58 protein-coding genes, 4 tRNA genes and 2 pseudogenes are annotated in these 51521 nt (G+C 69.3%); 40 read left to right on the forward strand and 24 right to left on the reverse strand.

Annotated elements, in window-relative coordinates; translation table 11 throughout:
- The 4 genes and pseudogenes from AC1D1T_RS06340 to AC1D1T_RS06355 form a co-directional block, all read left to right on the forward strand.
- Positions 1-441, forward strand: a pseudogene (locus AC1D1T_RS06340) (metallophosphoesterase); the annotation flags it as partial.
- A 54-nt stretch (positions 442-495) separates the two neighbouring features.
- Positions 496-798: a DUF1330 domain-containing protein gene (locus AC1D1T_RS06345; RefSeq protein ID WP_477991661.1), complete on the forward strand. Its 303-nt coding sequence runs from the start codon at positions 496-498 to the stop codon at positions 796-798.
- Between the two features lie 87 nt (positions 799-885).
- Entirely contained in the window at positions 886-3639 is a 2754-nt protein-coding gene (locus AC1D1T_RS06350) for a putative bifunctional diguanylate cyclase/phosphodiesterase (RefSeq protein ID WP_465114267.1), read from the forward strand.
- Between the two features lie 20 nt (positions 3640-3659).
- Positions 3660-3995 carry a hypothetical protein gene (locus tag AC1D1T_RS06355; protein WP_477826719.1) on the forward strand — a complete coding sequence of 112 codons (336 nt, stop codon included), beginning with the start codon at positions 3660-3662 and terminating at the stop codon, positions 3993-3995.
- Between the two features lie 4 nt (positions 3996-3999).
- Here AC1D1T_RS06355 and AC1D1T_RS06360 read toward each other — a convergent pair whose 3' ends face one another.
- Together AC1D1T_RS06360 and AC1D1T_RS06365 are read right to left on the reverse strand one after the other, a co-directional pair.
- Positions 4000-4527 carry a GNAT family N-acetyltransferase gene (locus AC1D1T_RS06360; RefSeq protein ID WP_465114266.1) on the reverse strand — a complete coding sequence of 176 codons (528 nt, stop codon included), beginning with the start codon at positions 4525-4527 and terminating at the stop codon, positions 4000-4002.
- 1 nt (position 4528) lies between these two features.
- Positions 4529-5119: a helix-turn-helix domain-containing protein gene (locus AC1D1T_RS06365; RefSeq protein WP_477839922.1), complete on the reverse strand. Its 591-nt coding sequence runs from the start codon at positions 5117-5119 to the stop codon at positions 4529-4531.
- A gap of 121 nt (positions 5120-5240) precedes the next feature.
- Here AC1D1T_RS06365 and AC1D1T_RS06370 point away from each other — a divergent pair, with 121 nt between their 5' ends.
- Positions 5241-5915 (forward strand): hypothetical protein, encoded by a 675-nt coding sequence (locus AC1D1T_RS06370; RefSeq protein WP_477826721.1) that lies wholly within the window; start codon positions 5241-5243, stop codon positions 5913-5915.
- A 9-nt stretch (positions 5916-5924) separates the two neighbouring features.
- Positions 5925-6368, forward strand: a complete 444-nt coding sequence (locus tag AC1D1T_RS06375; RefSeq protein ID WP_477826722.1) for a hypothetical protein — start codon at positions 5925-5927, stop codon at positions 6366-6368.
- On the opposite strand, the gene AC1D1T_RS06380 is transcribed toward AC1D1T_RS06375, so the two are convergent.
- The 4 genes from AC1D1T_RS06380 to AC1D1T_RS06395 are packed head-to-tail and all read right to left on the reverse strand — an operon-like array spanning position 6355 to position 9155.
- The gene (locus AC1D1T_RS06380; protein WP_465114263.1) at positions 6355-7074 is read right to left on the reverse strand and encodes an LrgB family protein; all 720 of its coding nucleotides are present in this window, start codon (positions 7072-7074) and stop codon (positions 6355-6357) included. The two genes, AC1D1T_RS06375 and AC1D1T_RS06380, sit on opposite strands and share 14 nt — an antisense overlap.
- Positions 7067-7444 carry a CidA/LrgA family protein gene (locus tag AC1D1T_RS06385; protein ID WP_477828276.1) on the reverse strand — a complete coding sequence of 126 codons (378 nt, stop codon included), beginning with the start codon at positions 7442-7444 and terminating at the stop codon, positions 7067-7069. Before AC1D1T_RS06385 ends, AC1D1T_RS06380 begins: the two co-directional genes overlap by 8 nt.
- Complete coding sequence (locus AC1D1T_RS06390) at positions 7441-9018, reverse strand: DHA2 family efflux MFS transporter permease subunit (RefSeq protein ID WP_477828275.1); 1578 nt, start codon at positions 9016-9018, stop codon at positions 7441-7443. Before AC1D1T_RS06390 ends, AC1D1T_RS06385 begins: the two co-directional genes overlap by 4 nt.
- Complete coding sequence (locus AC1D1T_RS06395) at positions 9015-9155, reverse strand: type II toxin-antitoxin system VapB family antitoxin (RefSeq protein WP_465114260.1); 141 nt, start codon at positions 9153-9155, stop codon at positions 9015-9017. Before AC1D1T_RS06395 ends, AC1D1T_RS06390 begins: the two co-directional genes overlap by 4 nt.
- Positions 9156-9224: 69 nt before the next feature.
- Here AC1D1T_RS06395 and AC1D1T_RS06400 point away from each other — a divergent pair, with 69 nt between their 5' ends.
- The 13 genes from AC1D1T_RS06400 to AC1D1T_RS06460 all read left to right on the forward strand — a co-directional run bounded on the left by AC1D1T_RS06400 (position 9225) and on the right by AC1D1T_RS06460 (position 19783).
- The gene (locus AC1D1T_RS06400; protein ID WP_477839926.1) at positions 9225-10055 is read left to right on the forward strand and encodes a hypothetical protein; all 831 of its coding nucleotides are present in this window, start codon (positions 9225-9227) and stop codon (positions 10053-10055) included.
- Positions 10056-10125: 70 nt separating this feature from the next.
- Positions 10126-10644, forward strand: a complete 519-nt coding sequence (locus AC1D1T_RS06405) for a DUF2306 domain-containing protein (RefSeq protein WP_477828986.1) — start codon at positions 10126-10128, stop codon at positions 10642-10644.
- 7 nt (positions 10645-10651) lie between these two features.
- Entirely contained in the window at positions 10652-11665 is a 1014-nt protein-coding gene (locus AC1D1T_RS06410) for a LacI family DNA-binding transcriptional regulator (protein WP_477839928.1), read from the forward strand.
- A 71-nt stretch (positions 11666-11736) separates the two neighbouring features.
- Positions 11737-12711: a Bug family tripartite tricarboxylate transporter substrate binding protein gene (locus AC1D1T_RS06415; RefSeq protein WP_477828869.1), complete on the forward strand. Its 975-nt coding sequence runs from the start codon at positions 11737-11739 to the stop codon at positions 12709-12711.
- Positions 12712-12728: 17 nt separating this feature from the next.
- Entirely contained in the window at positions 12729-14063 is a 1335-nt protein-coding gene (gudD, locus tag AC1D1T_RS06420; protein WP_477991662.1) for a glucarate dehydratase, read from the forward strand.
- A 108-nt stretch (positions 14064-14171) separates the two neighbouring features.
- Positions 14172-15740, forward strand: a complete 1569-nt coding sequence (locus AC1D1T_RS06425) for a methyl-accepting chemotaxis protein (protein WP_477839932.1) — start codon at positions 14172-14174, stop codon at positions 15738-15740.
- 48 nt (positions 15741-15788) lie between these two features.
- The gene (locus AC1D1T_RS06430) at positions 15789-15998 is read left to right on the forward strand and encodes a hypothetical protein (protein WP_477828849.1); all 210 of its coding nucleotides are present in this window, start codon (positions 15789-15791) and stop codon (positions 15996-15998) included.
- Positions 15995-16420, forward strand: a complete 426-nt coding sequence (locus AC1D1T_RS06435) for a DUF3052 domain-containing protein (protein ID WP_477828850.1) — start codon at positions 15995-15997, stop codon at positions 16418-16420. Before AC1D1T_RS06430 ends, AC1D1T_RS06435 begins: the two co-directional genes overlap by 4 nt.
- Positions 16421-16549: 129 nt before the next feature.
- On the forward strand, positions 16550-17416 hold the full coding sequence (locus AC1D1T_RS06440) for an alpha/beta hydrolase (RefSeq protein WP_477839934.1): 867 nt from the start codon (positions 16550-16552) through the stop codon (positions 17414-17416).
- A 92-nt stretch (positions 17417-17508) separates the two neighbouring features.
- On the forward strand, positions 17509-17994 hold the full coding sequence (locus AC1D1T_RS06445; protein WP_477827727.1) for a hypothetical protein: 486 nt from the start codon (positions 17509-17511) through the stop codon (positions 17992-17994).
- A gap of 87 nt (positions 17995-18081) precedes the next feature.
- On the forward strand, positions 18082-18471 hold the full coding sequence (locus tag AC1D1T_RS06450; protein WP_047507361.1) for a VOC family protein: 390 nt from the start codon (positions 18082-18084) through the stop codon (positions 18469-18471).
- A gap of 26 nt (positions 18472-18497) precedes the next feature.
- A complete protein-coding gene (locus tag AC1D1T_RS06455) occupies positions 18498-19022 on the forward strand; it encodes a class IV adenylate cyclase (protein ID WP_477840914.1) in 525 nt (174 codons plus the stop codon).
- Positions 19022-19783 carry an alpha/beta hydrolase gene (locus AC1D1T_RS06460; protein ID WP_477827728.1) on the forward strand — a complete coding sequence of 254 codons (762 nt, stop codon included), beginning with the start codon at positions 19022-19024 and terminating at the stop codon, positions 19781-19783. The genes AC1D1T_RS06455 and AC1D1T_RS06460 overlap by 1 nt, the downstream gene beginning before the upstream one ends.
- Before the next feature lie 24 nt (positions 19784-19807).
- Here the strand turns inward: AC1D1T_RS06460 and AC1D1T_RS06465 are convergent, their stop codons facing one another.
- From AC1D1T_RS06465 to AC1D1T_RS06475, 3 genes are all read right to left on the reverse strand, one after another.
- A complete protein-coding gene (locus AC1D1T_RS06465; protein ID WP_477827729.1) occupies positions 19808-20443 on the reverse strand; it encodes a hypothetical protein in 636 nt (211 codons plus the stop codon).
- An 88-nt stretch (positions 20444-20531) separates the two neighbouring features.
- A complete protein-coding gene (locus AC1D1T_RS06470; RefSeq protein ID WP_477840905.1) occupies positions 20532-21116 on the reverse strand; it encodes a CGNR zinc finger domain-containing protein in 585 nt (194 codons plus the stop codon).
- 11 nt (positions 21117-21127) lie between these two features.
- Complete coding sequence (locus AC1D1T_RS06475) at positions 21128-21775, reverse strand: glutathione S-transferase family protein (protein ID WP_477827781.1); 648 nt, start codon at positions 21773-21775, stop codon at positions 21128-21130.
- A 104-nt stretch (positions 21776-21879) separates the two neighbouring features.
- Here AC1D1T_RS06475 and greB point away from each other — a divergent pair, with 104 nt between their 5' ends.
- A complete protein-coding gene (gene greB / locus AC1D1T_RS06480) occupies positions 21880-22437 on the forward strand; it encodes a transcription elongation factor GreB (RefSeq protein WP_047507416.1) in 558 nt (185 codons plus the stop codon).
- 24 nt (positions 22438-22461) lie between these two features.
- On the opposite strand, the gene AC1D1T_RS06485 is transcribed toward greB, so the two are convergent.
- The 3 genes from AC1D1T_RS06485 to gmk form a co-directional block, all read right to left on the reverse strand.
- Positions 22462-24759, reverse strand: a complete 2298-nt coding sequence (locus AC1D1T_RS06485) for a RelA/SpoT family protein (protein ID WP_047507418.1) — start codon at positions 24757-24759, stop codon at positions 22462-22464.
- 122 nt (positions 24760-24881) lie between these two features.
- Positions 24882-25085 carry a DNA-directed RNA polymerase subunit omega gene (rpoZ, locus tag AC1D1T_RS06490; RefSeq protein ID WP_047507421.1) on the reverse strand — a complete coding sequence of 68 codons (204 nt, stop codon included), beginning with the start codon at positions 25083-25085 and terminating at the stop codon, positions 24882-24884.
- Positions 25086-25101: 16 nt separating this feature from the next.
- The gene (gmk, locus tag AC1D1T_RS06495) at positions 25102-25722 is read right to left on the reverse strand and encodes a guanylate kinase (RefSeq protein ID WP_047507424.1); all 621 of its coding nucleotides are present in this window, start codon (positions 25720-25722) and stop codon (positions 25102-25104) included.
- 121 nt (positions 25723-25843) lie between these two features.
- Between gmk and AC1D1T_RS06500 the strand changes: the two genes are divergently transcribed.
- The 4 genes and pseudogenes from AC1D1T_RS06500 to AC1D1T_RS06515 all read left to right on the forward strand — a co-directional run bounded on the left by AC1D1T_RS06500 (position 25844) and on the right by AC1D1T_RS06515 (position 28310).
- Positions 25844-26437: a TetR/AcrR family transcriptional regulator gene (locus AC1D1T_RS06500; RefSeq protein WP_477829423.1), complete on the forward strand. Its 594-nt coding sequence runs from the start codon at positions 25844-25846 to the stop codon at positions 26435-26437.
- A 26-nt stretch (positions 26438-26463) separates the two neighbouring features.
- Positions 26464-26709 (forward strand): annotated as a pseudogene (locus AC1D1T_RS06505) (Rossmann-fold NAD(P)-binding domain-containing protein); the annotation flags it as partial.
- A gap of 97 nt (positions 26710-26806) precedes the next feature.
- Entirely contained in the window at positions 26807-27118 is a 312-nt protein-coding gene (locus AC1D1T_RS06510; protein WP_477991668.1) for a hypothetical protein, read from the forward strand.
- Complete coding sequence (locus tag AC1D1T_RS06515; protein WP_477827226.1) at positions 27108-28310, forward strand: MBL fold metallo-hydrolase; 1203 nt, start codon at positions 27108-27110, stop codon at positions 28308-28310. The genes AC1D1T_RS06510 and AC1D1T_RS06515 overlap by 11 nt, the downstream gene beginning before the upstream one ends.
- A gap of 6 nt (positions 28311-28316) precedes the next feature.
- Here the strand turns inward: AC1D1T_RS06515 and pdxR are convergent, their stop codons facing one another.
- On the reverse strand, positions 28317-29756 hold the full coding sequence (gene pdxR / locus AC1D1T_RS06520) for a MocR-like pyridoxine biosynthesis transcription factor PdxR (RefSeq protein WP_477827227.1): 1440 nt from the start codon (positions 29754-29756) through the stop codon (positions 28317-28319).
- Positions 29757-29833: 77 nt separating this feature from the next.
- Between pdxR and AC1D1T_RS06525 the strand changes: the two genes are divergently transcribed.
- From AC1D1T_RS06525 to AC1D1T_RS06555, 7 genes are all read left to right on the forward strand, one after another.
- Complete coding sequence (locus AC1D1T_RS06525; RefSeq protein ID WP_477827228.1) at positions 29834-30754, forward strand: MBL fold metallo-hydrolase; 921 nt, start codon at positions 29834-29836, stop codon at positions 30752-30754.
- Positions 30755-31041: 287 nt separating this feature from the next.
- Positions 31042-31117, forward strand: a tRNA-Asp gene (locus AC1D1T_RS06530).
- 12 nt (positions 31118-31129) lie between these two features.
- Positions 31130-31207, forward strand: a tRNA-Arg gene (locus AC1D1T_RS06535).
- Positions 31208-31217: 10 nt separating this feature from the next.
- A tRNA-Cys gene (locus AC1D1T_RS06540) sits at positions 31218-31303 on the forward strand.
- A 15-nt stretch (positions 31304-31318) separates the two neighbouring features.
- Positions 31319-31403: transfer RNA gene (locus AC1D1T_RS06545), tRNA-Leu, on the forward strand.
- Positions 31404-31443: 40 nt separating this feature from the next.
- Positions 31444-32016 carry an HNH endonuclease gene (locus AC1D1T_RS06550; protein WP_477828742.1) on the forward strand — a complete coding sequence of 191 codons (573 nt, stop codon included), beginning with the start codon at positions 31444-31446 and terminating at the stop codon, positions 32014-32016.
- An 87-nt stretch (positions 32017-32103) separates the two neighbouring features.
- Complete coding sequence (locus AC1D1T_RS06555) at positions 32104-32697, forward strand: hypothetical protein (RefSeq protein WP_477828743.1); 594 nt, start codon at positions 32104-32106, stop codon at positions 32695-32697.
- A 63-nt stretch (positions 32698-32760) separates the two neighbouring features.
- Here AC1D1T_RS06555 and AC1D1T_RS06560 read toward each other — a convergent pair whose 3' ends face one another.
- The 3 genes from AC1D1T_RS06560 to AC1D1T_RS06570 all read right to left on the reverse strand — a co-directional run bounded on the left by AC1D1T_RS06560 (position 32761) and on the right by AC1D1T_RS06570 (position 35597).
- Positions 32761-33354: a DUF4276 family protein gene (locus tag AC1D1T_RS06560; RefSeq protein ID WP_465114237.1), complete on the reverse strand. Its 594-nt coding sequence runs from the start codon at positions 33352-33354 to the stop codon at positions 32761-32763.
- Complete coding sequence (locus AC1D1T_RS06565; protein WP_465114236.1) at positions 33351-34556, reverse strand: AAA family ATPase; 1206 nt, start codon at positions 34554-34556, stop codon at positions 33351-33353. Before AC1D1T_RS06565 ends, AC1D1T_RS06560 begins: the two co-directional genes overlap by 4 nt.
- 96 nt (positions 34557-34652) lie before the next feature.
- Entirely contained in the window at positions 34653-35597 is a 945-nt protein-coding gene (locus tag AC1D1T_RS06570; RefSeq protein ID WP_047507436.1) for a YicC/YloC family endoribonuclease, read from the reverse strand.
- A 28-nt stretch (positions 35598-35625) separates the two neighbouring features.
- Here AC1D1T_RS06570 and AC1D1T_RS06575 point away from each other — a divergent pair, with 28 nt between their 5' ends.
- The 5 genes from AC1D1T_RS06575 to hemW all read left to right on the forward strand — a co-directional run bounded on the left by AC1D1T_RS06575 (position 35626) and on the right by hemW (position 40211).
- A complete protein-coding gene (locus AC1D1T_RS06575; protein WP_047507438.1) occupies positions 35626-36594 on the forward strand; it encodes a serine/threonine protein kinase in 969 nt (322 codons plus the stop codon).
- 4 nt (positions 36595-36598) lie between these two features.
- On the forward strand, positions 36599-37513 hold the full coding sequence (locus AC1D1T_RS06580; RefSeq protein ID WP_047507439.1) for a PP2C family protein-serine/threonine phosphatase: 915 nt from the start codon (positions 36599-36601) through the stop codon (positions 37511-37513).
- Between the two features lie 118 nt (positions 37514-37631).
- Positions 37632-38357 (forward strand): ribonuclease PH, encoded by a 726-nt coding sequence (rph, locus tag AC1D1T_RS06585; protein WP_465114235.1) that lies wholly within the window; start codon positions 37632-37634, stop codon positions 38355-38357.
- A gap of 17 nt (positions 38358-38374) precedes the next feature.
- A complete protein-coding gene (gene rdgB, locus AC1D1T_RS06590; protein ID WP_465114234.1) occupies positions 38375-38980 on the forward strand; it encodes an RdgB/HAM1 family non-canonical purine NTP pyrophosphatase in 606 nt (201 codons plus the stop codon).
- Position 38981: 1 nt separating this feature from the next.
- Positions 38982-40211, forward strand: coding sequence for a radical SAM family heme chaperone HemW (gene hemW / locus AC1D1T_RS06595; RefSeq protein ID WP_477841495.1), 1230 nt, complete (start codon positions 38982-38984; stop codon positions 40209-40211).
- Between the two features lie 16 nt (positions 40212-40227).
- On the opposite strand, the gene AC1D1T_RS06600 is transcribed toward hemW, so the two are convergent.
- From AC1D1T_RS06600 to AC1D1T_RS06610, 3 genes are read right to left on the reverse strand one after another with little or no spacing between them, the layout of a single operon-like run.
- On the reverse strand, positions 40228-40971 hold the full coding sequence (locus AC1D1T_RS06600; RefSeq protein WP_477827255.1) for a site-2 protease family protein: 744 nt from the start codon (positions 40969-40971) through the stop codon (positions 40228-40230).
- The gene (locus tag AC1D1T_RS06605) at positions 40968-41864 is read right to left on the reverse strand and encodes a DUF2167 domain-containing protein (protein ID WP_477827256.1); all 897 of its coding nucleotides are present in this window, start codon (positions 41862-41864) and stop codon (positions 40968-40970) included. The genes AC1D1T_RS06600 and AC1D1T_RS06605 overlap by 4 nt, the downstream gene beginning before the upstream one ends.
- A 51-nt stretch (positions 41865-41915) precedes the next feature.
- A complete protein-coding gene (locus AC1D1T_RS06610) occupies positions 41916-42839 on the reverse strand; it encodes a LysR substrate-binding domain-containing protein (protein WP_477827257.1) in 924 nt (307 codons plus the stop codon).
- A 101-nt stretch (positions 42840-42940) separates the two neighbouring features.
- Here AC1D1T_RS06610 and AC1D1T_RS06615 point away from each other — a divergent pair, with 101 nt between their 5' ends.
- Complete coding sequence (locus AC1D1T_RS06615) at positions 42941-43225, forward strand: hypothetical protein (RefSeq protein ID WP_465114230.1); 285 nt, start codon at positions 42941-42943, stop codon at positions 43223-43225.
- On the opposite strand, the gene AC1D1T_RS06620 is transcribed toward AC1D1T_RS06615, so the two are convergent.
- From AC1D1T_RS06620 to AC1D1T_RS06630, 3 genes are all read right to left on the reverse strand, one after another.
- On the reverse strand, positions 43226-44320 hold the full coding sequence (locus tag AC1D1T_RS06620; RefSeq protein WP_477991663.1) for a protein-glutamate methylesterase/protein-glutamine glutaminase: 1095 nt from the start codon (positions 44318-44320) through the stop codon (positions 43226-43228).
- Between the two features lie 62 nt (positions 44321-44382).
- Complete coding sequence (gene cheD, locus AC1D1T_RS06625; protein WP_465114228.1) at positions 44383-45027, reverse strand: chemoreceptor glutamine deamidase CheD; 645 nt, start codon at positions 45025-45027, stop codon at positions 44383-44385.
- Positions 45028-45070: 43 nt separating this feature from the next.
- A complete protein-coding gene (locus tag AC1D1T_RS06630) occupies positions 45071-45928 on the reverse strand; it encodes a CheR family methyltransferase (RefSeq protein ID WP_047507462.1) in 858 nt (285 codons plus the stop codon).
- Positions 45929-46203: 275 nt separating this feature from the next.
- Here AC1D1T_RS06630 and AC1D1T_RS06635 point away from each other — a divergent pair, with 275 nt between their 5' ends.
- Genes AC1D1T_RS06635 through AC1D1T_RS06645 form a run of 3 tightly spaced genes read left to right on the forward strand, consistent with a single transcriptional unit; the run spans position 46204 to position 48109 of the window.
- Positions 46204-46872 (forward strand): GGDEF domain-containing protein, encoded by a 669-nt coding sequence (locus AC1D1T_RS06635; RefSeq protein ID WP_465114227.1) that lies wholly within the window; start codon positions 46204-46206, stop codon positions 46870-46872.
- Positions 46873-46886: 14 nt separating this feature from the next.
- Entirely contained in the window at positions 46887-47705 is an 819-nt protein-coding gene (locus tag AC1D1T_RS06640; protein ID WP_477991664.1) for a MinD/ParA family protein, read from the forward strand.
- Positions 47702-48109 (forward strand): group II truncated hemoglobin, encoded by a 408-nt coding sequence (locus tag AC1D1T_RS06645; protein WP_477991665.1) that lies wholly within the window; start codon positions 47702-47704, stop codon positions 48107-48109. Before AC1D1T_RS06640 ends, AC1D1T_RS06645 begins: the two co-directional genes overlap by 4 nt.
- Positions 48110-48127: 18 nt before the next feature.
- Here the strand turns inward: AC1D1T_RS06645 and AC1D1T_RS06650 are convergent, their stop codons facing one another.
- Positions 48128-50176 carry a peptidase inhibitor family I36 protein gene (locus tag AC1D1T_RS06650; RefSeq protein ID WP_477991666.1) on the reverse strand — a complete coding sequence of 683 codons (2049 nt, stop codon included), beginning with the start codon at positions 50174-50176 and terminating at the stop codon, positions 48128-48130.
- Between the two features lie 230 nt (positions 50177-50406).
- Positions 50407-51521 (reverse strand): M66 family metalloprotease (locus tag AC1D1T_RS06655; RefSeq protein ID WP_477991667.1); only part of this gene is annotated, 1115 nt, incomplete at its 5' end.

A 51521-nucleotide genomic window follows, 5' to 3' on the forward strand; every position in this document is an offset into this window, starting at 1 on the left:
CCGCCGGCCAGCCCGGTGGCCGCGCCGGCCACGCAGCTGGGCGCCGACTGGGCCACCGCCACCACCAAGGCGCGCGCGCTGGCCGTGGCCGCGGGGCTGGACTTCGACGCGCTGGCCGCCGTCACGCCGTACGAGTTCTACGGTGACTTCCACCGCACGGTGTACGCCGGCGAGCTGGCGCTGCGCGACATGGGCGAACTGCGCGTGAAGCAGTACAAGCTGCTGATGTCGGCCTTCCCGGCAGCGCCCGCGGCCATCGTGAAGGTCGGCGACAAGCCGTCGGACCAGAACGCGGTGCAGGTGGCCTTCCAGGCGCAGTTCAAGCAGGTCTTCGCGATCTTCAAGGGACTGGGTTCGGGCAAGCCGAGCGGCCACTTCACGATCGACTTCAAGAACAGGAAGCTGGTGAACGCCGACACCGCCGGGGTCAGTTTCAACTGATGAAGTGATTTGATGGCAAGCTCCGGGGTCCTTTCAAAGACTCCGGAGACTGCCATGCCCAAGGGCTACTGGATCGTGCGTGCCGACATCACCGATCCCGAGGTGTACAAGACCTACCAGGCGGCCAATGCCGCACCGTTCAAGCGCTTMGGCGCGCGCTTCCTGGTGCGCGCCGGCGGCTTCGAGGTGGTCGAGGGCAGCAGCCGGGCGCGCCACGTCGTGCTGGAATTCCCGTCCTACGAGGCGGCGCTCGCCTGCTGGAAGTCGGACGACTACCAGGCCGCGATCAAGCTGCGCGAGAAGGTCTCGACGCTCGACATCGTCGTGATCGAGGGCTACGAAGGCCCGCAGCCCTGAGCCAACCGAGACTTTGCACACGGCTCGCGGCGTCGGCTTCGAGTCAGACCGTCTCAAGCCGCCGGTCGGCGGGGCCGATAAAGCCGTGTGGTCTCCTTCACCCGCCTCATCGCCCCCTGGCAGCGCCGTGTCGCTGCCGCGTGCCTGCTGTTGCTGGCGGGCGGCGCGCTGACGCTGGCCCGCCCGGCGCATGCCGGCACCATCGGCAGCGCCGTCTTCGCGATCGAGGCCCGCCACGGCAACGAACCCAGCGCCGTCATCGCCGAACTGCGCCCGATCGAGCCGCAGGCGCGCGCGAGCGGTGGTGACGACCTGCGCATCTTCCTTGCCGCCTGGGGCTATGCCCATGCCGCGATCGACAAGCCGGCCGTGGCCGAGGCCGCGATCGAGGAACTCACCGACATCGGCCAGCGCACGCAGGATGCCGCCGCGCTCGCGTCGGCCTACACGCTGAAGGCCTGCGTGCTGCAGTTCTCCGGCCAGGTGCGCGCCGCGTTCGGCTGGATCGAGAGCGCGGTGCCGCTGGCCGACAAGGTGAACAGCCCCGACCTGAGCTACTGGGTCGACATGACCGCCGGCGACCTGGCCACCTCGAACGGCCAGATCGACGAAGGCATCCGCCTGCTCGAAGCCGCGGCGCTGGCCGCGCGCACCGGCCGCAACCCGCGCCGCGAGGCCCAGGCCTTCCAGGCGCTGGCGCCGCTGCGCATCGTCAAGGGCGACACCACCGCGGCGTTGGTGGAATCGCGCCGGGTGCGCGAGCTCGCCAGCCGCGCCGGCGACGTTGCGCTGATCACCTCGGGCTGGATCATGGAGGCGCTGGCTGCCGAAGCGTCGCAGCAGCCCGAGCGTGCCGAGCGCGCGCGCCAGCAGGCCGCGCTCACCGGCAGCGTGGTGCGGCCGGCGTCCGGCGTCAACTCGCAGATGGGCGGGGCGAGCTGGCTCAGCACCGAGGTCGACACGCTGCTGACGATGTCGACGCTGTACCTCGGCCACCGCGATTTCGCAGCGGCGCGCGAGTTCGCGCTGCGCACGCAGCGCCTGGCCGACCAGCGGCAAGACCCGGGCACGGCCGCGCGCGCGATGGTCAACCAGGGGCTGGCCGAGCTCGGCGCCGGCCACCTGCTGACCGGCCGGCAGCTCGCCGACCAGGGCCTGGCGATGCTCGGCAAGGCCGGGCGCAATGCCGAATACCTGATCCAGCTGAACCGCTATGCCGTGGCGCTGGAGCGCGCCGGGCAGGCCGTGCCGGCGCTCGACCGCCTGCGCGAGGCGCTGCTGCTCGAGACCGAACTGGAGCGCCGCGACCGCCAGAGCACCGTCGTCGCGCTGCAGCGCGAATCGAGCTTCCAGCAGCGCCAGCGCCAGCTGGAGCAGCTGCAGCACGACAACGAGCTGCAGTCGGTCGAGATCTCGCGCCGCAAGAACGAGCGCGCGCTGGGCTTCCTGCTGGTGGTGGCGATGGCGATCGGCGTCATCGCGGCCTGGCGGTTGTACCTGCGCTCGCTCGACGCCAACCGCCGGCTCGCGCTCAACAACGAGGCGCTCGAATTCGCGAGCACGCACGACAAGGTCACCGGCCTGCTGAACCGCCGCGCGATGGAGGCCGACATCGCCTCGCTCGGCGGCCGGCCGTACTGCGCCGTGACGCTGTCGGTGAAACAGTTCGGCCTGATCGTCGGCAGCGTCGGCCACCAGCTCGGCGACACGCTGCTGTGCCAGATCGCGACCCGCCTGGACGACGCCGCGACCCGCGACGCCGGCCGCCTGTACCGCATCGACGGCGTGACCTTCGCCGCGATCTACCGCTTCGGCGGCGACGTGCCGCGGCTGGATCGCGCGCTGCAGGCGTTGACCGAATCGATGGACATGCCGTTCGAGATCGGCCACCAGGACCTGATGGTGTCGATCGGCGTCGGTGCCTCGGAGTACCCGAAGGACGCGAGCAGCCACGACGAGGTGGCGCGGCTGGCCGAACTGGCCAAGCTGCAGGCCCAGGCCGAGCCGGGCAACAGCCACGTGATCTACGACGCGCGCATCGGCGAAGGCCAGCGCGACAAGCTGCGCATGGAGTCGCGCATGAAGAAGGCGCTGGAATCCGGCGACTTCGAGGTCTTCTACCAGGGCCAGCGCGCGTTGCGCGGCGGCATCAAGGGCTTCGAGGCGCTGCTGCGCTGGCATGACGACGGCAAGATGGTGTCGCCGGCGCATTTCATCCCGCTGGCCGAGGAGACCGGCCTGATCGTGCGCATCGGCGCGTGGGTGCTGCGCCAGTCGTGCCTGCAGGCCAAGGCCTGGGCCGATGCGGGGCTGGGCGCGCCGGTGGTGGCGGTGAACATCTCGCCGCGCCAGTTCAACCACCCGGAGTTCATGACCACGGTGCGCGAGACGCTGGCCGAGACCGGGGTCGACCCGGCCCAGATCGAGCTCGAGATCACCGAAGGCAGCGTGATGGACGATGCCGAGGCGAGCGTCGCGCGCCTGCATGCGCTGCGCGCGCTCGGGCTGCAGCTCGCGATCGACGACTTCGGCACCGGCTACGCCAGCCTCTCGTACCTGCGCCGCTTCCCGCTGAACCGGCTGAAGATCGACCGCTCGTTCATCAGCCAGCTCGGTGCGAGCGAGCAGGACGACACCATCGTGCGCACGGTGATCGAGCTGGCGCACAGCCTCGGCTTGTCGGTCACGGCCGAAGGGGTCGAGACGCCGGCGCAGCAGAGCCTGCTCGACGGCTGGGGTTGCGACATCGTGCAGGGTTTCCTGCACTCGCGGCCCGCGCCGGCAGCCGCCGCGACCACGCTGCTGGTAAGCGACCGGCAACCCGCGCTGGCGGCAGCCTGAGGGTTCACAATCGCCCGATGATGAATCGATTTGTTGTCGCGGCGGCGGGCATGCTCTTCGTCGGTGGCGCGGGCGCGCAGCCGGCCACGGCCGAGTTGCGCCCCGAGCAGATCGCGCTGTACCGCCAGAAGCTCGAGGCCGGCTGCGTGACCGACGCGAAGGCCGGCGGGCTGACGCCGTCGAATGCACAGGCGATGTGCGGCTGCTGGAGCAAGAGCCTTGCGCAGAGCGTCACCGAACCGGAATGGCAGGCGGCGGCATCGCATGCGCTGAAGCGCGACGAGGCGGCCGAGACGCAGGTGCTCGCGCCGCATGTGCGGCAGGCGGCGCGGCTGTGTGCGGCGGTGGGGCGCTGAGCGATCAGGCGGCCAGCCGCCGGTAGAAATACGTCGTCGCGCACAGCCCGCCCTCGGGCATCAGCGCGTAGTCCGGGATCACCCCCACGCGCTGCCAGCCCTCGCGCTCGTACAGCCGCTCGGCATCGGGGTTCGCGGTGTCGAGCACCAGCAGCGTCTTGCCATGCTCACGCGCCAGCGCCTCGGCCGCGCGCATCAGCGCGGCGCCGGTGCCCTGGCGGCGCGAGCGGCGGTGCACCAGCATCTTGCAGAGGTCGGCGCGGTGCGGTTGGTTGTCGGGCTGGTCGAGCACCAGCTGCACGGTGCCGACGATGCCTTGCGCGTCTTCGGCGACCAGCAGTGCGCGCTCGCCGCTGGCGACGCCCTGGGCCACGCGAGACCAGAAGGCCTGCGCGCGCTCCGGCGCGAAGGGTTGCATGAAGCCGACCGATGCGCCGCCGTCGACGCAGTCGATCAGCACCGCGGACAGGGCGTCGATGTCGGCCGGCGTCAGGGTGGCGAGGCGCCGAACGGTCAGGTCGGGGGAGGGCATTTCATCTCCAGGGGGCGGTTTCGGTGGTGATCACGACGGCATAGCGGGCCGGCTTGCGCGTCGGGTTGTGGTAACTCATCGGGCGGTCGAGCACCATCGCCAGGCAGTCGCCGGCGTTCAGGCGGTGCCGCTCGTCGCCGAGCGCAATCGCGATGCTGCCTTCGAGCACCCACACCTGCTGGTGCACGCGCGGCGTGCGTGCGGCCGTCTCGTAGTTGACGCGTGCGCCGGCCGGGAAGGCCACCTCGACGATCTGGATCGGCGATGCGAAGCCGGGCGGCGAGACGTTGCGCCGCACATAGCCCGAGGCCGGGTCGCGCCACAGCAGCTGGTCGGCCAGCCGAGACACCGGTGCGGCGTCGGCCCCGGGCGCCTCGAACAGCGACGCGAGCGGCACGCCGAGGCCGGTGGCCAGCTTCTCGAGCACGACGGCGGTCGGGCTGCTTTCGCCACGCTCGATCAGCGAAATCATCGAGCGGCTGACGCCGCAGTGCGTGGCCAGCTCGTCGAGCGACAGGCCGCGCGCTGCACGCAGCTCGCGCACGTTCTGCGCGATGCGATCGGAGAGGGAGGAGGTCGGTGTATCTTCCATTGGAATAATCATCCAATATGTTGGATAGGAATGTCAAGAGAGATGGAAGCGAGCGCCGCGGTCAGGCGAAAATGAGCCAACGGATCAACGCCGTACTTCAACGACTCCATCCAGGGATGCCATGCGCCGATTCAGTCTTCACCACCTCACTGCGGCCCTCCTGCTCGCCATGCCGTTCGTGGTATCGGCGGCCGACACGCTGTTGCCGCCCGGCAGCGGTTGGGAAGGTCGCAGCGGCCCGCAACTGGCCGCCGAATGGTGGCAGTGGGCTTCTGCCGAGCCGGACGAAACCAATCCGGTGCAGGACCTGAGCGGCGCGCAATGCGCCGTGGGTCAGCGCGGCACCCTGTGGTTCCTGGCCGGCGGGTTCGGTTCGTCGCTGATCCAGCGGACCTGCACGGTGCCGGCCGGCAAGGCGCTCTTCTTCCCGATCATCAACATGGCGTACTACCCACAGCGGGGCAACACCGCCTACACCTGTGCGCGGGCGCGATCACAGGCGGCGCTGAACAACGATGCGGCGGTGGACTTGTTCGCCGAGATTGACGGCGTGCCGGTGCCCGAGCCAAAGCGCTTTCGCGTCGCGACCGAGCAATGCTTCAACATCTTCGGTCGTATCGCGCAGGCCGACCGGCCTTACGAGGGCTACCCTGCCGCCACGGACGGCTACTGGTTGCTGCTGAATCCGCTGCCCAAGGGCCGGCATGTACTGAAGTTCGGCGGTCGCTACAACCGAAGTTCGACGGCCTACGGCCGCTCGCTGCAGGACATCGAGTATCGGCTCAACGTGCAGTGAGCCCACCGCATGTCGCGCCGCAACCTCCATGGCATCAACTCGATCGTGATCGGCGCGCTGGCGCTGTGGCTGATCGCCGGCGTCAAGCGCCTGCAGGTCTACCGCGACACGCATGCCGGCTACCTGCTGGACGTGCTCGATCGCATGGGATGGCTCGCGGATTCGTCGCGCAGCGACGCGCAGCTGAAGGCCTGGAATCCGTTCTCGCTGAACGACGGCACGGCGATCACTGCGGCGTTCGGGTTCGCCATCTACCTGGCGCTGGCGGCAATCGGCTCGGCGCTGTGGGCGCAGCGGCGCGACGAGGACAACCTCTACCTCAGCGCCGGCTTCATGTGCGGGTCGTGCGCGCTGGTGTATGCGGACTATGCGTGGGGCATGGCAGCGATGCTCGCGGGTGCCGCCGCGATGCTGCTGTTGCGTTCCCGCCAGCGGACACTCAGCCCGCGATGAGCCTGGCCACCAGCGGCATCAGCAAGGCCGCCAGCACCACCTGCAGCCCGAGCGCGATGCCGGCGTAGGCACCGGCCTCGTCGTTGACCTGCAGCGCGCGGGCCGCGCCGATGCCGTGCGAGGTGGTGCCGAGCGCGAAGCCCCGCACCGCCCAGTCGGTGAACCCGAGGGAGTTGAAGAGCCAGCGTGCCGACAGCGCACCGGCCATGCCGGTCAGCACCGCGAACACCGCCGCCAGGGCCGGCACGCCGCCGATCTGCTCGGCGATGCCCATCGCCACCGGCGCGGTGACCGATTTCGGCGCCAGCGATCGGACCACGTCGGCGGGCATGCCGAACGCAAGGCCCATCGCGACCGCGCTGGCCGCGGCCGCGCTGCCGCCGGCCAGCGCCGCGATGACCAGCGCGACGCCGCGACGCCGCATCTCGTGCCGCCGCAGCCACAGCGGCCAGCCGAGCGCGACGACCGCCGGCCCCAGCAGCACATGCACGAACTGCGCGCCGGCAAAGTAGGTCGGGTAGGGCGTCTTCGTCGCGAGCAGCACGCAGCCGATCACGACCACCGACCACAGCACCGGATTGGCCCACGCGGCGCGGCCGACGCGCTCGTGGCCGGCCTGCACCAGCACGTAGGTCACGAGCGTGGCCGTCAGCCCGAACAGCGGCGTGGTCGACAGGTAGACCCAGAGCTGCACGAAGTCAGCCATCGTGCGGCTCGCGCGGCGCCTGCGAATCCGGTGGCGACCGCAGCAACGCGCGCAGCACCAGGCCGGTGACCACCATGCCGCTCCAGGTCGACACGCACACCACGACCAGCAGCTGCCAGCCCCAGGCCGACACCAGGTCGAGGTGCGTGATCACGCCGACGCCGACCGGCACGAACAACAGCGACAGGTGCGTCAGCAGCAATTCGGCCGCGGCCTGCACCGGCGCACGCACGGCCTGCCAGTGCAGCAGGGCCAGCAGCAGCGCCAGGCCGATCACCGGGCCGGGGATCGGCAACGTCAACGCATGGGCGATGGCTTCGCCGGTGGCCTGCAGCAACAGCAGCCAGGCGAGGCCGCGCAAGGCGTTCATGGCTGCCTCCCGCGGCCGATCATCCACGCGGCGCTCAATCCGCTGAGCAGCGCGAGCGCGGCACACACGCCCATCACCTGCCGGAAGCCGGCCACGAAGGCGCCGCCGATCGCCTGCTGCAAGGCCGGCCTGAGCGCGGCGTCCAGCCCGTCGGGCAACGCGATGCCGGCGAGCCGGTCCTGCTGCTGCCGGATCGCATCGGCCACGCCGGCCGGCAGCGACAGCGCCTGCATCGACTCCGCGAGCTGGTGGTTGAAGCCGTGCGCCATCAGCACGCCGAAGCCGGCGATCGCCAGCAGGCCGGCCGCGCGCGACACCGCGTTGTTGACGCCCGAGGCCACGCCGGCCGCTTCGGCACCGACCGCATTCATCACGGTGGTCGTCAGCGGCGCGACCGTGATCGCCATGCCGAGGCCCAGCACGAAGGTGGCGGGGAAGAAGCCCGTCCAGTAGCCGCTGCCGACGCCCGGCACCATGAACAAGGCGAAGCCGGCGGCGGCCACCAGCGGGCCGACGATCAACGGCAGGCGCGGCCCGGTGCGGTCGACGATGTGCCCCGCGGCCCGCGACAGCGCGAACATGATCGCGATGAACGGCAGCATCGCGGCACCTGCGGCTGCGGCACCGTAGCCCTGCACCTGGATCAGGTTGAGCGGCAGGAAGTACAGCCCGCCGCCGAGCGCGGCATACAGCAGCAGCGTCAGCAGGTTGGCGCCGGCGAAGTCGCCGATGCGGAACAGGCGCAGCGGCACCATCGGTGCGGCGCTGCGGGCTTCGACAAGGAGGAATCCTGCGAGGCCGGCGATGCCGATCGCAAGCGCCGCGAGCACGTCGGCCGATCCCCAGCCGTGCAGCGGTGCCTGCACCAGCGCGAACACGATGCCGGCGAGGCCGAGCGTGACGAGCACGGCACCCGGCACGTCGATCGCCGAGGTGTCCGCGTTGTTGCGGCTCTCGGGCACGCGGGTGGCGCAGATCAGTAGCAGCACGGCACCGAGCGGCAGGTTCACGAGGAAGGCCCAGGTCCAGCGCCAGTGCTCGACCATCCAGCCGCCGAGCACCGGGCCGACGGCCGCGGCGACGCCGCTCAGCGCCGACCAGGTGCCGATCGCGCGCCCGCGCTCGGCCTGCGTGAAGTTGGCGCCGATCAGCGACAGGCTGCCCGGCACCAGCAGCGCCGCGCCGATGCCTTGCAGCGCGCGCGCCGCGATCAGCAGGTCGGCCGACGGCGACAGCGCGCAGGCCGCCGACGCGACGGTGAACAGCGCGACGCCCGCCATGAAGACGCGCCGCCGCCCGAGCCGGTCGCCGAGCGCGCCACCGGCCAGCAGCAGCGACGCGAGGAACAGCGCATAGGCCTCGACGATCCACTGCAGCTGCGCCGCGCTGGCGTTCAGCTCGCGCTGGATCGCGGGCAGCGCGACGTTGACGATGCTGCCGTCGATGAAGGCCATCCCCGAGCCGAGGATCGCGGCGGCCAGCGTCCAGCGCTGCCCGCTGGCCGGCGCGCCAGCGCACGGCGCACCATGCAGGATGGCGACCTTGTCGCAGGGGGTCTGGCCGGCGGGGTTCACGGGCTCGCCTGTGCCTGCCCGTCCAGTCTCACCAGCGTCCTGAGCGCCAGTTCCACGACCTCGCGCGTCGTCGCCGCGCCGGTGACGCGCAGCGCCTCCTGGAGGAGAGCGTCGTCGATCAGGATGCGAGTGCGCATGGCGTACCTCATGGTCTGTGCGCACGCATCCTATCCGGCTGGCCTCCACGCTGCCCGACAATCGCCCGCATGACGCCGATCCGCTGCTGCCTGCTTGCCCTCACCACCCTGCTCATCGCGACTGCGAGCGTCGCGCAGCCGGCCCCTCCCGTCGCGCCGAACCTCGTGCTGGTGCTGCAGGCCCCTGATCGCGCGTTCCCATTGGCCCTCGTGCGGGCCGGCACGTTCGCGCCGTTCGAGCTGACCGCGGAGTCACTGCAGCCGGGCCAGCGCGTACAGCTTCACCAGGCCGGTGCACGCATCCGCGAGGCGCGCGTCGATCGTTTGCAGATCGAAGAACGCCAAGGCTGTTCCGACGGCAGCCATGCGGTGCTGACGCCGCCATTGCCGGGCGCGAGCGACGCGACGGCGCTGGTGACGACGCGTGCGCTGAAGGACCTCGGCGTCGAGCGCGCAGCCGCCGCCACCGAGGCCGATCGGCGCGCCGCCCGCGAGGTCGCCCGCACCATCCTGGCGCGCCACCAGGCACCCGCCGCGGCGCTGGCCGACACGCTCGCGGCCCTGCGCGTGTCCGTGGTGCGCATCGAGCGCGCAGGCCAGCCCGTGCTCGTCGTGTCGTCGCACATCGAGAACCAGGACAACGTGCAGACGCTGTTCTTCGTTGCCGAGCGCAACGCCCAGGGCGTCTACGCCGCCACCCATGAAGAATTCTTCCGCGGCGGTGCCGGCGCGTCGGCACTGATGGAGATGGACTTCGTCGATCACGCCGACCTCGACGATGACGGCGTCGCCGAGCTGGTCTACGCCTACGCCGGCTACGAGTGGTCGGGCTATGGCGTGCTGAAGCGCGCGGCCGGCGGCTGGACGGCCGTGCATGCGCAGGCGGTCGGCGGCTGCTGAGGCGGTGTTGTCGGTCGCGCCGTCGGCGTGTACTGTTGGGGCTCCAACAGATCGACCCCAGGAGGAACCCATGGTCTACGGTCTCACGCCGCTCGGCGTCATCCACACGCTCATCTCGCTCATCGCGGTCGCCGCCGGCCTGGTCGCGTTGTTCCGCGACAAGCGCATCATCGCCGGCACCACCACCGGCCGCATCTACATCTGGGCCACGGTGCTGACCTGCCTCACCGGCTTCGGCATCTTCCAGCATGGCGGTTTCGGCAAGCCGCACGTGCTGGGCATCGTGACGCTGGTCGTGCTCGGCGTCGCGTGGCTGGCCGGCCGCCGCAGGCTGTTCGGCGGCGCGTCGCCGTACGTCGAGACCGTCAGCTACTCGCTCACTTTCTTCTTCCACATGATCCCCGGCGTCACCGAGACGACGACGCGGCTGCCGCTGGGCAAGCCGCTGCTGCCGAATGCCGATGCCCCGGAACTGCAGGCCGTCGCCGGCGCGCTGTTCCTGGTGTTCCTGATCGGTGCCACCTGGCAGTGCCTGCAGCTGCGCTCGCGCAGCCGTCCGGGCCTCACTGCAGCCACGCCCGCCGCCTGACCTGCCGATGACCCTTCAGCGCACGGCGTCTCACCTCAGCATCACCGTCAACGATGTGGCCCGCGTCGCCGGCGTCTCGGCGATGACGGTGTCGCGTGCGCTGAACCGGCCTGAGAACGTGCCGGCCGCCACGGTCGAGAAGGTGCGCGCCGCGGTGGCGCAGACCGGCTACGTGCCGAACCGCGCGGCCGGCGCGCTGCGCTCGAGCCGCAGCCGGCTGGTGGCGGCGGTGGTGCCGACGCTGTCGGGGCCGATGTTCCTCGAGACGCTGGAGGCGCTGACCACCGGCCTGGCCGCGCGCGGCTACCAGCTGATGGTGGGGCAGAGCGGCTACAGCGAAGCGCGCGAGGACGAACTGCTGGCCGACATCATCGGCCGCCGCCCCGACGGCATCGTGCTGACCGGCGTGCTGCACACCGCGCAGGGCCGGCAGCGCCTGCTGGCCTCGGGCATCCCGATCGTCGAGACCTGGGACCTGATCCCCGACCCGATCGACGTGCTGGTCGGTTTCTCGCACGAGGCGGTCGGCAAGGCGGTGGCGGGCTTCTTCGCCGAGCGTGGCCGGCAACGGCTCGCGGTGATCGGCGGCGACGACCCGCGCGCGCGCCGCCGTGCCGAGGCCTTCGCCGCCGAGGCGCTGGCGCGCGGGCTGGCCGCGCCGGTGTTGCAGTACGTGCCCGCGCCGACCCGGCTGGGCCATGGCCGCAGCGCGCTGCGCGACCTGCTGCGCGGGCAGCCGCGGGCCGACGCGGTGTTCTGCAGCTCCGACCTGCTGGCGCTCGGCGTGCTGACCGAGGCGCGCGCCTGCGGCATCGACGTGCCGGCGCAACTGGCCGTGGTCGGCTTTGGCGACCTGAATTTCGCGGCCGATCTCGAGCCGGCGCTGAGCAGCGTGCGCATCGATCCGCGGCAGATCGGCGACCTCGCGGCGCAGTGCATCGTCACGCGCGCCAGTGGCGAGGCGCTGCAGTCGCGCGTGATCGACGTCGGCTTCTCGATCGTCGAGCGGGCCAGCAGCTGATCGGGTAAACCCGCATGACAGGGGTGGTCGCCAGCGCGTATTGTTAACGTTAACAATCCAGGAGACATCCCATGCACACGCTGTTGTCCAGGCTGGCGCTCGCGTTGATCCTCGGTGCCGTGTCGATGGCTGCCGCGCACGCCGAAGCGTGGCCCGACAAGCCCGTCACGCTGCTGGTGCCGTTCCCGCCCGGCGGCTCGACCGACACCGTCGCGCGCGCCATTGCGCCCAAGCTGGGCGAGGCGCTGCACCAGACCTTCATCGTCGACAACAAGGCGGGTGCCACCGGCACCATCGGTGCGGCGCTGGTCAAGCGCGCGGCGCCCGACGGCAGCACCTTCCTCGTCACCTCGCTCGGCCCGCTGGTGATCGCGCCGCACCTGCTGAAGAACGTGCAGTACGACGCGCTGAAGGATTTCGACCTGATCACGATCGCGGTGCAGGCGCCCAACGTGCTGGTGGTGCCGGCCGCGTCGCCGCACAGGAGCGTGGCCGACGTGATCGCGTTCGAGAAGGCCAACCCCGGCAAGATGACGTTCGCATCGTCGGGCAACGGCTCCAGCGACCACCTGACGGCCGAGCTGTTCTGGCAGCTCACCGGCACCAGCGGCTCGCACATCCCGTACAAGGGCGGCGCGCCGGCAATCTCCGACCTGCTCGGCGGCCAGGTCGAGGCCTCGTTCCAGAACGTCAACGCGGTGCTGCAGCACATCAAGGCCGGCAAGCTGCGGGCGCTGGCGGTGACCGGCGACAAGCGCTCCGCGGTGCTGCCCGAGGTGCCGACCTTCGACGAAGCGGGTGTCAGGAACCTCGCCGTCTACTCGTGGCAGGGCATCGCGGCGCCGAAGGGCCTGCCGGCCGACGTGCGCGCGAAGGCGCATGCCGCGATCGTCGCCGCGCTGAACGACCCGCAGGTCAAGCAGCAGTTCGTCTCGGTCGGCATGGAGATCGTCGGCAACACGCCGGCGCAGTTCACCGCCTTCCAGCAGAAGGAATTCGCGCGCTGGAAGACCGTCATCGAGACCGGAAAAATCACCGCAGACTGAATCAAGACCACCGACCCATGAGCACACCCACCATCACCGCGCTGCGCGCGATCCCCGTCGCCGGGCGCGACGACATGCTGCTGAACCTGAGCGGCGCGCACGGCCCGTTCTTCACCCGCAACCTGCTGATCCTGACCGACAGCGACGGCCGCACCGGCGTCGGCGAGGTGCCCGGCGGCGAGAAGATCCGCCAGACGCTCGAAGACGCGGCGCCGCTCGTCGTCGGCCAGCCGATCGGCAACCACCAGCAGGTGCTGCAGCGCGTGCAGCAGGGCTTCGCCGACCGCGACAGCGGCGGCCGCGGGCTGCAGACCTTCGATTTGCGCACCACCATCCATGCGGTCACCGCGATCGAATCGGCCTTCCTCGACCTGCTCGGCCAGCACCTGGGCGTGCCGGTGGCGGCGCTGCTCGGCGAAGGCCAGCAGCGCGATGCGGTCGAGATGCTCGGCTACCTGTTCTTCGTCGGCGATCGCACGCGCACCGACCTGCCTTATGCGGATGGTGCGCAGGAGCCCGAGGCCGCCGACGACTGGTTCCGCCTGCGCCACGAGAAGGCGCTGGATGCCGATGCGATCGTGCGCCTGGCCGAGGCCGCGCAGGCGCGCTACGGCTTCAACGACTTCAAGCTGAAGGGCGGCGTGCTGCGCGGCGATGAAGAGGTGGAGGTAATCCGCGCGTTGCACGAGCGCTTTCCGACGGCGCGCATCACGCTCGACCCGAACGGCGGCTGGCTGCTGAAGGACGCGATCCGGCTGATGCGCGACATGCGCGGCGTGGTCGCCTATGCCGAGGACCCGTGCGGCGCCGAGGCGGGCTTCTCCGGCCGCGAGGTGATGGCCGAGTTCCGCCGCGCCACCGGCCTGCCGACCGCCACCAACATGATCGCGACCGACTGGCGCCAGCTGAGCCACGCGCTTGCGCTGCAGTCGGTCGACATCCCGCTGGCCGACCCGCATTTCTGGACGATGGCCGGCTCGGTGCGCGTCGCGCAGACCTGCCGCGACTGGGGCCTCACCTGGGGCTCGCATTCGAACAACCACTTCGACGTCTCGCTCGCGATGTTCACGCAGGTCGGTGCCGCCGCACCCGGCAAGGTCACCGCGATCGACACCCACTGGATCTGGCAGGACGGCCAGCGCCTCACGAAAGAGCCGCTGCGCATCGAAGGCGGCCATGTGCAGGTGCCGAAGCAGCCCGGCCTGGGCGTCGAGCTCGACATGGACGAGGTCGAGAAGGCCCACCAGCTGTACCGCCAGCACGGGCTGGGATCGCGCGACGACGCGGTCGCGATGCAGTACCTGATCCCCGGCTGGACCTTCGACCCGAAGCGGCCGGCCCTGGACCGCTGACCTCGACCGCTGGCCTGGATCGTTGAACACGTCACGAACGGGCCGGATCCCGCTCAAGTGGCGCGGCCGGTTGTCGATAAGCCTGCGTCTTCCTCTATCCGACGCACCATGCTCCTCGACAACCTTTCCATCGGCAAGCGCCTCACCGTCGTCCTCGGCCTGATCCTCGGGCTGTCGGTCGCGAGCAGCCTGTATGCGGTGTACACGCTGAAACGCACCAGCGCCGAGATCGACGTGATGATCTCGGACAACGTGAAGACCGAGCGGGCGCTGACCGACTGGCTGCGCTTCACCACCTCGGGCGTGCAGCGCGCCGCGGCCATTGCCAAGAGCAGCGACCCGAGCCTGATCGAGTACTTTGCCGGCGCCACCGCCGAATCGATCAAGCAGACCACCGAGCTGCAGAAGCAGATCGAGCCGCAGATGAACCGGCCCGACGAGCGCCGCCAGTACGAGAAGGTCAGCGAGCTGCGCAAGGGCTACCTGGCCGCGCGCGAGGAGGTGAGCAAGCTGAAGCTGGCGGGCGATGCCGACGGTGCCAGCCGCTCGTTCAGCGAGCAGTTCGAACCCAGGTCGCGCGAGTACATCGCCGCCGTGCAGGAGTTGTGCAATGCGCAGCGCGAGCAGCTCGACGCCAACGCGCGCGCCGCCGAAGCGCGCCGCGCCAGCGCGAACACGCTGCTGATGGTGAGCGCGGTGCTGTCGCTGCTGGTCGGCGTGACGCTGGCCGTGTCGCTGACGCGCAGCATCACCACGCCGCTGCGCCGCGCCGTCGCGATGGCCGACGCGATCGCCCGCATGGACCTGAGTGCCGCGGCGCAGACCCGCTATGCGCCGGACGAGACCGGCCGGCTGCTGCGCTCGATCGATGCGATGCGCACGGCGCTCACGCGCACGCTGAACGAGGTGCGCGGCGTGGCCGACGGCATCTCGACGGCCAGCACGCAGATCGCGACCGGCAACCAGGACCTGAGCGCGCGCACCGAGCAGGCCGCGAGCAGCCTGCAGCAGTCGGCTGCGTCGATGGAGCAGCTGACCGGCACCGTGCGCCAGAGCGCCGAGAGCGCGTCGCAGGCCGCGCAGCTCGCGTCGTCGGCGGCGCAGGTCGCGCAGCGCGGCGGGCAGGTGGTGTCCGAAGTCGTGTCGACGATGGACGAGATCAATGCCAGCTCGAAGAAGATCGCCGACATCATCGGCGTGATCGACGGCATCGCGTTCCAGACCAACATCCTCGCGCTGAATGCGGCGGTGGAAGCGGCGCGGGCCGGTGAGCAGGGCCGCGGTTTCGCGGTGGTCGCGAGCGAGGTGCGCAGCCTCGCGCAGCGCAGTGCCGAGGCGGCCCGCGAGATCAAGGGCCTGATCGGCCAGAGCGTCGACCGGGTCGAGGCCGGCAGCCGGCTGGTGCAGGACGCCGGCTCGACGATGGACGAGATCGTCGTCAGCGTGACGCGCGTGACCGACATGATCAGCGAGATCAGCGCCGCCTCGGGCGAGCAGAGCCAGGGCATCGGCCAGGTCAACGTGGCGGTGAGCCAGCTCGACCAGATGACGCAGCAGAACGCCGCGCTGGTCGAGGAATCGGCCGCGGCCGCCGAGAGCCTGAAGGACCAGGCGCTGCGGCTGAGCGGGATCATCGGGACGTTCCGGCTGAGCGGACAGGGAATGACCCTGGCGTGAGTCCGTGCGGGCTTGGCGGGGCCGCCAGCGTTTGATAGCGTTCGGCCCATGCCATCCAACGACGTCACAGGAAAACGGTTCGCGGCTTCCGCATGCGAGGAGATCGCTCAAGGCGACGGTGCCGGCAAGCGTGAGGTGATCTGCGACGCGCTGCGGGCCGAGATCCTCAAGGGTTCGGACAGTGGAGCCAGTATTCCCGCTGAGCGCGTGTTCGCCGAAGTGCGCGCGGCACTCGCAGCGGGCGGCGCGGCCGCATGACGGAGGGCTATTCCGGCACGCCGCTCGCGAAGAAGCTCGGCCTGAAAGAGGGCTGCACCGTTGCGATTCTTGACGAACCACCGGGCTACCGGACGCTGCTGGTGCCGGTACCGGCCGGTGTCGAGTTCACGAGCCGGGCGACCGGCATCACCGACATCGCGCATGTCTTCGTCACGAGGCGCGATGACCTGGCAGCGCACCTGCCTTCGCTGCGCAAGGTGCTGAAGCCCGATGCAGCGCTCTGGGTCTCGTGGCCCAAGAAGGCCTCGAAGATGCCGACCGACATCACCGAGGACACGATCCGCGAACTCGCGCTGCCGCTGGGCTTCGTCGACGTCAAGGTGTGCGCCGTCGACGCGGTGTGGTCGGGGCTGAAGCTCGTCGTGCGCAAGGAATTGCGCAACGAGCAGCGTCGCCCCTGATGCGCCCGCACGGCAGAATCGCGCCGATCATCATCGAATCCGGGGAGGAAGAATGACGGCACAAGGAATCCGCCAGCGCGCTGCTGCGCTGGTGTGGGCGCTCGGATGCGCGTCGGCACCGGGCGTGTGATGCGACGCGTCACGCGGATCGCGGCCGGTCTCGCGACCAGTGCGATGCTGGTCGCGCTGGCCAGCCTGGGTGCCGGCGAGGCGCTCAGTTCGCCGGCCGCACGCACCATCGGCGCGGCGCCCGCCGACCTGCAGGCCGAGACCGTGTCGATCCCGGACGGCCGCGGCGCCACGGTCGCCGGCTGGTTCATCCCGGGCCGGCCGGGTCGCGGCGCCGTGCTGCTGCTGCACGGCGTGCGGGCGGACCGGCGCGCGATGATCGAGCGCGCCCGGCTGCTGTCGCGTGACGGCCATGCCGTGCTGCTGATCGACCTGCCCGCGCACGGCGAGAGCAGCGGCGAGCGCATCACCTTCGGGCTGCGCGAAGGCGCCGGGGTGCGCACGGCACTGGCCGAGTTGCGGCGGCGCCTGCCGGGCGAGGCGATCGGCGTGATCGGCGTTTCACTCGGTGCCGCGTCGCTGGTGCTGGCGCACGCCGAGCCGGCGCCCGATGCCGTGGTGCTCGAATCGATGTACCCGACGATCGAGGAGGCCGTCGTCGATCGGTTGACGCGCCGTCTCGGACCGGTCGGGTCGGCGCTTGCGCCGCTGCTGCTGTGGCAGCTTCCGCTGCGCACCGGCATCTCGCCCGATCAACTGCGCCCGGTCGACGCGATCGCCTCGCTGAAGGCGCCAGTGCTGGTCGCCAGCGGCACGCGCGACCAGCACACCACCCTCGCCGAAAGCCGGCGCATCTTCGACGCGGCGCGTGAGCCGAAGCAGTTCTGGGCGGTCGACGGTGCGGCGCATGTCGACCTTTTCAACGCCGGCCCCGAGGCCTACCGGAAGACCGTGATCGCTTTCCTGGACCGGTACCTGGTCCGCTGACCCCTCTTCCTCAGGCATTTCGACACGCCCCTTACCGGTGCGAACCCGCTGCGGCGGCATACGGCCCCGCAAGCCGCTAGCATCGCCCGGTCATGGAATTCAGTCCCGAACTGTTCGCGGCGTTGGTCGCCGCAGTCGCCTTCATCGCCGGCCTGTGGCTCGTGCGAGCCCGCCGCCGCCAGACCCGCACCCGCGGTGGCAGCGGCCGTGCGCGCGGCCCGGCCAACCTGCGCTTCACCTGCGCCAACTGCACCAAGCAGTTCACGCACTCGCGCCGCACGCTGGTCGCCTACGAGCAGGGCTCGCGCCAATTCTTCTGCAACGCCTGCCACACGCGCTGGCGCGGCTCTCAATCGGTGATCCAGAACCGCACCCACGGGCCCGGCGAGATGCTGGCCCGCCGCGATGCCCAGCAGGCCAAACAGGCGCATCTGGCCGAGGCGGCCAAGCGCGTGCAGCCGCCTGCGCCAGGCACGGCGTCGAACGCCGATGCGAAGAAGGGTTGCCTCGGTGCGGTCGCGCTGCTGGTGGCGGCACCGGCGATCCTCGGCTGGGCGGCGGCGCACTACTACTTTTGAGGGGCGGCTTGCGAAATCCGCATGACCCGGGCTGAACCGCTGTGACATAGTGTCTCGGTCGCGCTCCGTCCTTCGCACCCGCCTCCCATGTCTCCAGAGCCCCTGATCGCCGTGCGCGATCTCGAATCCAGCTGCCACTGGTACCAATCCGTGCTCGGCCTGCGCAGCAGTGCCGCGGGTGTCGACGACGAGACGCTGCTGTGCGGCGAACGCGTCGTGATGCGGCTGCGGCCGTGGGACACCCGCCACCACCCGCACCTCGGCCGGCCCGACAGCAGCGCCCGCGGCAACGGCATGCTGCTGTGGTTCCGCACCGACGATTTCGACGCCGCCGTGCTGCGCGTGCGCCAGCAGGCCGCCCAGGTGCTCGAAGGGCCGGGGGTCGACCCGAACCACGGCCGGCGCGAGATCTGGCTGCGCGACCCCGACGGCTACGTCGTCGTGCTGGCCGGCCCCGAAGGCGAGGTGGCCGCATGACCACCTCTGCGAGATCAGGTCTGCAGATGGCGCGCAACATCGAGATCAAGGCCCGGATCGAGGGCATCGAACAGCTCGAACCGCGTGTCGCCGCGCTCGCGCAGCAGGGGCCGACGCCGATCGCGCAGGACGACACCTTCTTCCGCTGCGAGAACGGCCGGCTGAAGCTGCGCGCGTTCTCCGCCACCGAAGGCGAGCTGATCTTCTACCGCCGCGCCGACCAGGCCGGCCCGAAGGAATCGTTCTACCTGCGCTCGACGACCGCCGAACCGGCGTTGCTGCGCGAGGTGCTCACGCTGGCCCACGGCCAGGCGGGCCGGGTGCGCAAGCAGCGCACGCTGTACCTGGTGGGCCGCACGCGCGTGCACCTCGACCGCGTCGAGCGGCTGGGCGATTTCCTGGAGCTCGAGGTCGTGCTGCGCGACGGCGAGCCGGCCGAGGCCGGCGTGGCCGAGGCGCATGCGCTGATGGCGCAGCTGCAGGTGCCGGCCGGGCAGCTCGTCGAGCGGGCCTATGTCGACCTGCTGTCCTCCAGCGAGCGACATCCCTGATGCTCAAACTCCTGGGCGTCGTGGTGGCCCTGGTCGTGGTCGGCTACCTCGGCCTGTGCGGCGCGCTCTACGCCTTCCAGCGCTCGCTGCTCTACTTCCCGCAACCGCGCAGCGGGCCGCCGGCCGGCGAGATCACGCTGCCGGGCCTCGGGGTGGACGTGCGCGCGTCGGTGCGGCCGCATGACGGCCCGCAGGCGCTGGTCTACTTTGGCGGCAATGGCGAGGATGTCTCGCAGACCCTGCCCGAACTGGCGCGCACCTTCCCCGACCACGCGATCTACGCGATGCAGTACCGCGGCTACGGCCGCAGCGGCGGCTCGCCGTCCGAGGCCGCGCTGCAAGGCGATGCGCTCGCGCTGTACGACCTCGTCGCCCGCTCGCATGCACGCGTGTCGGTGATCGGCCGCAGCCTCGGTTCGGGCATCGCGATCCGTGTCGCGCGGGAGCGCCCGGTGTCGCGCCTCGTGCTGGTGACGCCGTACGACAGCATCCTGGGCCTGGCATCGGCGCAGTTCCGGTGGTTCCCGGTGCGCTGGCTGCTGCAGGACACCTACGAGTCGGTGCGGCATGCACCGGCCCTCACGGTGCCGACGACGCTGATCGCCGCCGAGCACGACGAAGTGATCCCGCGCGCCAGCACCGAACGCCTGCTGGCGGCCTTCGCGCCGGGTATCGCGACGATGACCGTCATTCCCGATGCGGGCCACAACGACCTCTCCCGCCGCAGCGCCTACGGGCGTGCGCTCCAAGCCGGCTTCTAGGCCCTGGCTTCGCGCCGCCCTGCGTCAGGGCGTGGCTTGCGCGCTGACCAGCCGCCCGGTGCGCGCCTGGAACGCGCAGCGGTAGGTGAACGGGATCGAATTCATGCCGGGCGCGCGTTCGACGGCGCCCTGGCCGTCGAGCCAGGTGCCGTCGTCGGGGGCGGGCTGCAGGCGGCGCGTCTCGGCATCGAAGGCGATGCGGCCGACGCGCGGGTACTTGTCCTTCAGCGTCGCGGCGATTGCGGTCTCGCAGGCGTCGGGCGAGACCTTGCTGAGGTCGGGCTCCCAGGCCTTCTCGACGAGGGGCCGGGTGCTGCCGGTCTCGCGGAACACGACGCCCGAGGTCTCGTTCGACTCGGCGTTGTACGCGCAGCGGTAGGTGAAGCTGTGCACGCCGGTCGCGGTGGTCTTGTAGCGGCCGGCGCCCTTGACGGTGGTCTCGTCGCCGGTGGCCGGCAGCAGCGAGCGCTGTGCGGCGATGAACTCGATGTCGCGTGCTTCCTTGCCGCGCATCTCGCGGATGGTGTCGGCGACGGCGGTCTCGCAGCGTTCGGCGGGCTTCGGATCGGTCGCCGCGGGGGTGGAAGCGGCCGGGGCGGCGAGCGCGACGCGGGCCGTGGACAGCAGGATCAGCAAGGGCAGGGACCGGATCAGGCGCATGGGAAGACAACGTGGGAGATGAGAGCAGCGGCAAGGGTACACGCTGCGACGCGCGAGGGGAACCGCTGTTGCACCTCGGGCGCCGCGGTCAGCCGTCCTGTGCGGCGGCCGATCGGCGCGCCTGGTGGCGCTGCACCTTGGCGCGGTTGCCGCAATCGCCCATCGAGCACCAGCGGCGCGGCGCGCCGCGGCTGTCGTCGAGGAACAGCCAGCCGCACAGCGGCCCGGCGCAMAGCCGCATGCGGGCGGCGCGCGGCGAGCAGAACAGCGTCAGGCCCTCGCGCGCGAGCAGCGTGCGCAACGAGGCCGCGCTGTCGTCGGCGGTGCCGCGCCAGCGCAGGCCGGCCTGCGTGTGGCTGACGCGCGGGCCATCGCCGGAAGCCAGGTCGTTCAGCAGCGTGAGCGCCGCGGCGGGCGGCTTCGTGCCCTGCGCGATCGCGAGGCCGACGCGAAACACCGCATCGCGCGCGGCGATCACCGGCGCGAGCTCGTCGGTCGACGCCTTCAGCGCCGCGGCGCCGCGTGCGTCGACCAGGTCCTGCTCGAGGCACCACTGCGCGAAGCGCGCCCAGCTGCTCAATCGCTCGGACGGCGTGTCGGACAGGTGATCGCCGGCGGTGTTCGCGAACTCCAGCGCGAGCGCGCCGCCGACGCCGGCCGAGAGGGTGGCCATCAGCGCCGCCCTTATGTCGATGGTGGCCAGTAGCGCTGCTCGGTGTCGGCAAAGCGCGGGTGGGCGTCGATGCGCGACAGCAACTCGGCGAAGCCGGGCCGTGCCGAGGCCAGGTGCGGGCGCGTGCCGAAGCACCTGGACAGCGCAGCGGCCATCAGGTCGAGTGCGCCGGGGGTGTCGCCACCGAGGAAGGCGGCCGATGGCGGCGCGGCGAAGCTGTCGGCGAACACCTCCCACAGCCCGTGCAGGTGGCGGCGGGTCTGCGCGCGGATGCGCCTGGCCTCGTCGTCGCTGCAGGCCTCGCAGAAGCGCTCGGGGAAGTCGATCACCGTGATGGCGGGGTAGACGTTGGCCGCCAGGTAGACGAGCCCGCGCAGGTGGCTGGCGCGCGCGGCCGCGTCGGCGGGCAGCAGCCGGGCCTCGGGGTGCGTGAGGCCGAGGTGGATCAGGATCGCCGCCGTCTCGGTCAGCAGTTCGCCGCCGGCGCCTTGCAGCGTCGGGATCTGCACCAGCGGGTTGGCGAGCTTCAGCCGGTCGCGGCCGGGCGACTCGGTCCACGGCGCGGCCTCGACGGTCTCGAACGGCACGCCGCACAAGCGCAATGCGGCATCGACGGCAGCGCAGCCGACCGACCCGGGCGTGGCAAAGAGGGTGTACATGGCGGGTTCCTGAAGATGTCGAGGCGGCTTGATTCTGCCTAACCGGTTAGGCAAGTCAATCACCCTGATCGCATGTGCCGGGCAGTTGGGTTCAAATCGCGGGCATGAGCAAGGCGTTCACCAAAGAGACCGATTCCAGCGACGACGAGGACGACGAGGTCGGCCTGCCGGCGTTGCCGCAGGGCACGCGCAACTACATGACGCCCGGCGGCTACCAGGCGCTGCGCCACGAGCTGCTGACGCTGCTCGACGACGAGCGGCCGAAGGTCGTCGAGGTGGTGTCGTGGGCCGCGAAGAACGGCGACCGTTCCGAGAACGGCGACTACCTGTACGGCAAGAAGCGGCTGCGCGAGATCGATCGCCGCATCCGCTTCCTGACCAAGCGGCTCGACATCGCCGAGGTCGCCGACCCGTCGCTGCACCACGGCAACGACCAGGTGTTCTTCGGCGCGACGGTGACCTATGCGAACGAGCGCGGCGAGGAGCGCACCGTCACGATCAAGGGTGTCGACGAATCGGACAGCAGCCGCGGCGAGATCAGCTGGATCGCGCCGATCGCGCGGGCGCTGCTGAAGGCGCGCATCGGCGACGAGGTGCAGTTGATGACGCCGGGCGGGCTCGAGCGGATCGAGGTGATCGACGTGAAATATCCGAAGCCGTAGGGATGGCCCGGAATGGCTTCCGGGCTACGGCTTGACGCGGGTCACGCGCAGCACGGGCGCCGCGCGGCGCAGCGTGCGCATCACGTCGGCCAGGTGCAGCCGGTCGCGCACGCTCAGCAGCAGGCGCAGCTCGATCGTCTGCGCCGCCGGTTCGTCGTCCATGTCGATGTGGGTGATGTCGGCCTCGGCCTCGCTGACGGCCGCCGCCACCTGGGCCAGCACGCCCTTGCCGTTCTTCAGCAGCAGCGTGACGCCGGTCTCGAACGCGCGCACCGGCTCCTCGGCCCACTCGACCGTCATCCAGCGCTCGCTGTCGCGCTCGAACAGGCGCTTCGCGGTGGAGCAGTCGACGGTGTGCACCAGCAGCCCCTCGCCGCGGCCGAGGTAGCCGACGATCGCGTCGCCGGGGATCGGGCGGCAGCACGGTGCCATCTGCACCGAGGCGCCCTCGCTGCCGTCGATCACCACCAGACCCTGCGACGGCGCGTTGTCGTCGGCGGCGTAGCGGCCCATCGTCAGCGTCAGCGCATCGGGGCGCTCGCCGCGCTCGCCCATCATCTGGGCCAGCCGCTTCGCGACGATGGTCGCGATCTTGCGGCCAAGGCCGATGTCGATCAGCAGCTCGGCGCGCGAGCGCGTGCCGCTCCAGCGCGCGAGTTGCTGCCACAGCGCGCCGGCAGCGGCATCCGCCGGGTCGCTGGCCGGCATGTTCAGGCCTTCGGCGCGCAGCGCCTGCGCGAGCAGCTTCTCGCCCAGCTGCTGCGACTCTTCCTGCTCCATGTTCTTCAGGTAGTGGCGGATCTTCGAGCGCGCCCGGCCGGTGCGCACGAAGTTCAGCCAGGCCGGGTTCGGCCGCGCGCCCGGTGCGGTGACGACCTCGACCACGTCGCCGCTGCGCAGCTCGGTGCGCAGCGCGACCGGGTCGCCGTTGACCTTGGCCGCGACGCAGTGGTCGCCGACGTCGGAGTGGATCGCGTACGCGAAGTCGACCGGCGTCGCGCCGCGCGGCAGCGCCATGATGCGGGACTTCGGCGTGAACACGTAGACCGCATCGGGGAACAGGTCGATCTTGACGTGCTCGAGGAACTCGTTGGCGTCGCGCGTCTCGTCTTGAATATCGATCAGCGACTGCAGCCACAGCGTGCCCAGGCGCTGCGCATCGTGCAGCTGCGTGGTGCCGCCGGCCTTGTACATCCAGTGCGCGGCGATGCCCTTCTCGGCCACCGCATGCATCGGCTCGGTGCGGATCTGGAACTCCACCGCCGTGCCCAGCGGGCTCACGAGCGTGGTGTGCAGCGACTGGTAGCCGTTCGCCTTCGGGATCGCGATGTAGTCCTTGAAGCGCCCGGGCAGCGGCTTGTACAGCTGGTGCAGCACGCCGAGCGCGAGGTAGCACTCGGGCAGCGTGCCGACCACGATGCGGAAGCCGAAGATGTCGTTCACCTGCGCGAAGCTGAAGTGCTTCTCGCGCATCTTGCTGTAGATCGAATAGAGCGTCTTCTCGCGGCCGAACACCTGCACCTTCTGCTGGGCCTGCGGCTGCGCGTCGGCGAAGGCCTTCTCGACCTCGCGCTGGATGCGCTCGACGATGTCGCGCCGGTAGCCGCGCGCGCGCAGCACCGCCTTCGACAGCGCCGCATGGCGCCACGGCCGGGTGTGCTGGAACGACAGCTCCTGCAGCTCGCGGTAGGTCTGGTTCAGGCCGAGCCGGTGCGCGATCGGCGCGTAGATGTCGAGCGTCTCGCGGGCGATGCGCATGCGCTTGGCCGATGCCATCGCGTCCATCGTGCGCATGTTGTGCAGGCGGTCGGCGAGCTTGATCAGGATCACGCGCACGTCGCGCGCCATCGCGAGCAGCATCTTGCGGAAGGATTCGGCCTGCGATTCCTCGCGCGTGGAGAACTGCAGCTTGTCGAGCTTGGTCAGGCCGTCGACGAGGTCGGCGGTGGACGAGCCGAAGCGCTCGATCAGCTCGACCTTGGTGACGCCGCAGTCCTCCATCGCGTCGTGCATCAGCGCGGCCATGATGGCCTGCGCGTCGAGCTTCCAGTCGGCGCACAGGCCGGCGACCGCGATCGGGTGCGTGATGTAGGGCTCGCCGCTCGCGCGGAACTGGCCCAGGTGGGCCTCGTCGGCGAAGCGGTAGGCCTCGCGCACGCGCTTGATGTCGGCGGCGTCGAGGTAGTCGAGCTTGTGGGTGAGCGCCGCGAACGAGGCGGCAGCCGCGTCCTTGGTGGCTGCCGGCACCGGCGTGCTGCCGCCGCGGCCCGACGGGGCGGGCGGCGCTTCACGCAAGGCAGTGGCCGGGGAACGGGCGTTCATGGCCCGAATTTATCGCGGATTCGCCGCAGACGCCGCCGTGGGGGCGCAGCAAGGGAAAACGAGAACGGCCCGCGAGGGGCCGTCCTGGGGTGAAGCAAGGCGTGCTTCAGGAGATCAGCAGATCAGATCGGCACCTTGCGCAGCATCTCGATGCCGATTTCGCCTTCGGCGATTTCGCGCAGCGCGGTCACGGCCGGCTTGTTCTTGGTCTCGATCTTCGGGGCGTGGCCCTGGCTCAGCATGCGGGCGCGGTAGGTCGCGGCCAGCACGAGCTGGAAGCGGTTGGGGATCTTGACGAGGCAGTCTTCGACAGTGATGCGGGCCATGGCAAGAACTCCGTTCTCAGTTGAGATTCAGGTTGGCAAAGACGGCAGGTTTGCTTCTTTGCAGCGCAGCGTACTTGAGACGCTGCGAGTGAACGATCGCCTTCAGGTCGAAGAGCGCCGACTCGAAGAGAGCGTTGATGATAACAAAGTCGAAATGTCGGGCTTGCGCGACCTCGACGCGGGCATTCGTCAGGCGCTGCTCGATGACATCCGGGTGGTCCTCGCCGCGGCGGTTCAGGCGCTGCGCGAGCTCCTCCCAGCTGGGCGGCAGGATGAAGATCAGGATCGCGTTCGGGAACAGCCGCTTGATCTGCAGCGCGCCCTGCCAGTCGATCTCGAGCACCACGTCGTGGCCGCCGGCGATGCGCTCCTCGATCGCCTGGCGCGAGGTGCCGTAGAGGTTGCCGTGCACCTCGGCCCATTCGAAGAAGTCGCCGGCCGCGATCTTGGCGCGGAACGCCGGCTCGCTGATGAAGAAGTACTCGCGCCCGTCCTGCTCCTGCCCGCGCGGCGCGCGCGTGGTGTGCGAGACCGACACCACCAGGTGCGAATCGAGTTCCAGCAAGGCCTTCACGAGGCTCGACTTGCCGGCGCCGCTCGGGGCGGCCACCACGAAGAGATTGCCGGGGTAATCCATCGCGCGGGATTTTGCACCAGCGCTCCACGTGTCCTGCAGCGCCTTGCCGGTGAGAAGTCGCTTGACCGGCGTGAATGTGCAGTTCTATGATTGAGTACTTGCTCAATTAAGTGATGTCACCGTGGCCCGACCCCGCAGCGAAGACAAGCAGAAGGCCATCCTCGACGCCGCCGTCGAGGAGTTCGCGGTGCGCGGCGTGTGGTCGACGCCGACCTCGGCGATCTCCAAGGCGGCCGGCGTCGCCGAAGGCACGCTGTTCACCTATTTCGCCAGCAAGGACGTGCTGGTCAACGCGCTGTACCGGGCGCTGAAGCTGGAGCTGGCCGACGCGATGATGGGCGATTACCCGCAGGCGGCCCCGGCGCGCGAGAAGTTCCGCCATGTGTGGACCCGCTACCTGGGCTGGGCAGCCGCGAACCCGCTGAAGTGCAAGGTGATGGGGCAATTGCGCGTCTCCGACCGCATCACGCCCGAGACCCGCGACGCCGGCAGTGCGCCGTTCGTCGAGCTGCTGCGCGAGGCCGAAGCCTGCGTGCGGCAGAAGCTGGTGCGCGACTACCCGGTGCAGTTCATCGGCGCGATGTTCAGCGGCCTGGCCGATGCCACGTTGGCCGCGCTGGCAGAGATGGCCGACCCCGACGGCAGCGGGCTCGATCCCGTCGCCGCCGGCTTCGACGTGTTCTGGAATGGCATTGCATTGAAGGGAAACGAATGAAAGTCCTGATCCTCGGCGCGACCGGCATGGTCGGCCAGGGCGTGCTGCGTGAATGCCTGCTCGACGCCGGCGTGTCGCAGGTGATCACGCTCGGGCGCATGCCGCCCGCCGTCGCGCACGCGAAGCTGACGAACCTCGCGCACGCCGACCTGCACGACCTGGCGCCGATCGAAGACAGCCTGCGCGGCATCGACGCCTGCTTCTTCTGCCTCGGCGTCTCGTCGCTCGGCATGAGCGAGGCCGACTACCGCCGCGTGACGCTGGACCTCACGCTCGCCATCGCCGGCACGCTGGCGCGCACCAGCCCGCAACTGTGCTTCGTCTACGTCTCCGGTGCCGGCACCGACAGCAGCGAGCGGGGGGGCATCGATGTGGGCCCGCGTGAAGGGCCGCACCGAGAACGAACTGATGCGCCTGCCGTTCCGCGCGGTATGGGGGTTCCGGCCCGGGGCGATCCAGCCGCTGCATGGCGCGCGCTCGAAGACCGGCTGGATCCACGCGTTCTACGTGGTGCTCGGCCCGCTGCTGAGCGGCCTGCGCCGGTTGTTCCCGGACCGGCTGCTGACCACCGAGAGCATCGGCCGCGCGATGCTGGCTGCGGCCCAGGGCGGGGATGTCCGCCAGGTGGCCGAGGCGCCGGCGATCCATGCACTGAGCCAGGGGCGTGTCGATGGGCGCTGAACGCCGCAAGCCGATCTGGCGCCGGGTTGCCTGGGGTGGCGCGTGTGCCGCCGCGCTGGCGGCGCTGGTGTTGTCCAGCGCCTGTTCCAGCTTCGGCCAGTGGAGCCGCAGCCCGCAGGAGCAGGCGCAGGTCCAGGCCTCGCCGCAATGGCACGACGGCCAGTTCAACAACCCGCAGCCGATGTGGAGCGACATGAAGCGCGCGCTGTGGCGGGCGTTCGATTCGGAACCCGGCCAGTCGCCCGCCGGCCCGGTGCCGGTGCTGCGCAGCCAGGGCGAGGCGTTCGCCGTCGCGCCGGCCAGCGGCCTGCGCGTGACCTGGTTCGGTCACTCGTCGACGCTGCTCGAAGTCGATGGGCAGCGCGTGCTGCTCGACCCGATCTGGAGCGAGCGGCCCTCGCCGGTGACCTGGGCCGGCCCGAAGCGCTGGTTCGCGCCGCCGATCCTGCTCGACAAGCTGCCGGCGATCGATGCGGTGCTCGTCTCGCACGATCACTACGACCACCTCGACCGCGCGACCGTGATGGCGCTGCAGGCGCGTGGCGCACGCTTCATCGTGCCGCTCGGGATCGGCGGGCACCTGCGCGGCTGGGGCGTGCCGAACGATCGCATCGTCGAGCTGGACTGGTGGCAGTCGACCGCGGTCGGCACGCTGCAGGTCACGGCGACACCGGCGCGCCATGCCTCGGGCCGCATCAACCCGCAGGCCGACCACACGCTGTGGAGCGGCTTCGCGCTGGTTGGGCCGCAGCACCGCGTCTGGTACTCCGGCGACACCGGCCTGTTCGACGAGATGAACGACATCGGCGCGCGCCTCGGCCCGTTCGACCTGACGCTGATCGAGTCGGGCCAGTACGACGCCGACTGGCCCGACTGGCATCTCGGGCCGGAGCAGGCGGTGCTGGCGCATCAGCGCGTGCGGGGGCAGCTGATGATGCCGGTGCACTGGGGTCTGTTCGCGCTGGCCCACCACGGCTGGACCGAGCCGGTCGAGCGCGTGCTGGCCGCGGCGGCGTGCCAGCACGTCAGCGTGCTGACGCCGCAGCCGGGGCAGAGTGTCGAGCCGCAGCAGCAGGCCTCGGCCTCGCGGTGGTGGCCGGCGCAGCCGTGGCACACGGCGGCCGAGCGGCCGGTGATCGCGACGAAGCGGGGCGATGCGGCGCAGCGCGTCGAATTGCCGCGCTGCTCGTAGCGCGCCTCACAGGCCGCGCACGGCCGCGGCCAGCGCGCGCATCGCCGGATCGATCTGCGCCGCCTCGATCAGCCCGTAGCCGAACAGCAGGCCGTTGAGCGACAGCGGCGGCCGCGTGCTCGCCGAGAGCGTGGCCAGCCGCACGCCGGCCTGCGCCGCGGGCGGCAGCCAGCGCTCGGCCGGCGTCGCGCCGTGCAGGGCGGCACACAGGTGCAGGCCGGCCAGCGAGGGCAGCGGCTGCAGCCGCTCGCCGAAATGCAGCCGCAGCGCCTCGAGCAAGGCCTGCTGCCGCCCGGCATAGACGCCGCGCATCCGGCGCACGTGGCGCGCCAGGTGGCCTTCGGCGATGAAGTCGGCCAGCGCCGCCTGGTTGATCGCCGGGACATGCCAGTTGCTCGCCAGCCGCGTGGCCACCAGCGCCGGCACCGCCCAGTGCGGCGCGACGACGAAGCCGACGCGCAATGCCATGAACATGCTCTTCGCGAAGGTGCCGACGTAGAAGACGCGCCGGCCGCGATCGAGCGTCTGCAGCGCGTCGAGCGGCCGGCCGCCGAGGCGGAATTCGCCGTCGTAGTCGTCCTCGATCACCAGCGCGTCGGCCTGCTGGGCATGCGCGAGCAACGCGGCCCGGCGCGCCGCCGACAGCGTCACGCCCAGCGGCGACTGGTGCGACGGCGACACGCTGATCAGGTCGATGCGGTCCGGCAGGCGGTCCACGCAGAGGCCGTGCTCGTCCACCGGCACGTCGTGCAGGCGGGCGCCGGCCTGCGCGAACGCGACACCGAGCGGCGGGTAGCCCGGGTTCTCCAGCGCGATCGTCGTGCGGCCGGGCGCCACCAGGCAGCGGGCCAGCAGGTCGAAGGCCTGTTGCGCACCGGCGGTGACGACCACCGCATCGGCATCGCAGGCCACCGCCCGCGCGTGCGACACGTGCCGCGCGATGGCTTCGCGAAGGCGCGGGTCGCCTTGCGGATCGCTGCCGGCGCCGCTGGCGCGCGACGCGGCGCGCAGCGCACGGGCAGTGAGGCGCCGCCAGACGTCGAACGGGAACTGGCGCTGGTCGGGGTAGCCGATGCGGAAGTCGAAGCGCAGCGGGGGCGACGGGCGTGCGGGTGCGCTGTCGCGCCAGGGCGCCGCCAGCTTGTGGGCCAGCGACGCGCCTGCGGCGTCGCCCGCCGGGCCGCCGTGGCGCGCCGAGACGTAGGTGCCGGAGCCGTGCCGGCCTTCGACATAGCCTTCGGCGAGCAGCAGGTCGTAGGCGGCCAGCGCGGTGCTGCGCGACACGCCGGCCAGCCCGGCGAGCTCGCGCGTGGCGGGCAGGCGGGCGCCCGCTGCGAGGCGGCCGTCGACGATGGCGGCGCGCAGCTGGTGGTGCAGTGCCTGCTGCACGTTGCCCGAGCCGCGCGCAGGCAGCTCGAGGCGCAGGTCGAAAAGTGGCTTGCTCATCCTGGCAGAAAGTGGATCTGGAAACGAACCACATTGAACGGCATCCTGAGGCCATCGACAAGACCCTGGAGCCCACGATGAACCACCCGATCTGTGCCACCTGCGGCACCCAGTTCGCGCTGTCGGCCGTGCCGCCGCAGCGCTGCCCCGTGTGCGAGGACGAGCGCCAGTACGTCGGCTGGAAGGGCCAGCGCTGGACGACACGGGCCGAGCTGGCCGCTTCTCACAAGCTGCGCATCGAGGACGACCAGGGCGTGCTCGGCATCGGCCTGGCGCCGGGCTTCGCGATCGACCAGCGTGCGATGTTCCTGCCCACCGACGCCGGCAACATCCTGTGGGAGAGCCTGAGCCTGGTGACGGACGAGGCGGTGCGGGCGCTGCGCGAGCGCGGCGGCGTCGACCTGATCGCGATCTCGCACCCGCACTTCTACGCGGCGATGGTCGACTGGAGCGACGCGCTGGGCGGCGTGCCGATCCTGCTGCACGAGGCGGACCGCGAATGGGTGCTGCGGCCGGCGCCGCAGATCCGCTTCTGGGGCGGTGATGAGCTGCGCCTGTCCGACGGCGTCACGCTGCTGCGCTGCGGCGGGCACTTCGCCGGCAGCACCGCGTTGCACTGGCGGGACGGGCCGCGGCCCGGCGGCGCGCTGTTCCCCGGTGACGCGCTGCAGGTGGTGCAGGACCGCCGGCACGTGTCGTTCATGTACAGCTACCCGAACCTGATCCCGATGGCGCCTGCTGCGGTGTCGCGCCTGCGGCAGCTGCTGCAGGGGCGACGCTTCGACGATGTCTTCGGCTACACCTGGGGGCGCAACATCATCGGTGACGGGGCGTCCGCGGTGGACGAATCGTTCGATCGATACCTGCGCGCGATCGGTGTCGAGCGCGATGAGATCTCGTCAGGAAAAAAAGTTGTTGACGGGTCAGTAAAGACTCTTTACAGTCCGCCTCCTCGATTGATCGATCGAACCGAACTTCTTCAAGGACCTGCCTCGTGAACAAGCTGCTGACTTCCGTTGCCAAGCGCGCCCTGCCGGGCGTGATCGGGCTGGCGTGTCGCACACAGCTTGATCGACATGAGGATCGGGTTCATCCGGGAGAAGGAGGCGCATAGGCGGCGCCCCTTCCAAGCTCTGTTCGCAGAGGCCCGGATCTGATGAGGATCCGGGCCTTTTCTCTTTTCGATATCAGACAGGTCGCGTCGAATCCCGCACGCGATACCAGATCAAACAAATCGGCCGCAACGATTGGGCGGCGCCGGAACCCGTGACCGGATGGATTGAATGCTCCGTTGACTCAGTGGCCAGAGTGCCGGCCTGTCTAGCCGGAAGCCGCGGGTTCGACTCCCGCACGGGGCGCCACAAGACAGGAGAGCCTCGTTAGCTCAGTTGGATCAGAGCGCCGGCCTACGAAGCCGGAGGTCGCACGTTCGAGTCGTGCACGAGGCACCAGCAACCCCATCTCGACGTAGCCAAGTGGTCGAAGGCATCTGGCTGCAAACCAGACGGCGCAAGCCCGCATCCGTTCGAATCGGATCGTCGAGTCCATCAGTTCAGATCAACCCCCTCGTGGCGGAATTGGCAGACGCACCGGTCTCAGAAGCCGGCGCCGCAGGGCATGTCCGTTCGACTCGGACCGAGGGGACCACACATCGTTTTCATCAGCCGGGCCGCGAAAGGAGGCCACCATGCACCCTCGTCACAACCACGTGCTGCAACTCGACATCCAGGGCACGCCCCAGGCGTGGATCACGCTGGAGCATGCTGCTTCGCACGTGGCTGCGGATGCGGTGGCCTGGGTCGACGGCGATGGCCCGCTGGCCACGCTGCGCGGTGGTTTCAACGTCGCACGCGGCCGTCAGTCGGTGATCGACGTGCACCCGATCATCGCGTTGCGCGGTGCGTCGAGCGTCAACCTCTTCGACGTGGTACCGGCCTTCAGCAAGGGCAAGCTGTTCCGCCGCGACCGCATGACCTGTGCGTACTGCAGCCAGTGCTTTCCGGAGCGCGACCTGCAGTGCGAACACATCGTGCCGGAGTCCCGCGGCGGCGGCTGGACATGGATGAACCTCGTCACCGCCTGCGCCGCGTGCAACGGCCGCAAGGCCGCCCGCACGCCCGAGGAGGCCCGCATGCCGCTGGTGTACCTGCCGTACGTGCCGAGTCGCTTCGAAGGCTTCCTGCTTGAAGGCCGGCACATCCGGGCCGACGTGCACGAGTGGCTGGCGGCGCGACTGCCGAAGGGATCGCGGCTGGGTTGAGCATCTTTCGGAACCATTGCGACCTCGGGCGTTACCAAGGCGATCATGGGCATTGAACTGGTTCTCGCCTGCTGAGCCCGCGCTGTCATGCGGGCCATCAGCGACTTTCTGAGGGGCCAGGCCGCTGCACTGCGACGAATCGCCGGCGCGACGCGTGGTGACATGAGTGTCGAAGACGTCAAGCAGGAAGCTTGGCTTGTCGCGGCCGACATCGGACAGCGACGAGGCTATCCGGTCGATTTCGGCGATCCTGCGGATCAGCAGTCCGTGCTGAAGTGGCTCTACTGCAAGCTCGTGAAGTTTGCCGAGAAGCAGATGCGACACGCAGTTCGCCTCGACAAGGACTGGGACCAGGAAGATTCCGAATTTGCCGCAAGCGCCTTGGCACGCTTGCTCACCTCACCGCTGGATTCCGACCCGTTGGTGCGGCTGCAGCAGGCAGAGGACGACGTCGACTACGCGAAGATGGTCCGGCACAGCTACTCCGAGGCGTCGGCCTATGTGCTGTTGCTGATCAGGTTCGACTGGGATGCCGACGCGCTTTCCGCGGACCTGCGAATTGCGGTGCAGACCTTGCGCAAGCGCCTGCGGCTGTGTGGCATCAAGGCCAAGGTCCAGCCTTCGCTTTTCGATGGCCAGGCCGTCATTGATCCCGGCTTCGAGCCGCGTCGGGCGCACTGACCCGGTGACCGGCGTCTTGTCGAGGCCATCGTTCACCAGCGGTGCTGGCAATTCTCCTGAGCCTCAGGCTCGGGCGGCAACATGGGTTTGCCACTCTTTGCACAACTTGCGGAATGAACGGCTGTTGTCGAACGCTTGCTGCAGGTCAATTCGGGCAGCGAACGCGGGTTGATCGAGAATTTCGCTGTAGGTGCCGCTTTGCATGTGCGCTCTCATCCAGCCCTTGGCGTTGCGCGGAGTTTCTGCCTGCATTTTTTCCTCAGGCGCCAGAGAGAATCCACGTGCTCCTTGCAAGGAGGGAGCCGCAGCGATGAACCAGGCTTCGAACTCCCGATTCGCCAGCACAACCGACAAACGCTGATGCGGGATATGTTGTTGCGCCCGTTGGTAGATTTCCCGACCCAGGCTTGCCGGGCAATCGTCATCGGCATCCAGCACGATCAGAACCCATCCGTCGTGACCACTCTTGGCTGCGGCAAGAAGCAGTTGCCTGCGGAATTCATCATCCTTGTTCAGGAATTTGTCGCGTCGAACTCGAATGGGTTGCAGCAGGTTGACCAACGCGGCGGGATCTCGTTCCGAAGCCAGTCTACGCAACAGGATTGGCAATGCGGAGACCTCTCCGTCTCCTTCCACGATCGATGCGATCGAGATCACAGCCGGGCCTCACCGAACAAGTCTGTCTGGCTCGCGCTCTGCTGCGCGATGATGTCGCGGTCAGGTGCGAGCTGGTTCATGCGCAGCAGCTCACCGGCGGAAAACAGGTGATTGCGCAACACTTGGCGAGAGGCTTCGTCCAACGGCGCAATTTTTGTTTCTCCGCCTTCCGAGATGACGGAGATGATCGAATCGGCATCGATGCCGCGGTCATCCAGCAGGTCGGGACTGTGACTGGTCACCAGAACTTGTGTTTGGTTGGAGGCATGAACCAGCACCTCGCGCAGGGCAGCGCTGGCCGCTGGATGCAGCGCAGTTTCAGGCTCTTCGATACCGATCAGCGTCGGGGAGTAGTCGACGTTGCTTTGCAGCAAGGCGGTCATCACGCCAAGCGCTCGCAGCGTGCCATCGGACATGTTCTGCGCCAGAAACTTCCAAGGGTGCTTGGCGCCGGCCATTTCCTGTCGAAACTCCAGCGTTTCCATGGGTCCGATGGACTTGCGCTCCATGCCATGCACCATTGGAACCACCGACTGAAGATACTCTTCGATGGTCTTCACACGATCGGGCGCGACGCGCTCCAGATGGCCGATCACACTGGCGATGTTCTCGCCAACGGGCTTGAGCAGGCGACCATCCTGCGGCTTTTGGAGTTCCCGCATCAGCTTGGGATTCAGGTTGTAAAAACCCATCGCTGTCAACGCATCGAATACAGGCCTGAATGCCGTGAAGCCCGATGCAGCTACCAAGGCGAGTCGGTCCGCCGTCACGGCTGGGAAGGTGGATTCGCTGCTGTCGCGCAGCTGACCTTTGGACATCCGAAAGAAGGGGCCTTTCCCGATCCCGGTGATGACGCACTCTTCATGCTGCACCTCATAGCTGCCGCTTGCCATCGCGCCGATGTCGAAGGCATATCGTCCCTCGCGACCATCTCGCAGGCGAAACTCAAGCCGAATGCCGAAATGCGTCGGATGACCACTGGAGCGGCGGCGCACTTCGTTCAAGCCGCCACGCTCGTTGATGGCGCTGTCCAAGGATCCAGCCAGGGCGTCTCGAACAAAGTGCAGCGCGTCCAGAAAGTTGCTTTTCCCGGCGCCGTTATGACCGACCAGGTAAGTCAGAGGATGCAGGCGCACATCGCAATGTCCGATGCTCTTGTAGTTGCGCAGCACCACACGTCGAATGCAAACGGTCTGGGGCATGTAAACCTCTCTGTCTTGAAGGAGTCGTGACGAACGTGCTCGCCGGGCATGTTCGCTACGCGTGTGCCCGGGGACTCGACACAAGGCTGGCGAACCTTACTCGAGGTTCTGCACCTGCTCCCGCAACTGCTCGATCGCGACCTTCATCTCCACCGAGATGTTGGTCAGCTCCAGCGTCGAGGCCTTCGAGCCCAGCGTGTTGGCCTCGCGCAGCAGCTCCTGGATCAGGAAGTCGAGCCGCTTGCCGACCTCGCCGCCGGCCTTCAGCAGGCGGGCGATCTCTTCCAGGTGGGCGCGCAGGCGGGCCAGCTCCTCGGCCACGTCGATGCGGATCGCATAGGCCGCCGCCTCGTTCAGCGCACGGTCCTGCAAGGCCTCGCGGGCGATGCTCTGTGCCGCGCCGGTCACGTCCAGCGCCTCCTGCCAGCGCTCGACGAAACGCTGCTGCTGGCGCTGCACCGCGGCCGGCACCAGCGGCTCGGCCTGCGTCGCCAGTTCGCGCAGGCGCTTCACGCGCTCCATCAGCACCGCCACCAGCTTCTCGCCCTCGCGCTCGCGCGCTTCGGCCAGGCCGTCGATGCAGCGCCGCGCGGCATCCAGCGCCGCTTCGTCCAGGTGCTCGGCCGCCGAGCCCGTCTTGCACCACTGCAAGACCTCGTGCACCGACAGCGGCTGCGCCTTCGGCAACCAGCTCTGCACGGTGTTCTCGATGCGGCTCAGGCGGTTCAGCTGGTCCGGCTGGGGCGTCGGCCAGGCCGATTCGTTTTCCCGATGGGTGTTCAAGCGCAATTCGACCTTGCCGCGCCGGAAGCGCTTGGTGATCAGGTCGCGCAACACCGGCTCCAGCGAGCGGAACTCGTCCGGCAGGCGCAGGCTCAGGTCGAGGAAGCGGTTGTTGACGGAACGCAGTTCCACCATCACGCTGGACGCGGTCGCCGCCGGCGACCGGGGGGCGGAAGCATCTGCCGCCACCGTGCTATCTGTGGCGGTTTGCGCCCCGGAGGTGGCGCTTGCGTACCCGGTCATGCTGTAGACTGGCATTCAATTTATCGCATTGCAAAATCCGATTATGTCAAAGCCAAAACCCGCTCCGTTGCCGTCGGGCACGGTCGTCGGTGGCTACCAGGTCATCAAGAAGCTGGCAGCCGGGGGCTTTGGGGTCGTCTACCTGGCCGAAGATTCCGACCGGCACCTGGTGGCCGTCAAGGAATACCTGCCGTCCTCGCTGGCCGAGCGCGCGCCCGGCGAACTGACGCCGCGCGTCAAGCCCGAGAAGCAGCCGCTGTACCGCCTGGGGCTCAAGAGCTTCTTCGAAGAAGGCCGTTCGCTCGCGCAGATCAGCCACCCGAGCGTGGTCAGCGTGCTGAACTTCTTCCGCGAGAACGAAACCGTCTACATGGTGATGAACTACCTGCAGGGCGACACCCTGCAGGATTTCATCGTCACCGCGCGCGACCTGAAGCGCGACAAGGTGTTCCGCGAGTCCACCATCCGCAGCCTGTTCGACGAGATCCTGCGCGGCTTGCGCATCGTGCACCAGCACAAGATGCTGCACCTGGACATCAAGCCGGCCAACATCTTCATCACGAACGAGAACAAGGCGGTGCTRCTCGACTTCGGCGCGGCGCGCGAGGTGCTGAGCAAGGAAGGCAACTTCATCCGCCCGATGTACACGCCCGGCTTCGCCGCGCCCGAGATGTACCGCCGCGACGGCACGCTCGGCCCCTGGACCGACATCTACGCGATCGGCGCCTGCATCTACGCCTGCATGCAGGGCTATCCGCCCAACGATTCCCCGCAACGCATCGAGAAAGACCGCCTCGCGCTGTCGCTCTCGCGGCTGCGCAACGTCTATTCCGACAACCTCATTGAAGTAACCGAGTGGTGCATGTCGCTGGATCCCTTGTCGCGCCCGCAAAGCGTTTTTGCCCTTCAGAAGGAACTGGCGCGCGAGACCGAGCGTCGCTATACCAAGCTCAGCTTCAGTGAACGGCTGAAGCTGCAGCTCGAGAACCTCACGACCGGCGCGAAGGGCTGAGGGCATGCGATTCACCGTGTACCAGGTCAGCCGAAAAGGCGGCCGCGAGAAGAACGAAGACCGCATGGGCTATTGCTACACGCGGGATTCGGGGCTGTTCGCGCTCGCTGACGGCATGGGCGGCCACCCCGAAGGCGAGGTCGCCTCGCAGCTCGCGCTGCAGACGCTCGCCGCGATGTACCAGCGCGATGCCAAGCCCACGCTGAAGGAGCCGATGCGCTTCCTGCACGAGGCCATCATCGCCGGCCACCACCAGCTGCTGCGCTATGCCACGCAGAAGGCGCTGATCGATACGCCGCGCACCACTGTCGTCGCCTGCGTGCTGCAGGGCAACAACGCGTACTGGGCGCACTGCGGCGATTCGCGGCTGTACCTGGTGCGCGGCGACAAGCTGGTCGCCCGCACCCGCGACCACTCGTACTCCGAACTGCAGGAAACGCTGAGCCACGTCGTGCCGATGGGCGAGCGCTTCAACCGCAACGTGCTGTTCACCTGCCTGGGCAGCCCGGGCAAGCCGGTGGTCGATACCGTCGGCCCGCTGGTGCTGCAAAGCGGCGACCGCCTGCTGCTGTGCTCCGACGGCCTGTGGGGCACCGTCAGCGATGCGGTGATCACCGAGCAGCTGGCGCGCAACACGCTGGCCGATGCGGTGCCCGAGCTGGTCGAGCAGGCGCTGCGCAACGGCGGCGCGAAGAGCGACAACGTGACGGTGCTGGCCGTCGAATGGGAATCGGCCGAAGACAACGACAGCAACGGCGGCATCTCCACCGACACGCTGGGCGAGGAAGTCTTCGCGTCGACGATCCAGGCGAGCGTGCTGGGCCAGGAGGCCCCCGACGAGCTCGACGATGCCGAAATCGAGCGCTCGATCAAGGAAATCAACGAGGCGATCCGCCGCTCGTCGCAGAAAAAGCCCTGACGGCACGCCGGGCCCGTCCCGGCGTAAGCTTCGCCCCCATGACCTTCCGAGTCCGCTCGCGCCCGTCGCGATGCGGACTTTGTCTTTCACGACACCACCTTCATCGCCTGCACACCCCATGAGCTTCATCCGCACCCAAGGTCGCGCCGCTGATGCGCTGCGCCCCGTCAGCATCCGCCGCCATTTCACGAAGCACGCCGAAGGTTCGGTGCTGGTCTCGTTCGGCGACACCCAGGTGCTGTGCACCGCGTCGGTCGAAGAGAAGGTGCCGCCGCACAAGCGCGGCAGCGGCGAGGGCTGGGTGACCGCCGAATACGGCATGCTGCCGCGCGCCACGCACACCCGCGGCGACCGCGAGGCGGCGCGCGGCAAGCAGAGCGGGCGCACGCAGGAGATCCAGCGCCTGATCGGCCGCTCGCTGCGCTGCGTGTTCGACCTGAAGAAGCTGGGCGAGCGCAGCATCCACCTCGACTGCGACGTGATCCAGGCCGACGGCGGCACGCGCACCGCGGCGATCACCGGCGCCTGGGTGGCGGCGCAAGACGCCGTCAGCTGGCTGCAGCGCAAGGGGCTGATCACCGAATCGCCGATACGCGATGCGGTGGCGGCGATCTCGGTGGGCATCGTCGACGGCACGCCGCTGCTCGACCTGGAGTACGTCGAGGATGCGGGCTGCGACACCGACATGAACGTCGTGATGACCGCCGCCGGCGGCTTCGTCGAGGTGCAGGGCACGGCCGAGGGCGCGGCCTTCTCGCGCGACGAGATGGGCGCGCTGCTGGCGCTGGCCGACAAGGGCATCCGCGAACTGGTGGCCGCGCAGCGGGCCGCGCTGGCGGGCTGAGCGCGAGGGTTGCCGTGATGCGGTTGGTGCTCGCGTCGAACAATCAGAAGAAGCTCGGCGAGCTGCAGGCGCTGTTCGCGCCGTTGTCCATCGAGCTGGTCACGCAGGGCTCGCTCGGCATTCCCGAGGCCGAGGAGCCGTACCTCACCTTCGTCGAGAACGCGCTGACCAAGGCCCGGCATGCCGCGCGCGCTGCCGGTGCCGCGGCGATCGCCGACGATTCCGGCTTGTGCGTCGATGCGCTGAAGGGCGCGCCGGGCGTGCTGTCGGCGCGCTACGCGACGCTGTTCGGCCAGCCGAAGAGCGATGACGACAACAACCGCGTGCTGCTCGACCGCATGCAGGGGCACGGCGACCGCCGCGCCCGCTTCGTCAGCGCGCTGGTGGCGGTGCGCTCGGCCGACGACCCCGAGCCGCTGATCGCCTTCGGCCGCTGGAACGGCGAGCTGCTGCGCGAGCGCGCCGGCGAGGGCGGCTTCGGCTACGACCCGCTGATGTTCATCCCGGCGCTCGGGCGCTCGGTGGCGCAGCTCAGCGCCGACGAGAAGAATCGCGTGAGCCACCGTGCGATGGCGGCCCAGCAGATGTTGGCCCTGATGCGCGAGGTCTGGCACCTTGGCTGACGTGATCCCGATCGGCCCGTCACCGGCCACGCCCGGCGAGTCGGCCGGTGACATGGTGGCCCGCTACATGCGCCCCGGCACGCTGCAACTTGCCGCACTGCCGCCGCTGTCGCTGTACGTGCACCTGCCGTGGTGCCTGCGCAAGTGCCCGTACTGCGATTTCAACTCGCACGAGAAGGCCGGTGAGCTGCCCGAGGCGCGCTACCTCGACGCACTGCGGGCCGACCTCGAGGCGGCGCTGCCGTTCGTGTGGGGCCGCCGCGTGCACAGCATCTTCATCGGCGGCGGCACGCCCAGCCTGTTCGCGCCGGCCGCCATCGACCAGCTGGTCACCGACATCCGCGCCCGCCTGCCGCTGGAGGCCGGCTGCGAGATCACGCTCGAGGCCAACCCCGGCACCTTCGAGCGCGACCGCTTCCGCGGCTACCGCGCCGCCGGCATCACGCGGCTGTCGATCGGCGTGCAGAGCTTCGACGACGAGAAGCTGAAGGCGCTCGGCCGCGTGCACGATGCCGCGCAGGCGCGCGCCGCGGTGGCCGAGGCGCGCGAGTGCTTCGACACCTTCAACCTCGACCTGATGTACGCGCTGCCCGGGCAGACGCTGGCGCAGTTCGATGCCGACCTGAGGCAGGCGCTCGATTTCAAGCCGCCGCACCTGTCGATCTACCACCTGACGATCGAGCCGAACACCTTCTTCGCGAAGCACCCACCGGCCATCCCCGACGACGACCTCGCGTTCGACATGCTCGACCGCATCGTCGAGCGCACGGCCGCGAGCGGCCTCGCGCGCTACGAGGTCTCGGCCTTCGCGCAGCCGGGCCACCGCTGCCTGCACAACCAGAACTACTGGCAGTTCGGCGACTACCTCGGCATCGGCGCCGGGGCGCACAGCAAGCTGAGCTTTCCACACCGCGTCGTGCGGCAGATCCGCTACCGCGATCCGGCGAAGTACATGGCGCAGGCGCTGGCCGGTGCGGCCATCTCGCAGGACGAAGAGGTGGCGCGCAAGCAGTTGCCGTTCGAGTTCATGCTGAACGCGCTGCGGCTGGTGGATGGCTTCGAGCTGGTGCGCTTCACCGAGCGCACCGGCATGCCGCTGAGCGCGATCCGCGCGCCGCTCGACAAGGCGCTGGCGCAGGGGCTCGTCGAGCAGGAGGGCGGCTGGGTGCGCCCGACCACGCGCGGGATGGATTTCCTCAGCGACCTGCAGTCGCTGTTCCTGGCGGAGTGACCTGGCGGATTGAGCTTCAGACGCTGCCCGAGTTGACGCCGCTCCCGTGGCGCATCAGCTCCAGCATCTCGTGCAGGTCGTAGGTCATCACCGCGAGGAAGCCCACCAGCCCGATGTAGGTCACCGCATAGCCCGCCCGCGTCTCGAACGACGCAACCCGGTAGGCCTGCGCGGCCGGGTCACCGCGCTGCTTCCAGGCGGTCCACAGCTGCGAGCCGGCCAGCACCGCCACCAGGATCAGCATCGGGCTCGGCCGCCACATCAGCATCGCCAGCAGCGCCGGCACGCCCGCGAGCCACAGCCACGGCGAGATCACCTGCGTGATGCGCCCGCCGTCCAGCGGGCTCAGCGGGATCAGGTTGAACAGGTTCAGGAAGAAGCCCGAGTACGCGACCGCGAGCAGCCAGTCGATGTGCTGGTCGCGCGCGACGAAGTAGCAGGCCAGCGCGCCGATCGTGCCGATCAGCGGGCCGCCCATGCCCACGTAGGCCTCGGTCTCGGCGTCGTGCGGCTGCTCCTTCAGCTGGATCCAGGCGCCGACGAACGGGATGAAGGTCGGCGCGCCGACCGCCAGCCCGCGCTGCCGTGCCGCGATGAAATGCCCCATCTCGTGCACGAACAGCAGCACGACGAAGCCGACCGCATAGCGCCAGCCCCAGATGAAGGCGTAGACGACCACCGACAGCAGCATCGTGCCGCCGGTGGTCAGCAGCTTGCCGAACTTCAGGCCGCTGAACAGCAGCAGGAGCAGCTTGATCACGTGTCGGATTTCTTGCGCGTGAAGAACTTGCCGATCACCGCCAGCAGCCCGGCACCGGCCAGCAGCGCGACCTTGGCGAACTTCAGGAAGAACGCCGCGATCACCGCGAACAGCCCGAGCTTCTTGACGGCCACGCCGGCCACCAGCGCGGCGATGCCGTACTCGGCGACCTTGTCGGTGTTGCTGTTGAAGTCGGTGTAGCCCTTGCCGCCGTTGAAGTGCAGTGCCGACAGCAGTTGGCCGGCCACCGGCTTGTCGGCCTCGATCGAGGCGCGCGAGGTGATCAGGTTCAGCGTGATGTAGCCCTCGCGGCCGAGCGCGTAGGTGTTGTAGTTGATGCTCTGCTGCGCGTCGTTCTCGCCCGGCGTGCGGGCGGCCATCGACCACACGAGGCGGTGCGTCGCCGCGTCGTAGCTCGGCTTCTGCACCCAGCCGACGATCTCGAGCTCGGGGAAGCCCTGCTCGCGGCGGCGCTTGTTGCCTTGCTCGGTGCCTTCCTTCAGGCTCTTGAACAGGTCGTCGACGTTCCAGTCCTTCGCGTCGTCGTCCTTGATGTAGCCCGAGGCCTCGTAGCGCGCGACCACCAGCCATTGCGGGTCGCCGCTGGACTGCACCAGGCCGATCAGGCGGTCGTCGCTGCTGTTGCCCATCGCCTGCATCAGGCGGCCGGCCTGCGGCTGCGGGATGTATTCCATGCCCGCGGGCAGCTTCAGCACGGCCTGGTCGCGCAGCAGGATGTCGCTCGGGCCCTTCATGGTGGCGGCGCGCGCTGCGGCGACGGCGGCTTCGCCTTCCTTCTGGCGGTCTTCCGCGGTGCCCGCCCGGGCCACGGTGGATGCCAGCGCGAACGCGGCGGCCAGGGCCGCAGCGGCGGCGATCTTGATGAACTTCATGGATCCTCCCAATGGTGTTGACTGCTGCGCGCCCTCACGCGCCGGGCCATGCTAGCGCACGGGCATCGGGGGTGTCTTCACCAAGTCCTGGGATTGCGTGAGTTCTTCGCGCAGCCAGTCGCGCAGTGCGACCAGCGGCGGCCAGTCCCGCAGGTCGGGCGGGTAGACGAGCCAGTACGCGTAGGCCTCGTCGTCCGGCAGCGACAGCGGCGACAACCGCACCAGCTTGCCGTCGCAGATCGCATCGGCGGCGAGCAGCTCGCGGGCGAGCGCCAGGCCCAGGCCCTGCTCCGCGGCCTGCAGCATCAGCCCGGCGTCGTTGAAGGCGGCCACCGGGTTGACGCGCACGCGCAGCCCGGCCAGCTCGAACCAGCGCGCCCACAGCCCTGGGCTGCCGAGCAACGGCTCGTCGGCCAGCGCCTTGGCATCGCGCCCCTGCAGCCGGTGCGCGGCATTCGGCGAGCCGATCGCGATCAGCGGCGAATCGATCAGCCGCTCGCTGACCAGGCCTTTCCACTCGCCGCTGCCCTGGCGCAGCGCGGCATGGAAGCCGTCGCGCTTCAGGTCGATGATCTGCTGCGACGCGAACAGCTCGATGCCGATGTGCGGGTTGCGCTCGCGCCAGCGCGCCATGCGCGGCAGCAGCCAGCGTTGCGCGAACGACGGCAGCAGCGTGACGCGGATGCGGTGTTCGGCGCCYGAGGCCGCAGCGGCCGCGGCGCGCATGCCGTCGTCCAGCTGGGCCAGCGCCGGCTCCACCGCGCGCAGCAGCGCGGCCCCGGCGGCGTTCAGCGCGATGCGCCGCCCACGGCGGTCGAAGAGGGGGAAGCCGAGCTGTTCCTCGAGCAGCTTGATCTGCTGGCTGACGGCGCTGTGGGTCAGGCTCAGCTCCTCGGCCGCGGCGCGCAGGTTGGACAGGCGGGCGACGGCGCGGAACGCCGGGAGCGTGTTCAGCGGCAGGCGGTGGTTCGGCATGACTGGTAAGCATAGCTGACCAATTGGCGCTGAACAAATCGATTCCTTCCCAGGGAGCTGGCTTCTATGCTTACCAGCACTCGATCAAGAAGGAGACCGCCATGTCGACGCCGCAAGTGTTTCAGCCGAGTTTGCCCCTGTGCCGTCCGATTGCCGTGCGCTGGCGCGAGGCCTTGCTCGCACCGGTCGAGGCGTGGCAGCGGTGGAGGGAACGCCGGCAGCGTGAGCACCGCTACGACGCGGTGCTCGACCTGAACCCGCGCACGCTGCGGGATATCGGCGCGCCCGAGTGGGTGGTGTCGCACGCGCAGAGCCGGCGCGAGGTCGAATCGCACCGCGTCGACGAGTTCCACCTCGGCGTGCGCGAACTGCCGTCGCGCTGGTGATCAGACGCGATTCAGGGACAGCCCGGATGTGCTGCGCAGACGCTCGATCAGGTGGGTCGCGATCTGCGTCAGCGGCAGCACCTCGTGCGCCGCACCGGCGTTGATCGCCTCGCGCGGCATGCCGAACACCACGCAGCTGGCCTCGTCCTGCACCAGGTTGTAGCTGCCGGCGTCGCGCAGTTCGCGCATCGCCTTCGCGCCGTCGGCGCCCATGCCGGTCAGCATGATGCCGAGCGCGTTCGGGCCGACGACGCGCGCCGCCGACTTGAACAGCACCTCGACCGACGGCTTGTGCCGGTTCACCGGTTCGCCATCCTGCACGCGGGCGATGTAGTTCGCACCGCTGCGCTCCACGCTCAGGTGCAGGCCGCCCGGCGCGATGTAGGCATGGCCGGGCAGCACGCGTTCGCCGTCCTGCGCTTCCTTCACGCGGATGCGGCACAGGCCGTCCAGCCGCGCCGCATAGCTGCGCGTGAAGCCGGGCGGCATGTGCTGCGTGATCATCACCGCCGGGCAGTCCGGCGGCAGGTTGACCAGCACTTCCTTGGTCGCCTCGGTGCCGCCGGTGGAGGCGCCGATGAAGATGATCTTCTCGGTCGACAGCCGGCCGAGCGAGGTGATCGGCGCGGCCGGGCGGGCGGACGCGGCCGAGCCGTCGGCCGGCGCGCTCGCCGGCACGTGCAGCTTGCGGATGTGGGCCTTCGATGCGATGCGCACCTTGTCGGTGATGTCCTCGGCCAGCAGGCGCAGGCCGTCGGCGACGCCGATCTTCGGCTTCGCGACGAAATCGATCGCGCCGAGTTCGAGCGCGCGCAGCGTCACGTCGGCGCCGCGCTCGGTCAGCGTGGACACCATCACCACCGGCATCGGGCGCAGCCGCATCAGCTTGCTGAGGAAGTCGATGCCGTCCATGCGCGGCATCTCGACGTCGAGCGTGATCACGTCCGGGTTCAGGTTGCGGATCATCTCGCGCGCCACCAGCGGGTCGCTGGCCGCGCCGACGCACTCCATGTCGGGCTGCCGGTTGATGATCTCGGTGAGCAGGCTGCGCACCAATGCCGAATCGTCCACCACCACCACGCGTGTCTTTGCCATGTTCGTGCCTTGCAGGGTTGTCTCGCTGTCGCTGTCGTTTGTCTTGCGTTGTTGTCGGGCGGTCAGAACAGGTCCACCGAGCCGCCGCCGGTCGCGGCGGGCACGGCCTTCTGCGCGGCGATGCGGTCCTGCTGCACCAGCGCATCGGTGTGGGCCGGCGCCAGGCGCTTGACCATCGCCTTGCCGCTGCCAGGCAGGAAGCAGACCTTGCGCGGGTAGATGTCGAGCACGTCCTTCGACACGATCGGGATGCGCTCGGTCTTCAGGTAGTCGATCACGAAGCTGGTGTTGCGCTCGCCGACGTTCATCGTGTTCATGCCGCTGATGACCTGGCCGCCGCCGAACACCTTGGCTTCCATCGTCATGCGGTTCGCGCCGCGCTTCATCATCTCGTTGATCAGCAGTTCCATCGCGTACGAGCCGTAGCGGCCCGAATCGCCGGCACCGTCGGGCAGCATGAAGTGGTTCATGCCGCCGACCTTCGCGTTGCGGTCCCACAGGCAGGCGGCGATGCACGAGCCGAGCGTGGTCATGATCAGCATGTCCTCGTCGTGCACGAAGTACTCGCCGGGCAGGATCTTGACGGCGTCGTTCCTGAAGTGCGCGTCGTAGAAGAAGAACGAGGCCTCCCCCGGCTTGCGCGGCGCGCCCTTCAGGCGCTCGAGCCGGGAGCCGGCCGCGGGGGTGTTGGAGCTGATCAAGGCCATGGTCTTTCCATATCGGCGGGCTGCGGGGGGTGCTTGAGCAGGCTCAGACCCGTTCGTAGACCGTCTTGCCGCGCAGGCGGAAGATGTCCTTGGAATCCGTGAAATTCTCCGAATGCCCGACGAACAGCAGGCTGCCGGGCTTCATCACGCCGTGGATGCGTTCCAGCACCTTGCGCTGTGTCGGCGCATCGAAATAGATCATCACGTTGCGGCAGAACACGATGTCGAACGGCTCGCCGAGCGACCAGCGCGCGTCCATCAGGTTGTGCACGCGGAACTCGATCATGCGCGCCAGCTCGGGCTTCACGCGGATGAATCCGCTGTTGTCGCCCTTGCCGCGCAGGAAGTGGGCGCGATGGTGGTTGGCGGTCAGCCCGCGCGCATCGGCCGGGTAGACGCCGCGGCCGGCGGTGGCGAGCACGTTGGTGTCGATGTCGCTCGCGATGATGCGCACCGCGCTGTGGCCGAGCGCCTCGGCGCAGGTCATCGCGATCGAATACGGTTCCTCGCCGGTCGAGGCGGCGTTGCACCAGACGCGCAGCGATTGGCCGGCGCGCGCCTTCAGGTCGGAGGCGAGCGCATGGAAATGGTGTTCCTCGCGGAAGAACGAGGTCAGGTTGGTCGTCAGGCAGTTCACGAACTCCTGCCATTCGCGGTCGGCCTGCGGGCCGCTGGCGCCTTCGAGCCACTGCAGGTAGCTTGCGAAGCTGCGCTGGCCGGTCTCGCGCAGGCGGCGCGACAACCGGCTGTAGACCATCGCCTGCTTGCCCGCATGCAGGCTGATGCCGGCGCGCTGGTAGATCAGCTGGCGCACGCGTTCGAAATCGGCAGTGCCGAAGCTGAACTCCTGGTCGGATGCGTTGCGCAACGCGGCGAGTTCGGCAGGGGACGCAGCACTCATGAAGTCTCCAGAGATCGTTCGGATGTTGTTCGAGACGGGACCAGCGGACTCCGATGCGGCCACCTTCCACGGCTTATCGGTTGCCAGTCTGGGGACCTTGAGAGGCCCCCAAGGGTTGAGATGGGTGCCAATCACCGCGTATTTCAGGAGTGGGCGTGAATATGTCCGCTGCTAGACTGAATCCATACAGCCCCGGGCTCGACGTGTCCACATCTCCAGCAGTACCCGCAACGCCTGACCCGACTCCCGCACCCCAACTGCGGCTGGCCGCAGCGTTGCAGTTGCTGGGCCAGTCGGGGCACTCGTTGCCGGATTTCGCGCAGGTGGGCCAGACGGTGTGGCTGCAGTCGGTGATCGACGCGCTGTGCGACCTGTCCAGCCGCGACGCGCTGACCGGCCTGTCGAACCGCCGCCAGTTCGAGCTCGCGCTCGCCCGCGAGATCGACCGCGTGGCGCGCGCCGGCGAGCCGGCCCTGGTGCTGATGGTCGACATCGACCGTTTCAAGATGGTCAACGACACGCACGGCCACGCGGCCGGCGACCTGGTGCTGAAGGCCGTGGCCGCCTCGCTGATGAGCTGCGTGCGGCCGATGGACACCGTGGCCCGCTTCGGCGGCGAAGAATTCGCGATCATCCTGCCCAACTGCCCGCCGGCGTTCGGCCAGATGGTGGCCGAGCGCATCCGAAGCAAGGTCGAGGGCACGCCGGTCACGGTGGCGCGGCGGCAATCGCTGTCGGTCACGATCAGCCTCGGCGGGGCGTTCGCGCCGCAGTGGGTGCGCTCGTCGGCCACGTTGTGGATCGAACGCGCCGACCAGCAGCTCTACCGCGCCAAGCGCGAGGGCCGCAACCGCGCCTGTCTCGAGCAGCCGCCGGTGTCGCTCGTCAGCGCCGAGGAGAAGGGCATGCTGTTCGGTACGTCGCAGTTCCAGGACATTGAATGAATGTTGAGCAAGCGATGAGCACCCCAGAAACCGCCGCTGCTGCCGCGCCGCCTCCCCACACGGGGCACCGTGCGCGCACGCTGGCCGTGACCAGCGGCAAGGGTGGCGTGGGCAAGACCTTCGTGTCGGCGAACCTCGCGGCGGCCCTGGCGCGCCGCGGCGAGCGGGTGCTGGTGCTCGACGCCGACCTCGGCCTCGCCAACCTCGACGTGGTGCTGAACCTGTTCCCGAAGATCACGCTGCACGACGTGTTCACCGGCAAGGCGAAGCTGGAAGACGCGATCCTGCCGGCACCGGGTGGCTTCTCGGTGCTGCTGGCCGGCTCCGGCCTGGTCGAGTATTCGCGGCTGACCGCCGAGGTGCGCGAGCAACTGCTGAAGATCATCGAGACCGTGGCGCCGCGCTACGACCGCATCCTGCTCGACACCGGCGCCGGCATCTCCGACGTGGTGCTCTACGCCGTCTCGCTGGCCGACGACGTGCTGGTCGTCGCGACGCCCGAACCCACCTCGCTGACCGATGCCTACGCGACCATCAAGGTGCTCGCGACGCAGCAGCAGCGCACGAAGATCTCGCTGGTGGTGAACCAGGTCAACCGCGCCGGCGAAGGCCGCGTGATCCGCGGGCAGCTGCAGCAGGTGGTCGACAAGTTCGTCGCGCCGCAGCTGGCCGGGCCCGATCCGTCGCTGAAGCTCGAGCTGCTGGGCGAGGTGCCGATCGACCCCTCGGTGCGCGAGGCGGTGCAGAAGCGCCAGCTGCTGCTCGAATCGCTGCCCGGCTGCGAGGCCGCCAAGGCCATCGTGGCGATCGCTGCCAGGCTCGCGACGCCGTGAGCGAGGCACTCCCCGAATCCAAGCCCGCCACGCCGTTCGAATGGGTCGGTGGCGAGGGCGTCGTGCGCTCGCTGGTCGACCGCTTCTACGACCTGATGGACCTGGAGCCCGGCTATGCCGCGCTGCGCGCCGCGCACGGGCCCAGCCTGGACGCCGCGCGCGACAAGCTGTTCTGGTTCCTGTGCGGCTGGCTCGGCGGGCCGCAGCACTACGTGGAGCGCTTCGGCCACCCGATGCTGCGGGCGCGCCACCTGCCGTTCTCGATCGGCATCCTGGAGCGCGACCAGTGGCTCGCCTGCATGCACCAGGCGATGCAGGAAACCGAGCTCGACCCGGCGCTGATCACGCGGCTGCGCGAATCCTTCTTCCAGACCGCGGACTGGATGCGCAACAAGGGCGTCTGAGCGCCCTTGTTGTCGCGATCAGCGGGTGTGCGAGACCCGCACCGCGTTCAGGCCGTCCGACAGCCCCAGCTCGAAGCTGCCGCCGGTCGGCAGGTCGGCGCTCGACAGCGTGGCGGTGCCGCCGCGCAGGTCCTGTGCCAGGGTGCGGCGCTGCTCGGTGCCGACCCAGGTCACGGTCAGGTACGGGTGACGCGCCGCATCCCAGGTGAGCGTCAGCGCACCGCCGCTTTCCTGCACCTGCACCCGCGGAGCCGACACGGCCTGCGCGCGCACGGCGGTGCCGGCGGCCCTGGCCTGCGAGTTCAGCAGCGTCTTGCCGCCCTGCAGCACGGTGATGCCCTGGATCGCACCCGGGTTCGGGATCGTGAAGCCGAAGTGCTGCAGCGTGCTGTCATGGTCCAGCGTGCGCGGCGCAAACGGGATGTCCGTGGTGCCGCTGGCCGACACGATGCGCAGCGTGTACGCACCGGCCTCAGGGGCCTGGGGCCGACCCACCAGCGACTTCACCGGGTTCAGCTCGGCCGTGCCCGAGGCACCGATCTCGCCGCTGATCAGCAGCAGGTCCTGCGTGGCCGACGTCACCGCGGCGGCGGACACGTTGACCATCGATTTGTCCGACGGCGTCAGGTAGGTCTGCATCTTCCGGTAGTTGTAGTCGGAGAAGACCTGGCCGCCGCAGTAGCTCATGAGGTCGTGGCGATCGGTCGGGCGCGGGTCGTAGAAGGTGTTGCTGTCCGCTAGGTACGGCCAGATGTAGCGGCCGGCCTCGCCGAGGGTGGCATTCGGGTACGGGTAGTCCAGGTCGGGAACGGCGACGTCGCCGCAGGCCGCGTGCTGCAGCGAGAAGTTGTGGCCCATCTCGTGCGCCACGATATCGCGCACGGCGGTCGGCTGCTCGGGCATGTCGGTGCCGACGCCCACGTTGCCGCTCGGGTACGCGAGGCCGACGAGGCCCCAGGTGCGCTTCGGGATGAAGCCGTAGTAATGATCGTGCGTGGCAGCGCCTTCCAGCAGGTGCAGGTCGGCCAGTTCGCCGAGGATCTTGCTGTACGCCGTGCGCCAGTCGGTCTCGGTGGTGGGCAGCGTGGTCACGCGGCTCGACACGTAGGTCGGGTGCGACTGCACGCTGACCGACGAGACCGGGAACARCGCCTGCAGGTGRGCKGCCTGGCTSRCCGGCAGCTTGCCGGCGGTGCCSGCGATCTGGACCGAGATCGGCACGAACTTCATCGGCGTGCCGCCGCCGACGCGCGGCGTGATGGTCTTGCCTGCAGCGCTGCCGATCAGCGCGGTGAACTTCACGCCCGTCTTGACCAGATCGGCCGGCACGGTGGCGGTGTACGAATCGGTGAAGCTGGGCACGGCCGACACGGCGGCCGGCAGCGCGCCGGTGGGGGCCGTCAGCAGGAGGTCGCGCATGGCGCCGTCGGCGCTGGTCACGCGCAGCGTGCCGCTCGGCTTGGTGCTGGTCGTCTTGCCGATGCTCGTGACGTTGACCTTCACCAGCGCGGCCTTGCCGGACACCAGCACCAGCGCGCTGTCGTCGCTGTTGAACAGCAGCGATTGCGCGACCTGGATGCTCGACACCGGCGGCGACGGGGTGGTACCCGGATTGATCGGCGGCGTGGACGTGGCCGGCGCGGTGATCTTCATCGACGACGCGATGTCGTTGAAGCCCTCGGCCATCAGGTCGGAGGTGTCTGCCGAGAGCTTCAGCGAGCGTCCCAGGTAGTTGACGTGTTCGAACAATTCCACCGTGTAGCCGCTGGCGACCTTGATCGACGAGATCCGGTCATTCCATCCGCTGGAGATCAGATTCGCCACGTTGGCGTTGGTGCAGGACGTCTCGCCTTGGTAGTTGATGTGCCGATAGAAACAGACCGGAGCGGACGTGATGGTGTCCGTGGTCACTGCGGCGGCGTTGAGCTCCGGGTCGGAGGCGTCCGGTGTCGATTCCTGCTGGCTCCCGCCGCATGAGGCCAGAAGGATTGCCAGGGGGAGCATCGACAGGAAGGATGGCTTGCCGTGCTTCCATGGTTCAGATGCGGGGCGCGTTGCTACTCTCATGACAGCTCCTGGAGAGAGATTGAAAATTCGCCGTGGCCGTGGGCGCCAGCCGGCGAGTTCCCTCAGTGGCCGATGTGGAGTCGCGGTTCCCCCTCTGTCGTCATGTCGGGCGCTGTGAACACGCGAACGAATAGGCGGTGGAGGGTCTGCATGGATGGCATGACCAACGCAACAAGGGCGCCTGAGCGCCCTTGTTGCAGGCCCGCCTCACGGCGGGTTCGGTTCCAGCCTCAGCGAGCGTGCGAGACGCGCACCGCGTTCAGGCCGTCCGACAGTGCCAGCTCGAAGCTGCCGCCGGTCGGCAGATCGGCGCTCGGCAGCGTGACGCTGCCACCGCGCAGGTCCTGCGCCAGGTTGCGGCGCTGCTCGGTGCCGACCCAGGTCACGGTCAGGTACGGGTGGCGCGCTGCATCCCACGTGAGCTTCAGCGCACCGCCGCTCTCCTGCACCTGAACCTGCGGCGTCGCGGCCTGCGCACGCTCGGTGGTGCTGGCGGCCTTGGCCTGCGAGTTCAGCAGCGTCTTCGCACCTTGCAGCACAGTGATGCTCTGGATCGCGCCCGGGTTCGGGATCGTGAAGCCGAAGTGCTGCAGCGTGCTGTCATGGTCCAGCGTACGCGGCGCAAACGGGATGTCCGTGGTGCCGCTGGCCGACACGATGCGCAGCGTGTACTGGCCGGCCTCGGGGGCTTCCGCACGACCCACCAGCGACTTCACCGGGTTCAGCTCGGCCGTGCCGGTCGCACCGATCTCGCCGCTGATCAGCAGCAGGTCTTGCGTGGCCGAGGTCACTGCGGCAGCCGCCTCGTTGACCATCGACTTGTCCGCCGGGGTCAGGTAGGTCTGCATCTTCCGGTAGTTGTAGTCGGAGAAGACCTGGCCGCCGCAGTAGCTCATGATGTCGTGGCGATCGGTCGGGCGCGGGTCGTAGAAGGTGTTGCTGTCCGCGAGGTACGGCCAGACGTAGCGGCCGGCCTTGCCGAGGTTGGCATCCGGGTACGGGTAGGCCGGGTCCGGGCTGCCGGCGCCGCCGCAGGCCGCGTGGGGCAGCGAGAAGTTGTGGCCCATTTCGTGGGCCACCACGTCGCGCACGGTGGTCGGCTGGTCGGGCATGTCGAAGCCGACGCCGGAGTGGCTGCTCAGGTAGGCCAGGCCAGCGAGGCCCCAGGTGCGCTTCGGGATGAAGCCGAAGTAGTGGTCGTGCTTCGCCGCGCCTTCCAGCGAATGCAGATCGGCCAGTTCGCCGAGGATCTTGCCGAACGCATCGCTCCAGCCGGCATCGGTGGTCGGCAGCGTGGTCACGCGGCTCGACACGTAGGTCGGGTGCGACTGCACGGTGACCGACG

It is taken from the genome of Rhizobacter sp. P2_H3, assembly GCF_056403355.1.

Bases quoted from the DNA above. Each gene is read 5' to 3' on its own strand.
- AC1D1T_RS06380 (WP_465114263.1), bottom strand. From the start codon at position 7,074: ATGGCTGACTTCGTGCAGCTCTGGGTCTACCTGTCGACCACGCCGCTG.
- AC1D1T_RS06435 (WP_477828850.1), top strand. From the start codon at position 15,995: ATGACGGAGGGCTATTCCGGCACGCCGCTCGCGAAGAAGCTCGGCCTG.
- AC1D1T_RS06410 (WP_477839928.1), top strand. From the start codon at position 10,652: ATGACCCTTCAGCGCACGGCGTCTCACCTCAGCATCACCGTCAACGAT.
- rpoZ (WP_047507421.1), bottom strand. From the start codon at position 25,085: ATGGCCCGCATCACTGTCGAAGACTGCCTCGTCAAGATCCCCAACCGC.
- AC1D1T_RS06465 (WP_477827729.1), bottom strand. From the start codon at position 20,443: ATGCGCCTGATCCGGTCCCTGCCCTTGCTGATCCTGCTGTCCACGGCC.
- AC1D1T_RS06360 (WP_465114266.1), bottom strand. From the start codon at position 4,527: ATGCCCTCCCCCGACCTGACCGTTCGGCGCCTCGCCACCCTGACGCCG.
- AC1D1T_RS06440 (WP_477839934.1), top strand. From the start codon at position 16,550: ATGCGACGCGTCACGCGGATCGCGGCCGGTCTCGCGACCAGTGCGATG.
- AC1D1T_RS06405 (WP_477828986.1), top strand. From the start codon at position 10,126: ATGGTCTACGGTCTCACGCCGCTCGGCGTCATCCACACGCTCATCTCG.
- AC1D1T_RS06630 (WP_047507462.1), bottom strand. From the start codon at position 45,928: ATGAGTGCTGCGTCCCCTGCCGAACTCGCCGCGTTGCGCAACGCATCC.
- AC1D1T_RS06455 (WP_477840914.1), top strand. From the start codon at position 18,498: ATGGCGCGCAACATCGAGATCAAGGCCCGGATCGAGGGCATCGAACAG.
- gudD (WP_477991662.1), top strand. From the start codon at position 12,729: ATGAGCACACCCACCATCACCGCGCTGCGCGCGATCCCCGTCGCCGGG.
- AC1D1T_RS06400 (WP_477839926.1), top strand. From the start codon at position 9,225: ATGACGCCGATCCGCTGCTGCCTGCTTGCCCTCACCACCCTGCTCATC.
- AC1D1T_RS06570 (WP_047507436.1), bottom strand. From the start codon at position 35,597: ATGCCAGTCTACAGCATGACCGGGTACGCAAGCGCCACCTCCGGGGCG.
- AC1D1T_RS06425 (WP_477839932.1), top strand. From the start codon at position 14,172: ATGCTCCTCGACAACCTTTCCATCGGCAAGCGCCTCACCGTCGTCCTC.
- AC1D1T_RS06550 (WP_477828742.1), top strand. From the start codon at position 31,444: ATGCACCCTCGTCACAACCACGTGCTGCAACTCGACATCCAGGGCACG.
- AC1D1T_RS06510 (WP_477991668.1), top strand. From the start codon at position 26,807: ATGTGGGCCCGCGTGAAGGGCCGCACCGAGAACGAACTGATGCGCCTG.
- AC1D1T_RS06485 (WP_047507418.1), bottom strand. From the start codon at position 24,759: ATGAACGCCCGTTCCCCGGCCACTGCCTTGCGTGAAGCGCCGCCCGCC.
- gmk (WP_047507424.1), bottom strand. From the start codon at position 25,722: ATGGATTACCCCGGCAATCTCTTCGTGGTGGCCGCCCCGAGCGGCGCC.
- AC1D1T_RS06430 (WP_477828849.1), top strand. From the start codon at position 15,789: ATGCCATCCAACGACGTCACAGGAAAACGGTTCGCGGCTTCCGCATGC.
- AC1D1T_RS06525 (WP_477827228.1), top strand. From the start codon at position 29,834: ATGAACCACCCGATCTGTGCCACCTGCGGCACCCAGTTCGCGCTGTCG.
- AC1D1T_RS06460 (WP_477827728.1), top strand. From the start codon at position 19,022: ATGCTCAAACTCCTGGGCGTCGTGGTGGCCCTGGTCGTGGTCGGCTAC.
- AC1D1T_RS06415 (WP_477828869.1), top strand. From the start codon at position 11,737: ATGCACACGCTGTTGTCCAGGCTGGCGCTCGCGTTGATCCTCGGTGCC.
- greB (WP_047507416.1), top strand. From the start codon at position 21,880: ATGAGCAAGGCGTTCACCAAAGAGACCGATTCCAGCGACGACGAGGAC.
- AC1D1T_RS06515 (WP_477827226.1), top strand. From the start codon at position 27,108: ATGGGCGCTGAACGCCGCAAGCCGATCTGGCGCCGGGTTGCCTGGGGT.
- AC1D1T_RS06385 (WP_477828276.1), bottom strand. From the start codon at position 7,444: ATGAACGCCTTGCGCGGCCTCGCCTGGCTGCTGTTGCTGCAGGCCACC.
- cheD (WP_465114228.1), bottom strand. From the start codon at position 45,027: ATGGCCTTGATCAGCTCCAACACCCCCGCGGCCGGCTCCCGGCTCGAG.
- AC1D1T_RS06555 (WP_477828743.1), top strand. From the start codon at position 32,104: ATGCGGGCCATCAGCGACTTTCTGAGGGGCCAGGCCGCTGCACTGCGA.
- AC1D1T_RS06450 (WP_047507361.1), top strand. From the start codon at position 18,082: ATGTCTCCAGAGCCCCTGATCGCCGTGCGCGATCTCGAATCCAGCTGC.
- AC1D1T_RS06365 (WP_477839922.1), bottom strand. From the start codon at position 5,119: ATGGAAGATACACCGACCTCCTCCCTCTCCGATCGCATCGCGCAGAAC.
- AC1D1T_RS06640 (WP_477991664.1), top strand. From the start codon at position 46,887: ATGAGCACCCCAGAAACCGCCGCTGCTGCCGCGCCGCCTCCCCACACG.
- AC1D1T_RS06580 (WP_047507439.1), top strand. From the start codon at position 36,599: ATGCGATTCACCGTGTACCAGGTCAGCCGAAAAGGCGGCCGCGAGAAG.
- AC1D1T_RS06445 (WP_477827727.1), top strand. From the start codon at position 17,509: ATGGAATTCAGTCCCGAACTGTTCGCGGCGTTGGTCGCCGCAGTCGCC.
- AC1D1T_RS06475 (WP_477827781.1), bottom strand. From the start codon at position 21,775: ATGTACACCCTCTTTGCCACGCCCGGGTCGGTCGGCTGCGCTGCCGTC.
- AC1D1T_RS06375 (WP_477826722.1), top strand. From the start codon at position 5,925: ATGTCGCGCCGCAACCTCCATGGCATCAACTCGATCGTGATCGGCGCG.
- AC1D1T_RS06615 (WP_465114230.1), top strand. From the start codon at position 42,941: ATGTCGACGCCGCAAGTGTTTCAGCCGAGTTTGCCCCTGTGCCGTCCG.
- AC1D1T_RS06370 (WP_477826721.1), top strand. From the start codon at position 5,241: ATGCGCCGATTCAGTCTTCACCACCTCACTGCGGCCCTCCTGCTCGCC.
- AC1D1T_RS06395 (WP_465114260.1), bottom strand. From the start codon at position 9,155: ATGCGCACTCGCATCCTGATCGACGACGCTCTCCTCCAGGAGGCGCTG.
- rdgB (WP_465114234.1), top strand. From the start codon at position 38,375: ATGCGGTTGGTGCTCGCGTCGAACAATCAGAAGAAGCTCGGCGAGCTG.
- pdxR (WP_477827227.1), bottom strand. From the start codon at position 29,756: ATGAGCAAGCCACTTTTCGACCTGCGCCTCGAGCTGCCTGCGCGCGGC.
- AC1D1T_RS06620 (WP_477991663.1), bottom strand. From the start codon at position 44,320: ATGGCAAAGACACGCGTGGTGGTGGTGGACGATTCGGCATTGGTGCGC.
- AC1D1T_RS06605 (WP_477827256.1), bottom strand. From the start codon at position 41,864: ATGAAGTTCATCAAGATCGCCGCCGCTGCGGCCCTGGCCGCCGCGTTC.
- AC1D1T_RS06565 (WP_465114236.1), bottom strand. From the start codon at position 34,556: ATGCCCCAGACCGTTTGCATTCGACGTGTGGTGCTGCGCAACTACAAG.
- rph (WP_465114235.1), top strand. From the start codon at position 37,632: ATGAGCTTCATCCGCACCCAAGGTCGCGCCGCTGATGCGCTGCGCCCC.
- AC1D1T_RS06355 (WP_477826719.1), top strand. From the start codon at position 3,660: ATGAATCGATTTGTTGTCGCGGCGGCGGGCATGCTCTTCGTCGGTGGC.